Raw genomic sequence first — 57,671 nt, 5'->3', positions numbered from 1 at the left:
GCGGCCGAAGCCGCCGACTGGGGTCTGGTCACCGAAGTGGTCCCCGCCGACGATCTGGAGGCTCGGGCTCAGGTGCTGGCCGAGCAGATCGCTTCTGCGGCAAAGGGTTCCGGTGCGGCTGTCAAGAAGCTGATGCTGACCACCTTCGGCAGTGGGCTCGAGGAGCAAATGGAGCTGGAGGGCCGGCTGATCGCGGCGTGTGCCGACAGTGCCGACGGCCGCGAGGGCATCGACGCCTTCCTCAACAAGCGCGCGCCAGAGTTCAGCTAGCTCTGACGTCAGGAATGTCTGGCCGCAGGCGCGGCGTGCATGGCTTCACAAGTAACTGGTGCGACCGACCTGAAGAGCGCATACTGGGCTAATCAACCCATTTTATTGGGATGAATGGCCCAGATGAGGAGTCGCCATGCCATCCGTACATCACCGCTACATGACAGTCGACGGTCATCGTCTGTTCTATCGGGAGGCGGGACCGCTCGATGCACCGGTAGTCGTTCTGCTGCATGGCTTTCCGACGAGCTCATATATGTTCCGCCAGTTGATTCCGGTTCTGGCCGATCATTACCATGTGATCGCGCCGGACATGTTGGGGTTCGGGCTGTCGGCCGCGCCAGCAGCCGACGAGTTCGATTACACCTTTGACGCCTTGGCAACACTCACCGCCGGCCTACTGCGAGATATCGGTGTCGATCGCTACGCCATCTACGTCCAGGACTACGGTGCGCCGATCGGATGGCGCCTCGCGCTGGCTGATCCGTCGGCGATCACCGCTGTGGTCAGCCAGAACGGAAACGCCTACGACGCCGGATTCGTCGATGAGTTCTGGAAGGCGGTACGGGCCTACCAGGACCGGCCATCACCTGAGACCGAGGCGCCGTTGCGCGGCTTTCTCAGCCTGGAATCCACCCGCTGGCAGTACGTCACGGGCGTGGCCGACGAAACGCTCGTTGACCCCGAAAGTTGGCTCCACGACTACGCGCTACTGTGCCGTCCCGGCAACGACGACATCCAACTCGCGCTGTTCGGCGACTACGCGACCAACCCTCCGCTGTATCCGAAGGTGCACGACTACTTTCGGCAGAGTGGCGTGCCGCTGCTCGCCGCGTGGGGACGTGGGGACGAGATCTTCGGCCCTGCCGGCGCGACCGCGTTTGCCGATGACCTGCCCGATGCCGAAATCCACCTGCTCGACGGTGGACACTTTCTGCTCGAATCGGCCCTCGACGAAGTCGCGGCACTGATGGTCGACTTCCTGGGACGTCGACTCGCGCGTTGAGGGCGTGAACAGGCAAAACTGCCGTAATCTGGGCCGATGTCTCCGCCGGCGCCCGACGACGATCGGCGCTTCACCGTGCGGGGTAGGGCGACCCGGGACAGGATTGTCGCGGCCGCAGCCGCCATCATCCTCGACGAGGGTCTGTCGGCCCTGAACAACGAGACTCTCCGCCGTGTCGCTTCGGTCAGCGGGTCACAGCTCGCCCATTACTTCGCCGACAAACGCGCGCTGATCGCCGCGGTGTTGGCCAAACAGATCGAGGTGGTGCTGGACTTCCATCGCCAGCCCAAGCTGCGCTGCCTGGAGTCACTCGATGATTTCGAAACCTGGATCGATCTCAACCTGCGGTATTTACGTCGCATCGGTTATGCCGGCACGCCGACCTATCACGCGCTGGCAGCGCAGCTGGCGAAGTCCGACGCGGAGACGCGCGCTACTCTGGCTGACGGCTATCGGGCCTGGATCGCCTTCTTCGAGAAGGCTATTCAGCAGATGAAGGACCGCAGGATCCTGACCGCCACGGCCGACCCGCATCAACTGGCCGTGATCTTGGTGGCGACGCACCAGGGCAGCGGTGCGATGGCATTCACCTATCGCCAGGAGTGGCCGCTGGCCGACGGACTTCGCTTCGCGGTCAATCGGATTCGCGCTTATGCCACCGACCCCGCCCAGCGCACGCCCCGTCCTTCGCGACGTGTCCGCCGCCCCGCGTCCACGGACGGCGGACAGAACGTCGACCAGCGGTTCACCCGCAAAGGACTCGAGACCCGGGCCCGCATCATCGACACCACGGCCGACTTGATGTTTCAGCGCGGTGCGAGCGGAACGAGCATCGAAGACGTGCGGACGTCAGCGGGTGTCAGCGGATCGCAGATGTCGCACTACTTTCGGGACAAGCGTGACCTCACCCGGGAGGTCATCGCCTCGCGTCGCCAGCAGGTGCGCGGTTATCACACCGACCCCAAGTTCGGTTTGTTCGACTGCGTCGGCGATCTGCAGAAGTGGGCCGACGCATGTATCGCAGACATCGACACGGTGTATCGGCTGGGCGGCTGCGTGTATGGCTCACTGGCTGGTGAACTGATCGAGTCCGATGACGGGATTCGTGCCGATCTCGCCGCCGGATACGACGAGTGGATCGGTCTTTTCCTCGCGGGTCTGACCGCAATGCGCGACCGCGGCGAACTTGCTGCCGAAGCTTCTCCGCGACACCTCGCGGCGAGTCTGGTGATCGCTCACCAGGGTGGAGCAATGCTCACGCACGTGACTGGCGACCCAGAACCATTGCGTGTCAATGTCAATGCCGCCGTCGACTACGTTCGGGCATTCGCGGTCCGGCCGGCCAACCGCGCGCCGTAACCCCGCCCGCCGAACGCACTGGACACTTATGGGCTATGCGGCCCATAATAATGGGACAAACAGCCCACTTTAGCTTCACTGCCCCGAAAGGTGTGCATCATGGGTTTGGCGTGGCAACAAGGGCCGTTGGCGGCCGGGGCCGTCGGTCATTTTCTGACCGCGCAGCCGCTACCCGAACGACTGCTGTTCGCGGAACCGCTGCGCCGCCGCATGAGAGTGCGCTTCGGCGACCTCTGGATCGCCGACAGTGAAGACGTCGTGCTGCTGCACGAACCAGGTCGCTACCCGGTGGCCTACTTCCCGCGCGATGCCGTCGAGTCGGCAGGGCTTACGGTCGAGGAACACTCCACTGAGCACCGCGATCTCGGGCTGACCAGATGGTTCGCGGTGACGGCGAAGGGCCGCAGCACCCGCCGGGCTGCCTGGTGCCATACCGCGCTGCCGGAGCATGCACGTGTGTTGGACGGCCGAATCGCTTTCGCGTGGCGGGCGATGGATGCGTTCTACGAAGAGCAAGATCGCATCGTCGGGCATGCAGCCGATCCCTATCACCGGATTGACATCAGATCAACATCGCGGCACCTCGTGGTGCGCGACGGCGATCGCGTCGTTGCCGACACCCGCCGGCCCGCAGTGCTCTACGAGTCGGGCTTCGCGCCTCGCTGGTACGTACCCCGCGCCGATATCGACGAGTCGACGCTCATCCCGGCCGACGGCCAAACATTCTGTCCGTACAAGGGGTTGGCCAGTTACTACTCCGTCGCCGAGCGAACCCGCGCCGCCTGGTCGTACATCGACGCCTGGCCGGAAGTCGGTGCCGTGCGCAACCTGGTCTCGTTCGAGCCGGACAAGATCGACGTCGAGATCGACGGTCGCACATTGCGGCTGGAACCAGGGCAGACCGTTCTACCCCACGGCGTCGACCGGGGACTCGACCCGGACGAATTATTGGTCGACGCCACGGCGCGAACGGAGTACCCATCATGACCGAGAAGGTGTACGACGTTGTCGTAATCGGCGCCGGTCCGGTCGGCCAGACCGCCGCCGACCGTTGTCGCGCAGCGGGTTTGACCGTGGCGGTCGTTGAGCAGGAACTCGTCGGTGGCGAGTGCTCGTACTGGGGATGTGTGCCGAGCAAGGCCTTGCTCCGTCCCGTGCTGGCGCTCGCCGACACTCGGCGGGTGGACGGGGCACGCGAAGCGGTGACCGGACTGCTCGACGCGCGCGGCGTCTTCGGCCGGCGGGACCGCTATGTCAGTGACTGGGACGACAGTGGACAGGCAGACACAGTGGTCGGCATGGGAGCGGATCTGTTTCGTGGACACGGCCGCCTTGACGGGGTCCGCCGCGTCACGGTGACGTCGCAGGCCGGGGATAGCGTGTCGCTGACCGCTCGCCATGCCGTGGTGATCAGTAGTGGCAGTGGAGCTGCGATACCCGATCTACCCGGGTTGGACGATGTTCATCCCTGGACCAACCGGGAGGCCACCGACTCGAGCGAGGTGCCGCGTCGTCTTGCCATTGTCGGTGGGGGTGGGGTCGCGGTCGAGATGGCCACCGCCTGGCAAGGTCTGGGCTCATCCGTCACGCTGCTCGTGCGCTCTCGCATCCTCGCCGGTATGGAGCCCTTCGTCGCAGAAGCCATCGAACGAGGACTGAGTGACGCCGGCGTCGAGGTGCGCACCGGGGTGAATGTTCAACGCCTCCGCCGTGACGCTTCAGCCGGGATCGCCGTCGATCTCGACGACGGCTCAACGGTCGAAGTCGACGACGTGATGTTCGCGACGGGTCGCAGGCCGCTGACCGATGACATGGGCCTCGAGACTGTCGGGTTGGTGCCGGGAACCTGGCTGGACACCGACGATGCGCTGACGGTCACCGGTGTCGAGGGCGACTGGCTCTATGCCGCAGGCGATGCGAATCATCGCGCTCTGCTGACCCATCAAGGCAAGTACCAAGCCCGAATAGCGGCGGCGGTGATTTCCACTCGGGCTCGATCAGGTGAAGTGGAGATCAGCGCGTGGAGCCCGCATGTCGCAACCGCCGACACGAGGGCAGTCCCGCAGACGTTCTTCACCGATCCTGAAGCCGGCTCGGTCGGAATGACCGAGCAACAAGCCCGCGCCGCCGGTCATCACGTGTCCGTGGTCGACATCGAGATCGGCGACGTGGTGATGGGAGCCAAGCTCTACGCGGACGGCTATCGCGGCAGGGCTCGGATGGTCGTCGACGACAGCCGCGGCATTCCACTCGGTGTCACCATGGTCGGGCCAGGGGTTGGGGAGCTGCTGCACGCAGCCACGGTCGCTGTTGTGGGGGAGGTTCGGATCGACCGACTGTGGCACGCAGTACCGTGTTTTCCGACCGTCAGCGAGCTCTGGCTGCGGTTGCTCGAGGCATACCGGGATCGAGACAGCTAGAAGCTGTGCTCCTCGGCCGGGAACGCACCTGTCGCCACTTCTTCGGCGTATTGCGTTGCCGCGCGGCGTAATTCGCCGCCGACATCACCGAATCGCTTGACGAACTTGGCTGTCTTGCCGCTGGTGAGTCCGGCCATGTCCTGCCAGACCAGCACCTGGGCATCGCAGTTGGGCCCGGCGCCGATGCCGATGGTCGGGATCGTCAGCTTGCCGGTGATCTGGGTGGCCAGCTCGGCGGGCACCATCTCCATCACCACGGCGATGGCACCGGCCTCCTGGACCGCGATCGCGTCGTGAATGGTCTGCTCGGCGGCGTCGCCGCGGCCCTGGACGCGAAACCCGCCCAGCCCGTTGACGCTCTGCGGGGTGAACCCGATGTGCGCGACCACCGGGATGCCCGCGGCGCTCAAGGTCGCGATCTGCTCGGCGACCCGCTCGCCGCCCTCGAGCTTCACCGCGTGGGCACCCGTCTCCTTCATGAAGCGGGTCGCGGTGCGCAGGGCCTGGGTGGGGCCTTCCTCATAGCTGCCGAACGGCAGATCAGCCACGACGAGCGCATGCTCCGCGCCGCGGACGACGCCCCGAACCAGCGGGATCAACTCGTCGACCGAAACCTGCACGGTGGTGTCGTAGCCGTAGACGACGTTGGCCGCGGAATCGCCGACCAGCAGCACGGGGATGCCGGCTTCGTCAAAGGCGCGGGCAGTGGAGTAGTCATAGACGGTGAGCATCGCCCACTTGTGACCTTCGGACTTCCACTTCAGCAGGTGGTGAGTACGGACCTTGGTACGCGAAACAGGCGACGAGGAAGCGCCGCCGTAGACAGTCTGTTCAGACATCTTTGTCCCTAGTGATCGTCTTTGCCGATCCTCGAGGCCCATCCGGGTCCCCGGGTTCGCTTGACGCCCTCCAGTGTGCCACCACCGCACACAAAGGTGAACGAACAGTGAAGTGGACTTTCTCACACCTGTTCTCGCTGCCCCGGCATACGATCGCGGGCATGGTGCAACACCTGCAGCGACTCAGCGGCCTCGATGCCAGCTTCCTCTATCTCGAAACCCCCTCACAGCCCCTGCATGTGTGTTCGATCCTGGAGCTCGACGCGTCCACGATCCCCGGCGGTTACAGCTTCGAGCGACTTCGCGACGAATTGGCCTTGCGGGTCAAGGCAATTCCGAGTTTCCGCGAACGACTCGCCAACAGCTTCCTCAATCTCGACCATCCGGTGTGGGTGGAAGACGAGCACTTCGATATCGACCGCCATCTGCACCGCATCGGCCTGCCCGCACCCGGCGGCCGGGTCGAGCTGGGCGAGATCTGCGGCCATCTGGCCTCGCTGCCGCTGGATCGCCGCCACCCGCTGTGGGAGACCTGGGTCATCGAGGGTGTCGGCGGTACCGACGCCCGCAACGGCGGACGGCTCGCCGTGCTCACGAAGGTCCACCATGCCGCGGTCGACGGGGTTACCGGTGCCAATCTGATGTCGCAGCTGTGCAGCACCGAACCCGACGCCCCGCCGCCGGACCCGGTCGACGGACACGGCGACACCAACCAGCTGCGCATCGCGCTCGGCGGGCTGGGCCGGTTCGCCACCCGGCCCCTGACGCTGGCCACCAAGGTGCTGCCCGCCACGGTCACGACCGTCGTCGACACCGTGCAGCGCGCGGTCGGCGGCCGGGCGATGGCGGCCCCGTTCGCCGCACCGCAGACCAAGTTCAACGCCAGTGTCACCGCCCATCGCAATGTCGCGTTCGCCGAACTGGACTTCGAGGACATCAAGACCGTCAAGAACCACTTCGGGGTCAAGGTCAACGATGTGGTGATGGCCCTGGTCGCCGGGGTGCTGCGGCAGTACCTGCTGGACCGAGACGAACTTCCCGAGGCGTCGCTGGTGGCCATGGTCCCGGTGTCGGTGCACGACCGCTCGGACCGGCCGGGCCGCAACCAGGTATCCGGCATGTTCACCAAGCTGGAGACCCACATCGCCGATCCGGCCGAACGGCTGAAGGCCATCGCCGAGGCGAACACCACCGCCAAGGAACACAGCTCGGCGATCGGGGCGACCCTGCTGCAGGACTGGAGCCAGTTCGCCGGCCCGGCCGTCTTCGGCATCGCGATGCGGGTGTACGCCCGAAGCAGCTTGACCGAGTCCCGCCCGGTGCACAACCTCGTGGTATCCAACGTGCCAGGCCCGCAGATTCCGCTGTACTTCCTCGGCGCCGAAGTCAGCGCGATGTATCCGCTGGGGCCGATCTTCCACGGCTCCGGATTGAACATCACGGTGATGTCGCTCAACGGCAAACTCGACGTCGGATTGATCAGCTGCCCCGAGCTCCTACCGGATCTCTGGGACCTGGCCGACGACTTCGCCGTCGGCATGAAGGAACTGCTCGACGCGACCAGATGAGCTGCCCGGGCGGGTCGGTGTGCAAGGCACCCCCGCCGAGCATGGCAGCATGTTTGCCATGAGGCTTGACAGGAGATCACGCGCTGTCCGCGCCGCCCTGGTGCTCCCCGCCGTGGCCACGCTCGTCGTGAGTGCCGGCTGCAGCTCCACGGTGTCGGGGATGGCCGTGCTCGCCGGACCGCAGATCGGGCAACCCGTGCAGTGGGGCCCGTGCCGGGTGGCCGGTGGCGGCGGCGGCAACGCGTTGCCGATCCCGGCCGGGGCCGAGTGCGGCAAGATCGCCGTGCCCGTGGACTACGCCAAGCCGGACGGCCCGGTGGCGACGCTGGCTCTGATCCGCTTCCCGGCGACCGGCCAGAAGATCGGCTCGCTCATCATCAACCCGGGCGGCCCGGGCGAGTCCGGCATCGAGGCCGCATCCAGCATCGTGGAGAACCTGCCCAGTTCGGTACGGCAGGGCTTCGACATGGTCGGCTTCGACCCGCGCGGCGTGGGCTCGTCGACCCCGGCGCTGTGGTGCAACTCCGATGCCGACAACGATCGCCTCCGGGCCGATCCCCAGGTCGACTACAGCCCCAAGGGCGTTGAACACATCGAGAACGAGACCAAGGCCTTCGTCCAGCGCTGCGTCGACAAGATGGGCAAGGACTTCCTGGAGAACGTCGGCACCGCCAATGTCGCCAAGGATCTCGATGCGTTGCGTGCCGCCGTCGGCGACGACAAGCTCACCTATCTCGGCTACTCCTATGGCACCCGGATCGGCTCGGCGTACGCCGAGGCGTACCCGGACAAGGTGCGCGCGATGATCCTCGACGGCGCCGTCGATCCCAACGCCGACCCGATCCAGGCCGACATCGATCAGGCCGCGGCATTCCAGCAGGCCTTCAACGACTATGCCGCCGACTGCGTGAAGGATCCGAGTTGCCCGTTGGGCAACGACGCCGACAAGGCCGTCGACGTCTACCGCAGCCTGGTCGACCCGTTGGTGGACAAGCCACTGCCGACCTCCGACCCGCGCGGGCTGGGCTACAGCGACGCGATCATCGGCACGATCATGGCGCTCTATTCGCCGAATCTGTGGCGGCACCTGACCCAGGGCCTGACCGAGATGACCAAGGGCCGCGGCGACACCATGCTGGCGCTGGCCGACATGTACATGCGCCGGGATGCCAGGGGCCACTACACCAACGCCACCGACGCGCGTATCGCGGTGAACTGCGTGGACCAGCCGCCGATCACCGACCGGCAGAAGGTGATCGCGGAAGACAAGAAGATGCGCGAGGTCGCGCCGTTCATGAGCTACGGCGACTTCACCGGGCACGCCCCGCTGAGCACCTGCGCCTTCTGGCCGGTGCCGCCGACCAGCACGCCGCATGCGGTCAAAGCGCCAGGGCTGCCCCCGGTGCTGGTGGTTTCGACGACCAACGATCCGGCGACGCCGTATCAGGCGGGAGTCGACCTGGCCAAGCAGCTCGGCGGAGCGCTGCTGACCTTCAACGGAACTCAGCACACGGTGGTCTTCCAGGGCAACACCTGCGTCGACAACTACGCCGCCGCCTACCTCGTCGACCTGAAGCTGCCCCCGCCCGGCGCCACGTGCTGACGCGAATCACCGGCTGTTCGACCGCATCTGAGATCGGAGTGTGACCGGCTCGCGGTCATACCGACCGCGCGGCCGTGGGACGATGATCGCCATGCGACGCACGAGCCGGCTCGGCTCGGCTGCGTTCTTGGGTTCACTCTGTGTTTCACTGGCGGCCGGTGTCATGGCCCCGCCGGTTGTTGCCGCCCCGAACCCCGGAGCCGGTCAGACGACAGCGCCACAAGTTACGTGGGGAAGCTGCCAGCGCTTCCTGGGCGACAACGCCCAGGACCTCCCGACTGCGCAGTGCACCGCCGTGCCCGTGCCGATCACCGCCGCCGATCCCACTGGGCCACAAGCACAGTTGGCGGTCATCAAGGTCCCGGCCAGCGGCCAGCGCATCGGCGCGCTGTTCGTCAACCCGGGTGGACCCGGCGCCTCGGCGGTCGACTCGGCCGCCGGGATGGCGTTCGCGTTGGCCGGTAGCCCGATCGCCGAGCACTTCGACATCGTCGGATTCGACCCGCGCGGGGTGGGCTACTCGACGCCGTCCGTGCGCTGCCGCACAGACGCCCAGTTCGACGCCTGGCGCAGGAACCCGATGGTCGACTACAGCCCCGCCGGGGTTGCCGCGATCGAACAGATCAACCGCGACTACGTCAAGGAATGCGCGGACAAGATGGGCACCGCATTCCTGGCCGGCGTCGGAACCGACTCGGCCGCAAAGGATATGGACACCGTTCGCCAGGTCCTCGGCGACGACCGGATCAACTACCTCGGGTTCAGCTACGGCACCGAGCTGGGTACCGCGTACCTGGAGAAGTTCCCTGACCGGGTTCGCACGATGGTTCTCGACGGGGCGATCGATCCCGCGCAGAACACGGTCGACTCGATCATCGAGCAGATGACCGGCTTTCAGGTGGCGTTCAACGACTACGCCGCCGACTGCGCCAAATCGGCGGGCTGCCCGCTCGGCACCGATCCGGCGCACTGGGTGGACCGGTATCACCAGCTGATCGATCCGCTGGTGACCAAGCCGGCCAAGACATCCGATCCGCGAGGCCTGAGCTATCAGGACGCCATCACCGGTACCTTCAACGCGCTGTACACCCCGCAGTACTGGAAATTCCTCACCAGCGGTCTGTTGGGACTGCAACGCAAGACCGACGCCGGTGATCTGCTGATGCTGGCCGACGAATACGACGGCCGCGATCCGTACGGCCACTACAGCAACGGGCAGGACGCGTTCAACGCCGTGCGCTGCGTCGATAGCCCCACTCCGACCGATCCGGCGACATGGGCCGACATCGACCGCCGCACGCGCGAGCTGGCGCCGTTCCAGGCCTACGGTCAGTTCACCGGTCTGGCGCCCCGCGACATCTGCGCGTTCTGGCCGGTGCCGCCCACCTCGACACCGCATCCCGCCACTCCCGCGCCGCCCGGCAGCGTCGTCGTCGTCTCCACGACGCACGACCCCGCCACGCCGTACGAGGCCGGGGTCAACCTGGCCCGAGAACTCAACGCCCCGTTGATCACCTTCGACGGCACTCAGCACACCGCCGTGTTCAACGGCAACCTGTGCGTCGACTCGGCGATCGTGAACTACTTCGTCGACCAGACGGTGCCGGGCAATCTGCGCTGTTGATGACGACTGCAGCAGCGCCGTAACACGGAATTAACACCCGCTGCATACGCTCGCATTCATGGACCGCCAGAAGGAATTTGTGCTGCGCACGCTGGAGGAACGCGATATCCGGTTCGTCCGGCTGTGGTTCACCGACGTGCTCGGTTTCCTCAAGTCGGTCGCGATCGCGCCCGCCGAGCTGGAAGGCGCATTCGAAGAGGGGATCGGCTTCGACGGATCGTCGATCGAGGGCTTCGCCCGGGTCTTCGAATCCGACACCGTCGCGCGCCCGGATCCGTCGACGTTCCAGGTGCTGCCGTGGACGACGAGCGCGGGCCAGCATCACTCGGCGCGGATGTTCTGCGACATCACGATGCCCGACGGCTCGCCGTCCTGGGCCGACAGCCGCCATGTGCTGCGCCGTCAGCTCGCCAAGGCCAGCGACCTCGGCTTCTCCTGCTATGTGCACCCCGAGATCGAGTTCTTCCTGCTCGAGCCCGGCCCCTACGACGGCTCGGTGCCCGTCCCCGCCGACAACGGCGGCTACTTCGACCAGGCCGTGCACGATTCGGCGCCGAACTTCCGCCGCCACGCCATCGACGCGCTGGAGCAGATGGGCATCTCGGTGGAATTCAGCCACCACGAGGGCGCGCCCGGCCAGCAGGAGATCGACCTGCGCTACGCCGACGCGCTGTCGATGGCCGACAACGTGATGACGTTCCGCTACCTCGTCAAAGAGGTGGCACTCGGCGAGGGCGTGCGGGCGTCGTTCATGCCCAAGCCGTTCGCCGAATATCCGGGCTCGGCGATGCACACCCATATGAGCCTGTTCGAGGGTGAGACCAACGCCTTCCACAGTCCCGACGATCCGCTGCAGCTCTCCGACGTCGCGAAGTCGTTCATCGCCGGGATCCTCGAGCACGCCAGCGAGATCAGCGCGATCACCAACCAGTGGGTCAACTCCTACAAACGGCTGGTGCACGGTGGCGAGGCGCCGACCGCGGCGTCGTGGGGCGCGTCCAACCGTTCCGCGCTGGTGCGGGTGCCGATGTACACCCCGAGCAAGGCGTCCTCGCGGCGCATCGAGGTACGCAGCCCCGACTCCGCCTGCAACCCGTATCTGGCGTTCGCGGTGCTGCTGGCGGCCGGGCTGCGCGGTATCGAGAAGAACTACGTCTTGGGGCCGCAGGCCGAGGACAACGTGTGGACGCTGACCCCTGAGGAGCGCCGCGCGATGGGTTATCGCGAGCTGCCGTCCAGCCTTGGCATCGCCCTGCAGGAGATGGAGAGCTCCGAGCTGGTCGCCGAGGCGTTGGGCGAGCACGTCTTCGACTACTTCCTGCGCAACAAGCGCGCGGAGTGGGAGGAGTACCGCAGCAACGTCACGCCGTACGAGCTGAAGGCGTACCTGTCGCTGTAGGCCGTTCCGGAGGGTAGGAGCGTCGCGACGCCGGCAATCGCTGTTGCGATACCGTCGTGCACGTGGCCAAACCAGCGACGACGCGCCCGCGCGTACCCAGTGTGGGCCGGCTCGGTCTGGTCGAGCCTTCCGCCGCTGCCGACCTGGCCAGGTTGGGCTGGGACACCGATGACCATGTCGAGCTGTTGTGGTCGCTGTCGCGTGCACCCGACTCGGACTCCGCCTTGCAGACGATGGTCCGGCTGGCCGATTCGCTGGATGACGACTGGCCACAGCTCAATTACGCGCTGCTGAAGGATCGCGGTCTGCGCGGCCGGTTGTTCGCGGTGATCGGCTCGTCGCTGGCCCTGGGTGATCATCTGGTGGCCAATCCCCAGTCGTGGCATCTGCTCTCCGGTGACGTCACGCTGCCCGATCCTGCCGAGCTGCGGCGGCTGTTCGACGACTGCATCGCCGAATTCGGCACGGAACCAATGACGGTCATGCCGGCGCTGCGTGTCCTGTACCGGGATCGGGTGCTGGTCCTGGCCGCCCTCGATACGGCCTCGACGGTGGAGAACGAGCCGGTGCCGGCGTTCTCCACGATCGGTGAACATCTCGCCGACATCGCCGACGCCGCCATGGGTGCGGCGTTGAGGGTGGCCAGCGCGACGGTGTGCAAGGAAGGTGCCGAGCCACCGCGGCTCGCGGTCATCGCGATGGGCAAATGCGGTGCGCGCGAACTGAACTACGTCAGCGACGTCGATGTCATCTTCGTCGGTGAGGTCGCCGATTCGGTGAGCACTCGGGTCGCGGGGGAGATGGTCCGGCTGGCGTCGGACACCTTCTTCGAGGTCGACGCCGGCCTGCGTCCGGAAGGCAAGCAGGGTGCCCTGGTGCGGACCCTGGAGTCGCACCTCGCCTACTACCAGCGATGGGCCAAGACCTGGGAGTTCCAGGCACTGCTCAAAGCCCGCCCGGCGGTCGGGGACGCCGAGCTGGGGGAGCAGTACATGACGGCGATCATGCCGATGGTGTGGAGCGCCTGCGAGCGTGAGGATTTCGTGCCCGAGGTGCAGGCCATGCGCCGGCGGGTGGAGGCGCTGGTGCCTGCCGACCTCCGCGACCGCGAGATCAAGCTCGGGACGGGCGGGCTGCGCGACGTCGAATTCGCGGTCCAGCTCTTGCAATTGGTGCACGGACGCACCGACGAGTCGCTGCACGTCTCCTCGACCGTCCCCGCGCTGGCGGCGCTGGCGGCCGGTGGCTATGTCGGGCGCGATGATGCCGCCAACCTGACTGCATCCTACGAATTCCTGCGGCTGCTCGAACATCGACTGCAATTGCAGCGCCTCAAGCGAACTCATACGCTGCCGCCGCCCGACGACGAGGAGTCGCTGCGGTGGCTGGCGCGGGCGGCCCATATCCGGCCCGACGGCACCCACGACTCGCTGGGCGTGCTGCGCGAGGAGCTCAAACGCCAGAACGTTCGGGTGTCGCGGTTGCACGCCAAGCTGTTCTATCAGCCGCTGCTCGAATCGGTGGGTCCGTCGGTGGAAGGCCTTGCGGCGGGGTTGAGCCCGGAGGCCGCCGAACGGCAGCTGGCCGCCCTGGGATACGAGGGCCCGCAGACCGCGTTGACCCACCTCAGTGCGCTGGTCAACCAGAGCGGCCGACGCGGCCGGGTGCAGTCGGTGCTGTTGCCGCGGCTGCTGGACTGGCTGTCGGACACCCCCGATCCGGACCGTGGGCTGCTGGCCTATCGGCGGATCAGCGAAGCGATGGCCGAACAGCGTTGGTATCTGGCCACTCTGCGTGACGAGAGCGCGGTGGCCAAACGCTTGATGCGGGTGCTGGGCACGTCGGCCTACGTGCCGGAACTGCTGATGCGGGCGCCGGAGGTCATCCAGCAGTACGCCGACGGCCCCTCCGGTCCCAAGCTGCTCGACGTCGACCCGGAGGTTGTCGGCCGGGCGTTGGTTGCCTCGAGTGGCCGCCATGTCGATCCGATGCGGGCGATCGCGGCGGCGCGCACCCTACGGCGCCGGGAGCTGGCGCGGGTGGCCTCCGCCGATCTGCTCGGCATGCTCGAAGTCCGCGACGTCTGTGCGGCGTTGACCTCGGTGTGGGTGGCGGTGCTGCAGTCGGCGCTCGAAGCGGTGATCCGGGCGAACACCCGCGACGGCGGTGAGGTGCCGGCCAAGATCGCGGTGATCGGGATGGGCCGGCTCGGCGGCAGGGAGCTGGGTTACGGCTCCGACGCCGACGTGATGTTCGTCTGCGAGCCCAGTCCCGGGGTCGAGGAGTCCCGTGCCCTCAAATGGTCGGTGCTGATCGCCGAGCAGGTGCGCGCGTTGCTCGGAACTCCCAGCGCCGACCCGCCTTTGGAGGTCGACACCAACCTCCGGCCGGAAGGGCGTCAGGGTCCGCTGGTGCGCACCCTGTCCTCGTATGAGGCTTACTACGAGCAGTGGGCGCAGCCGTGGGAGGTCCAGGCGCTGCTGCGTGCGCATCCGGTCGCCGGTGATCAGGATCTGGGACTGCGCTTTGTGTTGATGTCAGACAAGACGCGTTACCCGGCCGGCGGCGTGTCGGCCGAAGCGGTGCAGGAGATTCGGCGGGTCAAGGCGCGGGTGGACGCCGAACGGCTGCCGCGGGGCGCCGACCCCAACACCCACACCAAGCTCGGCCGCGGTGGCCTTGCCGATGTCGAATGGACCGTGCAGCTTCTCCAGTTGCGCCACGCCCACGAGGTGCCGTCGCTGCACAACACCTCGACGTTGGAGACGCTGGACGCGATCGGCGCCGCCGAACTGCTTGGCGAGGACGACGTCGACCTGTTGCGGCAGGCCTGGTTGACGGCGACCGCTGCCCGCAACGCGCTGGTTCTGGTCCGCGGCAAGCCGACCGACCAGCTGCCCGGGCCCGGGCGGCAGCTCAACGCGGTCGCGGTGGCCGCGGGCTGGCACAACGATGACGGCGGCGAGTTCTTGGACAACTACCTGCGGGTGACACGGCGCGCAAAAGCCGTGGTGCTCAGGGTCTTCGGAAGTTAAGGGTCTGGGACATTAAGGGTCTGGGGATGGATTTTGAGTTTGGCGTGATCAGCGCCGACGAGTACGAGCGGGTGAAGGCGGCGCACGAACCGCTGGCGGAGGCGTTGCGCAGGCTCATCGATGCCAGCCTGCACAGCGGCGCCGACGCCGAGACCATCGCGCAGGCGCGGCAGACCATCGACGAGGTGAGCGAGACCCTCGAACGCACCCCGACCGACCGGCCGCGGATACTGCGCCACGAGGAGTCCGGTCTTCCGGTGGTGTGGCGCAATCCGGCTGTCGGGCGGCACAATCCGCTCGCCCCGCCGATGATCACCCATCACGAGGACGGCCGGTGCTGGACCGAGTTCACCCTCGGACCGGTATACGAGGGGCCGCCGGGATTGGTGCACGGCGGAATTTGTGCGTTGCTGCTCGACCAGCTCCTGGGCGAGGCGGCCACCAGTCAGCTCAGCAAGCCGAAGTTCACCGGCACGATCACGCTGAAGTACCTGCGGGGAACACCGCTGGGTCCGTTGCGCGGTGAGGCGTGGCTCGAGCGAACCGAAGGCTACAAGACCTACGCGCGCGGATTCCTCAGCGACGCACAAGGACCGACCGTAGAAGCAGAAGGAGTCTTCATCATGCCGGCGTGGGCGAGGGATGCACAGTGAAATTCTATGTGAGCGTTGCGTTTCTGGAGACCCGCGAGGTCGTCGAGATCGCGAAGGCCGCCGATGACCTTGGCTATGAGGGCCTCGGCATCCCCGACCATGTGGTGAATCTGGAAACGCTGTCCACGCCGTACCCGTACACGAAGAACGGCGAGCGGCGCTGGCAGCCGTTCACCGACTGGCCCGACCCGTGGGTGCTGGTGGGTGCGCTGGCACAGGCCACGCAGCAGATCAAATTCGTGACGACGGTGTACATCCCCGGGATGCGCGATCCATATTCAGCGGCGAAATCCATTGGGACTGCGGCGTATCTGGCTGACGGCAGGGTGGAACTCGGCATCGGCGTCGGCTGGTGCGAAGAAGAGTTCACCCTGATGGGTCAGCAGTTCGCCAAGCGCGGCAAGCGAACCGACGAGATGATCGAGCTGATGCGCGCGCTGTGGCGGCCGGGCTGGACCGAGTTCGATGGCGAGTTCTACAAAACTCCGAGACTGGAGATGATGCCGACGCCGCCGCACATCCCGATCTACAGCGGGGGATTGTCCGACATCGCGCTGCGCCGAGCTGCCCGGCTCGACGGCTGGATCGGTGACCTGATCAGCCTGGACCAGGCGATCCTGCGCGTCGACAAGCTGCGCGAGCTGCGTGCCGAAAAGGGGCTCGGCATGGACGGTTACGAAATCCTGACGCCGCTGACCGATGCGTTCACGATCCCGCATTACGAGCGGGCCGCGGCGGCGGGCATCACCGGCATCGTGACGATGCCGTGGATGTTCTACTCCGGGCCCGACGCCTCGACCGCCGACAAGATCGACGGGATGCGCCGGTTCCGTAAGGATTTGGCGCTGGACGCCTGACGTCGGCGTGAGCGGTGGTGCTGCTGTTCAGCTCGACCCGTCGGGGTCCTTCGGCTCATGCAGCACCGCCAGGATCTCGCCGACGCGATAGCCGCGCTCGACCGGATGTCTCAGCGGCCGATCGGCGCGGATGCGGTAGTAGTTCCGCCGACCTTCGCGCAGCCGATCCAGGTACCCGGCCTCGACCAGGTCGCTGACGATGCGCTGTGCGGCGCGTTCGGTCACGCCGACGCGTTCGGCGACGTCCCGTAGACGGATCCCGGGGTCGCGGGCGATGCACAGCAGAGTGTGAGCGTGGTTGGTCAAGAACGTCCACTCCGCCATGCGCGAATTCTAGTTCGGCATTAACAAGACCCGAAATCTCCCGCGCCTGTTTCGGCGGCCCAAATGCGACTCAATCTAGCGACACATATTTCACGAAGCTTGACAGACGTATTGTAATACACGTAATTTGTGTCGCATGTTGGTCGACATGAGCGCGCTTCTTCTCGCAGTGACAGTGGCACCGGGGCTGTTCGCACTGGTCGCAGCCCTGCTGGCCGGGCGGCGGTACCGCTGGCTCGGGTACGCCGGGGCGCTCATCGCCGGAGCCGGCTTCCTCATCGCCGGCGTGCTGGCCGTGGTCGCCGGTCGCGGGATGGGCGTCGACCGGGTGTCCGCGGTTCTGCTGCTCCTCGTCTTCGGCGTGAGCACGGTCGTCCAGGCGTTCGCGATCCGCTACCTCGCCGGCGATCCGCGGGCAGGCAGGTTCACCGCGGGGGCGTCCCTGCTGACATCCGCCTCAGCCGGGATGGTCACCGCGACGACGCTGCCCGGGCTTGCAGTGGGCTGGACCCTGGCCGGTGTCGCACTCTGCCTGCTGCTGGGGATGTACTGGCATCTGCCCGCCGCCCGGGACGGGGTTCGGCGGACCGCTATCGCGTTCCTCATCGGTGACCTGGCCCTGTGGTGTGCGGTCGTGATCGTCACCGCGCGATGGGGTGTCTCGGACCTGCGTGCGCTTGCCGATGAGTCGGTATCCGGACCGCTGGTTCCTGTCGTCGGCTGCCTCGCGGTGGTCGCCGCCCTTTCCCGCTCCGCTCAGGTGCCCTTCCACAGGTGGCTGCCGGCCACCTTGGCGGCGCCGACACCGGTCTCCGCCTTGCTGCATGCGGGTGTCGTCAACGCCGGCGGCATCCTCCTGCTTCGCCTCGCCCCGCTGGTTTCCGGCGATGCGGCGCGCGCACTGACGATCGTGGCGGGTGCCACCACCCTGGTGTACGGGGCGGTCATCATGCTGGTGAAACCCGATATCAAAGGGGCTCTTGCGAATTCGACGATGGCACAGATGGGTTTCATGATCCTCACCTGCGGCCTGGGATTGTGGGCCGCGACGATCTTCCACCTGGTCGCCCACGGGTTCTACAAGGCGACCCTGTTCCTGTCCTCCGGATCCGCCGTCGCCCAACGTCGGCGCGCGGCAGCCCATCCGCGCCCACCAGAGATGACGGCTCGCCGGCGCCTACTCAATGCGGTGCTCGCGACCGTTCTTCCCGGCGCCGCGCTCTATGCGGCGACGATGGTCATCCCCATATCGGCCGGCGGGCAGCACGCCGAGCAGGCGCTGCTGATCTTCGCCTGGGTTACCGGCGCCGCCGTCACGTGGGGTTGGCTGAGATACCGCAGCGGCCCGGCCGGCCCTGTCACGGTCGTGGTGGTGCTGCCTCCCATCGCCATCACCTATCTCGGACTGATCTCAGCCGCAACGCATTACCTGGCTCCCGCCCTGCCCGCCGCGACGCCGTCGGCGGCAGTGTCCTGGCCCGTCCTGGCCGCCTTGGCCACCACCCTCGCCGCGGTGGCGGCGGTGCGCTGGTCGCCGGGAACGTCGCTGCACCGTGCCATATACGCCAGAGCGCTCAGCGCCGGATACATCACCTCGCCATTGCCCGCCCAGCCGAGAGGAGCACGTTCGTGACCGTCACGGAATCGACCACCATCGAGGCCCGTCGGGCCCGCCTCCGCAGTGATGTCGCACTCGCTGCCCGGGTGTTGCCCACTCACTACCCGCTGGAGACGTTCATCGCGGTGAACCCGCTCTCTGGGCTGGAGAACATGCCCTTCGAGCAGGCGATCCGGCGCGCCGGCGACGTGTATGGCACGCCAGGCACATTGCGCATCAAGGACTTCCGGCAGATGCACAGCGCTGGTCGGGTCACTGACGCCGACCTCGATGCCGCGCTGAGTCGCCGCTATCCCAATCTCGCCGGCGCCGAGCCGCTGCGGTTCGGGGGGCGCGACCTGAGCCCACTCGAATTGATGAGAGCCGATCTGCTGCACGGCGTGGGCTGCCTCGAGCCGGTGCGCCGCTACCGGACTCGCTCTGAGGAACTCGCCCCACAGCTCACCGATACCGTCGACGCGCAGACGGCCAAGTGGTGCACGGCCTTCTTCGGTGCAGGTGCGTGGCCGATGCCGGGCCGGGAGAACGGTTTCTACTCGGCATGGCGGGCGTTGGCTCCCGGTGATCCTTCCTTGAAGCGTGCGGTGCGAGCGCGACTTCGCCGGACATCTGAGCGTGCGGAAGACGCCGCGCTGACGGCACTGGAAGCGCTCGGGATAGGCGACGACAAGCGCATTGCCTACCTGCAGGCGCATCTCTCCCGGCTGCCCGGATGGGCCGCGCACATTCACTGGGGCAGCGGAAAGTCGGTGGGAATCGATCTCACCGCCTACGTCGCCATGCGACTGGCATACGAGAGCGCACTGCTCGCCGTCGATCGCCCGGACCGCCCGGCGGATCGCCCGGTCGCGGCACCGCCGTCGGCGCGGGAACGGGCCGACCACATCGCCTCGGTCCTGGGACTCGTCGGAGTCAGTGACGACGAACTATCGGTGGCCGCACGGGTACTCGCGGCGATGCCGGTGACGGCGCGAGAGCCCCTCTGGCAGAGTGCCTTTGAGTCCCACTATCGCGACAGGCTGCTGCGCGCGCTGGACTGTGCCGCGCGGGATCCGCACCGTGAGCACATCCACACCCAGGTGGTGACCTGCATCGACACCCGCTCTGAGGGGCTGCGCCGTCACCTGGAGTCGCTGGGCGGATATCAGACGCTGGGGTTCGCGGGGTTCTTCGCTGCCGCTATCCGTTTCACCGATCTGATGGGCGGAGCCGCCAGCGATCTGTGCCCCGTCCTCATCGCACCCAGCCACGAAATCTCCGAGCTCGCAGCTGCCGACGGTGCGCACCAAGCGGAGCGCCGGATATCAGGCGCGCGGCGCCTGGCGGGGGCCGAAGCGGCGTTCCACGCCGCCAAAGAGGCTGTGGCAGCGCCCTTTACTCTCGCCGAAGCCGCCGGTTGGGCGGCAGCCCCGCTGGCCGCGGCGAAGACGCTGACGCCTGCGGTCAGCGGTACCATCCGCCGGCATCTACATACCCTGGCGGTGCCGGAAGCGGCGACCGTGCTCAGCGTGGACGCCATACCGCCGGCCGAGCGCGTCCTGTTCGCCAACGTCGCGCTCACCACGATGGGTTTGGTCGACGACTTCGGCAGGCTGGTGGTGTTCTGTGCACACGGGAGCTCATCGGAGAACAATCCATACCAAGCAGCCCTGGACTGTGGGGCGTGCGGGGGACAGGCGGGCGGACCCAACGCCCGGACCGCGGTGACGCTACTCAACGAACCCGAGGTGCGCCGGGGACTGCGTGGCATGGGAATCGACATCCCGGACCAAACCTGGTTCGTCGCAGCCCAACACGATACGACCACGGACCGGATCCAGATCCTGGACCGCCACCTGATTCCGGCGACGCACCACGAGGACGTCGCGCGATTGGATGTCGACCTCGCCCGGGCCGGAGCCGCATTGGCAGCCGAACGCTGCGCGACGCTTCCCGGTGCGCGCCGCACCCGCACCCGGGCGCAGGCGGTCCGTCACGTCAGCACCAGATCGGTTGACTGGGCACAGGTTTACCCCGAATGGGGGCTGGCCGACAATGCCGCGTTCATCGTCGGTCCCCGGGATATCTCGGCCGGCCTCGACCTCCAACGGCGGACGTTCCTGCACTCCTACGACGCCGAGGTCGACGCGGACGGCAGTGCTCTGGAAACCATCATGACCGCCCCGCTCGTCGTCGCCCAATGGATCAACTGCCAGTACTACTTCTCGGCCGTCGCGCCCGATGTCTTCGGGGCCGGTACCAAGACCGTCCACAACGTGGTCGGTGGGGCCGGCGTGATCAGTGGGCACAACGGTGATCTACGACTGGGACTGCCCTGGCAATCCATTGCCGACGGCAGCCGGCTGAGGCATGAGCCGATGCGGCTGCTCGCGGTGATCCAGGCCCCGCTGTCGAGGATCGACACCATCATCGACCGCAACCCAATCCTGCAGCGGTTGTTCGGCAATGAGTGGGTCAGCCTTGCCGCCAGGCCGAGCGCGGTGGCTCCGTGGCAGCAGTGGACCCGCACCGGATGGCGGTCCTGGTTCGAATCAGATTCCCTACCAATGGTTCTCGATGAAGAGAGGGTCTCATGACTACATCAGCACTCACCAAGATGATCAAGGTCGAGGTGGTGGTTCCCGGCAGCGACGCCGCTGCTGTTCGGGAACTGATCCAAAGCGTCGGCGCCACCGGGTACACCAGCGTGTCCGGCGTCTCGGGACTCGGGCACCACGGCTACCGGCAGGGCAAGCTGCTGTTCAACCAGCAGGCGGCGCTGGAACTTCTGATCACCGTGGTCCCGGACGGGAAGGCGGATGCGTTGCTGGCCGGGCTGCGCTCTCTGCTCGACGCCTCGCCTGGAGTCATGTTCGTGACAGAGACCTATGTCAGCCGACCCGAGTACTTCTGCTGAATCCGTATCACCCCAAGAAAGGATCACACCATGTCCAACCCACTGAACACCTGGCAGCGTCTGCGGGCCGGCAACGAGAAGTTCTTCGTCCCGGTTCGAGGCGGCCAGCGCGAGCCTGCCCTTCAGGCCCCGATCGCTGCGGTATTCCGTTGCGCGGATGCAGCTGTCGGCAGCGAGATGATTCTCGGTCAGAGTTGGGGCTCGCTGGTCGATGTGAGTACCTGGGGGCACGTCATCGACGACGGGGTCCTGGCCACCATGGAGTGCGCCGTGGAAACGCTGGAAGTACCGCTGATCGTGGTGCTCGGGCACGCGGACTGCCGCGCCATGCGTGCCGCGATGAGGGCCTGGGACGATGCGGTGATTCCCGAGGGCGCAACCCGTATTGCCGTGCAGCAGGCACTGTCGTCCATCGTCCGCCGGGGTGCCAGCGCGGAGTCCGTGGATGGGGTCACCGCCGCGCACATCGTCGAAACCGGCGTTGCGCTGATGGAACGATCTCCCATCATCTCCCAGCGGATCGATGCGGGGAAGTGCGGGATAATCTGCGCGACAACCGATCCGGTGAGCGGTCAGCTGCGCACCTACGCAACAATCGGACCGGTGGGTGAGGTGCCGGACACGCTACTGGAATGCGTGTGATGGGCGCTGACGGTCAGCGGCGAAGTCGGCCACCCTGCACGGCGAACGCGCCGGGGCCGGCGAACGCCAGTAGAAACAGCGCGAAGCAGTACAGAACGGAGAGCTCGCCGTTGTTCTGAATCGGCAGCAGGCCGTCGGGTTGGTGCTGGGTGAAATAGGCGAACGCCATCTCGCCGGAGCCGATGAGCGCGGCGATGCGGGTGAACAGGCCGAGCGCGACCAGCAGGCCGACGACGAGTTCGATGACGCCGGCCCACCAGTACGGCCAGCTCCCGATCGGGGCGGCACCGCCTTGGGAGATGGGCCAGGCGAAGAGTTTCACCGCGCCATGGATAGCGAACAGCAGGCCGATGACAATCCGGAAGATTCCGAGGACGGGGGAGTGGTAGCCGCCGAGTCGCGCGTCAAGGGTTTGGGCCATACGACGACCTTACTATTCGGACTACGGTCCGGATAGTCGGGGCGGATCAGATCCGGCGTGCCGGACGAGTCAATTGGCAACGGTGACGGCCACTTCCGTGCGCTTCGGCCCGCCCGCCCTGCCCCGCTGTAGCGGCCCGTGATCCGGGTGGGCAGGTGAGTAACGGTGGTTTGCTGCAAACTCGATCGTCAATTCTGCTACGGTCCGCTACACGAGGTCGATCACGGGTCTGATCGACTGATTGGACTGGGCCATGACACTGCCGCAAGCGCTCGGCGCTCCATCCGATGATGGCGCCTGCAACCTCCTGCAGCGGTTTGCGGCATTGCAGTGCACCGCAGATTTCGACGGTCGATTCCTCGAGGTGAACCCAGCGCTTGAGCTCGCGCTGGGTTACGGGCCGGGCGAGCTGACGTCCAGCTCATTCGCCGCGCTCGCACATCCCGGCGATCAACCGGCCGTAACCCAGTTGATGGCGGAGTTCCCGTACGCGTCGACCGGACTGTCCTTCGAGTTCCGGTGTCTACGTAAAGACGGCTCTTCCTGCTGGATGGCGTGGAACGTCAGGGCCCACATGGACCCCGAGATCCTGTACTGCTCGGCACGTGACCTGACGGCCTCGCGCGAGCATGCTTCCGTCGTCGCGAAATTGTTGGCCGAACTTGAACGGTCGAACAGTGATCTCGCGCAGTTCGCGTACGTCGCCTCGCACGATCTGTCCGAGCCGCTGCGGATGGTCTCGAGCTACGTGCAACTGTTGGCTGACCGCTACCGGGGCCAATTGGACGACGACGCCGACGACTTCATCGCCTTCGCCGTCGACGGTGCCTCCCGGATGAAGGTTCTCATCGACGACCTGCTGGCCTACTCGAGGGCGGGCACCGGCACGTTGGTGCCGCGCCAGGTGGACTGCTCCGCCCTGGTGCGGTCCACCCTTGCCGACCTCGACCGGGTCATCGTTGAGTCGGGTGCCACGGTGGTCGTCGACGAGTTGCCGGTGATCAACGGCGATGGGGGCCAACTAGCTCTGGTATTTCGCAACCTCCTGTCCAACGCGCTGAAGTTCGTCGCTCCGGATGTCCGGCCGGTCATACGCGTCTCCGCCGCACGGGACGCCGACGCCTGGCGCTTCACGGTGCAGGACAACGGCATCGGTATCGCCGAGATGCACCGTGACCGGATCTTCCTAATGTTCAAGCGGCTCCACGGTCGAAGCGAATACCCCGGAACCGGAATCGGTCTGGCGCTCTGCCTCAAAATCATCACCCGCCTCGGCGGCCGGATTTGGCTCGACGGGGACACCGAACGCGGCAGTGCTTTCCACTTCAGCCTGCCCGATGTCGGGTCGGTGACCGATGGATGACGAAATCCACATCCTGCTTGTCGAGGACAATCCGGGCGACGTCCGCCTCACCAGGGAGGCTCTGCGTGGGGCCAAGGTCGCCAACGATCTGCATGTCGTCGGCGACGGGGAAGCGGCCATCGACTATCTGCGCCGGCGGGGTCGGTATACCGACGCCCCGCGACCCGACATCGTGCTCCTGGATTTGAATCTGCCCCGACTGGACGGGCGGGAGGTCCTGAGTGACATCAAGAGTGACCCGGAACTCGCCAAGATCCCGATCATCATCCTCACGTCGTCGTCGGCCGAGCGGGATATCAATTCCGCCTACGAGCTGCACGCGAACTGCTACATCTCCAAGCCCGTCGACTTCACCGAGTTCATCGAGGCCGTGCGCTCTCTTGAGGGTTTCTGGCTTCGCATAGTGCGGCTGCCAAAATGATGGGCACGGCGCAGGCACCCCACGACGCCGCGCTGGTTCGGGTCCTGCTGGTCGAAGACAATGACGGCGACGCACGGCTCGTCCAACTGATGCTCGAAAGCACCTTCGGAACGGGCATGGAGCTCACCTGGGCCCACAGCTTGCATGAGGCCCTGACCAAACTCGACATCGAAACTCTGGACTGCGTCGTCCTCGACCTCGGCCTGCCCGACGCCTCGGGCCTCGATGGGGTGCAGGCAATCAAAAAGCGCAGCCCGATGATGCCCGTCGTGGTGCTCAGCGGCCACGCCGACAGTGAAGTGGGGATGGCAGCCGTTGCCGCCGGCGCCCAGGACTACCTCGTCAAAGGCAGTGCCATCGACGAGACATTGACCCGGGCCATTCGCTACGCCGTGGTCCGAAAGCGCGCCGAGCACGCACTCGTACGTAGTCAAGCCACGCTTGCCGAGGCGCAGCGCATCGCTCACCTCGGCAGCTGGGAACTCAACCTCGCCACCAACGAGATGGTGTGGTCTGCGGAGCTTCGCCGCCTTCATGGCTACGCCACCGATACGCCCCGCGACGTCGACGACCTCCTCGGGCGTGTCCATCCCGACGACGCCGAGTCCGTCCGGGGCTTGCTGCATGCCGCGTTCGGCGCGCGCAGCGCGTTCGACCTCGATTACCGCATCGTCCTTCCCGACGGATCGACAAGATGGCTTCGATCGCAGGGCCGCGTCGAATGCGACGAGGCAAGCGTCGATTCCTACATGCGGGGCACGGTGCAGGACATCACCCAGCAACGGTCGGCCGAAGAGGCCCTGGCTCACCAGGCGTTGCACGACCCGTTGACAGGGCTGCCGAATCGGACGCTCCTTCTCGATCGACTCACCAACATGCTCGGACGGCTGGATCGCTCCGCAGGCTCGGTCGGGCTTCTGTTCATCGACATCGACCGGTTCAAGGTCATCAACGACAGCCTCGGCCACCCCGCCGGGGACCACATGCTGCTGGCCATGGCGAGCCGGCTGAAAGCCACTCTGCGCACGAGTGACACGCTCGCCCGCTTCGGCGGAGACGAGTTCGTCATCCTCTGCGAAGGCCTCTCCGGCGAGCAGGAGGCGATCGGAATCGCCACCAGCATCCGGGACGCCATGCAGCAGCCACTCAGCTGGGGCAAGGGTGAACTCGTGGTGACCCTCAGCATCGGCATAGCGATGGCAAGCTCACCCCACGTCTCGGCGGAATCGCTCCTTCGTGACGCCGACGCCGCGATGTACCGTGCCAAGCAGGACGGCCGGGCTCGTAGCGCTGTCTTCGCGCATTCGATGCGCGCCAAGGCCGTCGATCGCCTGGACACCGAAGTGGCTCTCCGGCGCGGCATCGCCGAGGGCGGGTTCGACATCGAGTACCAACCCATCGTCGAACTCCAGACGCTGCGGATCGTCGGCTCCGAGGCGCTCGTGCGGTGGCGGCACCCCTCCCGCGGCCGCGTCGCTCCCGGCCAGTTCATTCCCATCGCCGAGGAAACCGGCCTCATCGTGCCTCTCGGCGCGTGGGTGCTTCGCGAAGCAGCAGACCAAGCCGCGACGTGGCGGCGACGCTACGGCCTCGAGTCGTTCAAGATGGCCGTGAACCTCTCCCCGCTGCAGGTCGCCGACGCGGGTCTGGTTCGTCTGGTCGCCGATGTGATCGCCGGGTCGGGCCTGCCGCCCGAATGTCTTGAGCTGGAGATCACCGAAACGGCACTGATGAACGATGCCGCGTCCGCGGTCGAGATTCTCGAGTCGCTCAAGGGCTTGGGCGTCAGCCTCAGCATCGACGATTTCGGGACCGGCTACTCGTCGCTGAGCTACTTGAAACGTTTCCCGGTCGACACATTGAAGATCGACCAGTCGTTCGTCGCCGACCTCAACGACTCCGACGACGACGCCATCGTCAAGGCCATCATCAGTCTTGCGGCAGCCCTCAAACTTGGAACCGTTGCTGAGGGCGTCGAAACCGCCGGCCCCGCAGGGCGACTCGTCGAGCTGGGCTGTGGCCTGGCGCAGGGTTACTACTTCGCGCGACCCGCTCCGGCCGCTATGTTCGACGACTTCCTCGAGGGTCGCCTCGCGATCGCACCGGCGGCGTGGAGGCCGTCCGCAAGCGTCGACGTCGACGCATGCGGAGCTTGACGGCGCGAAAACGCCAGACACCTCGAAAACGAGGGAGCCCACCCACCCGGTGAAGGGGTGAGTGGGCTCCGTCGGCCTTAACGCGGCGTCGATTTAGACGTCGTAGTACAGCGCGAACTCGTACGGGTGAGGCCGGATCTGAACGGGCATGATCTCGTTCTCACGCTTGTAGGAGATCCACGTCTCGATCAGGTCGGTCGTGAAAACGCCTCCCTCGGTGAGGTATTCGTGATCAGCTTCGAGACGGTCGATGACCGCAGACAGGGACGTCGGCGCCTGCGGGATGTTCGCGGCCTCCTCCGGCGGGAGCTCGTAGAGGTCCTTGTCGACCGGCGTCTGCGGCTCGATCTTCTTCTTGATGCCGTCCAGGCCGGCCATCATCATCGCCGCGAACGCCAGGTACGGGTTGCCCGAGCTGTCCGGTGCGCGGAACTCGAGGCGCTTGGCCTTCGGGTTGTTGCCGGTGATCGGGATACGCACCGCGGCCGACCGGTTGCGCTGGCTGTACACCAGGTTGATCGGGGCCTCGTAGCCCGGCACCAGGCGCTTGTAGGAGTTCACCGTGGGGTTGGTGAACGCCAGCAGCGACGGTGCGTGATGCAGGATGCCGCCGATGTAGTGACGGGCGATGTCCGACAGACCGGCGTAGCCCGACTCGTCGTGGAACAGCGGCTTGCCGTCCTTCCACAGCGACTGGTGAACGTGCATGCCCGAACCGTTGTCGCCGAACAGCGGCTTCGGCATGAACGTGACGGTCTTGCCGGCCGCCCACGCCGTGTTCTTGACGATGTACTTGAACAGCAGCACGTCGTCGGCCGCATGGAGCAGCGTGTTGAACTTGTAGTTGATCTCGGCCTGGCCGGCGGTGCCCACCTCGTGGTGGCCGCGCTCGATCGTGAAGCCGGCGTTCTGCAGGTTGGTGGTGATGTCGTCGCGCAGGTCGACGTAGTGGTCGTACGGGGCCACCGGGAAGTAGCCGCCCTTCGGGCGCACCTTGTAACCGCGGTTGGCCGAGCCGTCAGCCTCGAAGGGCTCGCCGGAGTTCCACCAGCCGGACTCGGAGTCGACCTCGTAGAAAGTGCCGTTGATCTTCGAGTCGAAGCTCACCGAGTCGAAGATGTAGAACTCGGCCTCGGCACCGAAGTAGGCAGTGTCGGCGATGCCGGTGCTGATCAGGTAGTTCTCCGCCTTGCGGGCCACGTTGCGCGGGTCGCGCGAGTAAGCCTCACGGGTGAAGGGATCATGCACGAAGAAGTTGAGGTTGAGCGTCTTGGCGGCACGGAACGGGTCGATGCGTGCGGTGACGGGGTCCGGAAGCAGCAGCATGTCGGACTCGTGGATCGACTGGAAACCGCGCACCGACGAACCGTCGAACGCCAGGCCGTCCTCGAAAACGCTCTCGTCGAACGCTGAGGCGGGGATCGAGAAGTGCTGGACCACGCCAGGCAGATCGCAGAACCGGATGTCGACGTACTCGACTTTTTGGTCCTTGATCAGCTTGAACAGGTCGTCAGCTGTCTTTTCTGCCACTTACTAACTCCTTCGGTGCAGCCGGTTTGACGCAGATATCGGCACGTGGGTTTGTTAACCCGCGGCTGACGCTATGGATCTGATGTTGCACGGTCGTCAAGCTCATGTTGCGCCGACGTTACGCAATGGACCTGCGGCGCTGGACAGGGGGATGCCGGAGGTCCGCATATCCTGGGGCCATGGCACGCGAACTCGGATCCTGGCTGTCCGGACCGGAACCGGTGAAGCCGGGCGACGACGCCGGGTGGCCGGGCCAGGAGTTGGGTCTGCCGGAATCCGGGCCTCGTTCGCTGGCACGGATGGGCCGGCGTTTCCTGGCACTGCTGATCGACTGGCTGATCGGTTACGGCCTGGCGGCGCTCGGGATGTCGTTGGGGCTGATCAGTATCTCGGTGCTGTCGACTGCCGTCCTGGCGATCTGGTTCGTGCTGGGCGTGCTGTCGGTCCGACTGTTCGGATTCACTCCGGGGCAGTACGCCCTCGGGTTGATGGTGATCCCGGTCGACAACCGCCAGCATGTCGGCAGTGGCCGGGCGATCGCCCGAGGCCTGCTGCTCGCCCTGGTGATCCCGGGACTGTTCACCGACGCCGACGGGCGCGGACTGCAGGACCGGCTGACGATGACGGCCGTCGTTCGGCGCTGACTCTGCTGTCGGGGTCGAGTGGCATACTCGAACACATGTTCGATGAATTGTTGGATGTCGACCTGACTGCCGCGGAGTCGGAGCTGGTCGAACGCATTGCGGCGATAGAGCGGCTGAAGTCCGCCGCCGCCGCGGCGCAGGCGCGGTTGACGGCCGCACTCGACAGCGGGCGGCGTGCCGCGGAGGCGGCGGCCGGGGTTCCTGCGGCCCGGCGGGGTCGCGGGGTGGCGGCCGAGGTGGCGCTGGCCCGGCGGGATTCGCCCACTCGGGGAAACCGGCATCTGGGATTCGCCAAGGCGCTGGTATACGAGATGCCGCACACGCTGGCCGCTTTGGAGAGCGGGGCGCTCTCCGAGTGGCGGGCCACGATTGTCGTGCGTGAGTCGGCCTGCCTCGATGTCGACGATCGACGTCGGCTCGATGCCGAATTATGTTCGGATCCGGCCGCTTTGGAGGGTGTGGGGGATAGTGCGTTGGCTGCCGATGCCAAGGCGATCGCCTACCGGCTCGACCCGCACGCAGTGGTGGATAGGGCGGCGAAGGCGGAGACCGAGCGCAACGTCACCATCCGCCCCGCCCCGGACACGATGACCTATGTGACGGCGCTGCTGCCGGTGGCACACGGAGTGTCGGTGTACGCCGCGCTCAAGCGAGAAGCCGACGCCTGTTGCGATGCTCGCTCGCGCGGCCAGGTGATGGCCGACACGCTGGTCGAGCGGGTGACGGGACGGCCGGCCGATCAGCCGGTCCCCGTGGCGGTCAACATGGTGATCTCCGATCAGGCGCTGCTCGGCGCGGACCGGGGCGCGGCGGTGATCGCCGGTTACGGTCCGGTGCCCTCGGCGGTGGCGCAGAAGATGATCCTGGACACGGTGGCCGATGTGCGCTCGCGAGCCACGCTGCGCCGGCTGTACGCCAGTCCGGCCACCGGCGCGCTGGTTGCTCTGGAATCGCGGTCGCGGCTGTTCCCCAAGGGGCTGGCCGCCTTCATCGAGCTGCGGGATCAGCGTTGCCGCACCCCGTATTGCGATGCGCCGGTACGGCATCGCGATCATGCCAGGCCGCACCGGGGTGGCGGCGCGACGTGCGCGGAGAACGGGTTGGGCACATGCGAGGCGTGCAACTACACCAAGGAAGCCCCCGGTTGGCGGGTGATCGCCGGGACCGCGGAAACTGGCAGGCACGCAGCAGAATTCATCACACCGACCGGAGCGCACTATCACTCGGCGGCGCCGCCGATGCCCGGCACGCCGAAGGTGCCGCTGAGTCAGGCCGAGCTCTACCTCAACGGTGAGCTGGTGCGGGTGATCGCCGCCTGACTAGACCTGGTGGCGGACCTGTCCGTTCATCATCGTCATCGTCACGGTCGCACGGTGGATGTCGTGCGGGTCGATCTCGAAGATGTTGGAATCCAACACGATCAGATCGGCGCGCTTGCCCACCTCGACCGACCCGACTTTGTCGTCGAGCCGGATCTGGTAGGCGGCGCCCATCGTGTTGGCGTGCACGGCCTCGGCGACGGTCAGCTTCTGATCGGCCGGCGCCAGCACGGGCGCATCGGGCTGGCCGATCAGCTGGCGGGTCACCCCGATCTGGATGGAATCGAGCGGCTTGTAGGTGGAGAAGTAGCCGGCCGCGGGCCAATCTGTGCCCAGCGAAACCCGTCCGCCGGACCGCAGGATGTCCTGCACGCGATAGAACAGCTCCTGACGGGGTTGGCCGTATCGTGCTGCCATGTTCTGCATGGTGTCCGGATCGGCCGACATCCAGTTGGCCGAAAACTGGCCGGTCACACCAAGTTTGCCGAACCGCTGGCTGTCGGGATCCTGGACGTAGACCAGATGGGCGATGGTGTGCCTGCGGTCGCGCGACGGGTTGACCGCGATCGCCGCCTCGATCGAATCCAACGCCGTGCGCGCGGTGTGCTCACCGCAGGCGTGCACATGGACATCGAAGCCGGCCGCGTCGACCTCGCGTATCAGCTGGCGCCATTGTTCCTCGGTGAACGGCGACCCGCCGATCGAATCCGGTTTGTCCGCATACGGCTCGATCAGCCACGCGGTGTATCCACCCTGGGTGCCGTCGCCGATGATCTTCACCGCGCCGACGGTCACAAGTTCGGTCGAGACCCGGTTGCGGATATCGGTCAGCTTCGCCACCGCGTCGTCGACCGGCGGGGCTTTCACGCTGTAGGAGGCCACGACCCGGAACGGCAACCCACCACGCCGCTCCAAATCGGTGTACAGGGCGATCACTGCGCCCTGATCTTCGCCGATCGGCGGTACCCCGGCATCGAAGACCGAGGTGATCCCGGCCGCCGAGGCCTTCGGCAGCCACGTCTCCAGCAGCGTCTGCATCGAGTGCGGCGAGATCGGATCGACGGCGTTCACCAGGCTCAGCACCGCGTCGACTTCGAGGAGATACCCGGTCGGGTCGCCGTGCTCGTCGCGGACGTAATAACTGAACCCGGGAATCGGGTCCGGGGTGTCGCGGCCGACGCCGGCGATCTGCAGCGCCTTGCTGTTGGCCCACATGCTGTGGCCGTCAATGGCGAAGAAGAACCCGGGCCGGTCCGGCAGCACCCGGTCCAGCTCTTGCCGGGTGGGCCCGTCCGGCCCGAACATATCGACGCGCCAACCGAATCCGCGCACCGGGCCGTCCGGATGCTGCGCCGCATACGCGGCGATCGCGGCGAGTGCGTCCGCCCCGGTGGGCACCTGCAGGTCGACGCCACTTGTCAGAAACGAGCCGAGGAACGGATGGATGTGGCCCTCGACGAACCCCGGCAGCATCAGGTTGCCCTTGAGGTCGACGACGCGGGTGTCCGGGCCCTCCAGCGCCGCCGCGCCGGCGTCGTCGCCCACATAGGAGATGGTGTTGCCCGTGACTGCCACCGCCTGCGCCCACGGCTGCGTGGGGGACACGGTGTGGATCCGGCCACCCCGGAACACCACATCGGCGAACGTCGTCGCGCCCGTCGCGGGTTGTTTACCGCCACAGGCGGCCGCGGCCGTCGCGGCCGCTGTCACCGCAGCAGCACGCAGCGCCGTCCGACGCGTCAGAACCCCGGACCCCAAGGCGCTGAAATGCGGCGCCCACTCACAAGCAGTACAGATGACATCCCCCCGAAATTGGTCAGCGCCTGCGGACGGTGCGTTGCACGCCCTTCATCTTGGCCTGTGCGGGCAGCGGGCCCTTGGGCATCGCGGCCGGACCCATCCGGGAACCCAGCGCGACGAGCTTGGACTCCAGCGAGTCCATCTGCTTGACGGTGATGTTGGCAGGCAGCTTGGTCAGATGTCGCTCCAGCTTCGCCAGCGGCACCTCGCCCTCGCCGTTGCCGACGATCACGTCGTAGATCGGGATGTCGCCGATCAGTCGCGCGGTGCGCTTCTTCTCCTGAGCCAGCAGCGGCCGCACCCGAGCCGCGGAACCCTCGGCGACGAAGATCACGCCCGGTCGGCCGATCACCCGGTGCACGGCGTCGAAGTGGCCGGTGGCCGCAACCCCCGGCGTCACCCGCCACTTGCCGCGCAGGTTGTCCAGTGCCCAGGCGGCGGCACCCGTCTGCCCCTCGGCCTTGCGGAACACCGACTTCTGCGCGCGCCGCCCGAAGATGATGAACGCCACCAGGGCGCCCAGCACGACACCGAGCACGATCAGCAGGTAGAGGGTGATCCCGCCGGCCAGCACGCCGGCGACCGCCGACGCGGCCACGATCAACACAAACGCGCCGATCATGTAGGGGAGCAGCCGCTTGTCTTCCTTGCGCTGCATCTGGAACGCCTGCCACAACTGGCTGCGGCGCTGCTTGGCTGCGGCCTTGCTGGCGGCTTTCGCCTCGGCCTTGGCTGCCTTGTTCTCGGCAGCGTTACGGGTTTTCGCCATAACTACCAAGAATACGGAACGGCGATCAGCGGTAAGCCGCGGTCACCGGGATAGCTTGTGCGCATCCGCGGCCTGCTGGTACAGCCGGCCGGCCCGATAGGAGGACCGGACCAACGGGCCGGACAGAACCCCGGCGAAACCCAGCCCCTCGGCGTATTCGGCCAGCGCGACGAACTCCTCCGGCTTGACCCAGCGCTCCACCGGATGATGACGCACCGACGGCCGCAGGTACTGGGTGATCGTCACGATGTCGCAGCCCGCGCCGTGCAGGTCGGCCAGCGCGGTGTGCACCTCGTCGATGGTTTCGCCCATACCGAGGATGAGGTTGCTCTTGGTGACCAGACCCGCCGCGCGGGCAGCAGTCAGGACATCGAGGCTGCGCTGGTAGCGGAACGCCGGGCGGATCCTCTTGAAGATCCGTGGCACCGTTTCCACGTTGTGCGCGAACACTTCTGGGCGCGAATCGAACACCTCACGCAGCAAGGCGGGCTCGCCGTTGAAGTCCGGGGCCAGTAGTTCGACGCCGGTGGCCGGGTTGAGTTCCTTGATGGCGCGCACCGTCTCCGCGTACAGCCACGCCCCGCCGTCGGGCAGGTCGTCGCGGGCCACGCCCGTCACCGTCGCGTAGCGCAGCCCCATCGCGGCCACACTCTCGGCCACCCGGCGTGGCTCGTCGCGATCCAGTTCAGCGGGCTTGCCAGTGTCGATCTGGCAGAAATCGCAGCGGCGTGTGCACTGCTCGCCACCGATCAGGAATGTCGCTTCCCGGTCTTCCCAGCACTCGAAGATGTTGGGACAGCCCGCTTCCTCACACACGGTGTGCAGTCCCTCGCGGCGCACCAGGCTCTTCAGCGCTGTGTACTCCGGACCCATGCGCGCACGGGTCTTGATCCACGGCGGCTTGCGCTCGATCGGGGTCTCGGCATTGCGGACCTCCAGGCGCAGCAGCTTGCGGCCTTCTGGAGTGACTGTCACGTTCTCAAGCTTACGGGCAGGCGGCCGTCGAGGGCGTCACACACCGCGTCGGCCACCCGAGTGCGGACGCCGTCGACGCCGACGTGGCGGCCCAGTTCAGCCGTCAGCGAAGTCACCCCCGCATCGGTGATTCCGCACGGCACGATCGCCGAGTACGCGCCCAGATCGCAGTCGCAGTTCAGTGCGAAGCCGTGCAGTGTGGTGCCGCGGGCCACCCGGATTCCGATCGCGGCGATCTTGCGGTTTCCGTCCACCCAGACACCGGAGCGACCTTCGACCCGGCCGGTCTCCAGGCCCAGTCCGGCGCATACCGAGATCAACGATTCCTCAAGCCGCCGAACATAATTCACCACATCCAGCGGCTCGGCCAGCCCGATGACCGGATAGCCGACCAGCTGGCCTGGGCCGTGCCAGGTGATCTTGCCGCCACGATCGGTGTCGACCACGGGTGTGCCATCCATGGGCCGTTCGTGGGCTTCGGTGCGCTTACCGGCGGTGTACACCGCCGGGTGTTCCAGCAGCAGCATCGTGTCGGGCCCGCCGGCCACTCGGGCATCGGCCAGCTCGCGCTGCAACTGCCAGGCGTCCTGGTAGTCGACGGTGCCCAGCTGGCGGACCTGCATGCCCGCTGAGCTCGATCGAATGGATTCCCGCACCCAATCGACGCTACTACCCCTGAGCGGACGTCGTGGCGTAGGCCAGCGCCTCGCCGATGGTGTTGTGGTGGAAGACGAACCCGGCCCGTTCCAGGGCGGCGGGGATCGCCCGCTGGCCGTCGATCAGGCCCTCGTCGGCGAACTCGCCCAGCAGGGTGCGCAGGGCGAACCCGGGCACCATCAACGGCGTCGGCCGGTTCAACGCCCGGCCCAGTGCGGCGGTGAACTCCGAATTGGTCACCGGAGCGGGTCCGGTGAAGTTCACCGGACCGGACAGGTCGCTGTTGTTGATCGCGAACAGCAGCGCGCGGACCTCGTCCTCGAGGCTGATCCACGGCATGTATTGCCTGCCGTTACCGATCCGGGCGCCGAGCCCCAGGCTGAACAGCGGTCGCAGCCGGGCGAGCACACCGCCGCCGGGGGAGAGCACCAGGCCGGAGCGGGCCAGTACCACCCGGGCGCCGGCATCCTCGGCGGCCAGCGCCGCAGCCTCCCAGTCCAGGCAGAGCCGGGACAGGAATCCGCCTCCGGCAGTGGCGGTTTCGTCGACGACCCGGCTTCCGGTGTTGCCGTAGTACCCCACCGCGCTGGCGTTGATCAGCGTCGGTACCCCGGCGTCGGCGACGGCCGCGGCGATCACCTCGGTGGGGCCGATGCGGCTGTCGCGCAGGCTCTGTTTGAACGAACCCGACCACCGTTTGTCGCCGACGCCGACACCGCAGAGGTTGATCACCGCGTCGACGCCCGCCAGCCCGGCCGGGTCGAACTCGCCGCTGTCGGGATTCCAGTGCAGTTCGTCGCCGTTGGCCGGCGCCCGGCGCACGACGCGCAGTACGCGGTGGTCGGCGGCGCGCAGCGCCGACACCAGTGCCGAGCCGATCAGGCCGGACGAACCGGCGATCGCGACGACGAGCCCGCCCGTTGGTTGGCTCATGGCGTCACAACCCCAGGTCGGCCTCGAATGCCCCTTCTTCGAGACGCCGCTTGACGGTGGTCAGGAATCGGCCGGCATCCGCGCCGTCGATCAGCCGGTGATCGTAGGTCAGCGGTAGGTAGCAGATGGAGCGCACGCCGATCGACTCGTTGCCGAGCTCGTCGACGATAACCCGGGGCCGCTTGACGATCGCACCGGTGCCCAGCATCGCCGCCTGTGGCGGCACCAGAATCGGGGTGTCGAACAGGGCGCCCTGGCTGCCGATGTTGGTGATCGTGAACGTGCCGCCGGACAGCTCGTCGGGCTTGAGGTTGCCGCTGCGGGCCCGGTCGGCGATGTCGTGGATGGCGCGCGCCAGCCCGGCCAGCGAGAGATCGCCCGCGTTGTGCACGACCGGCGAGAGCAGGCCCTGCTCGGTGTCCACCGCGAAGCCGAGGTTCTCGGCGTCGTAGTAGGTGATCTCCTTGGTGTCCTCGTTGTAGCTGGCGTTGATGTTCGGGTGCGCTTTCAGCGAGTCGATCACCGCGCGGGCGATGAACGGCAGGTAGGTCAGGTTGACCCCCTCACGCTCGGCGAAGCTCGTCTTCGCCTTGGCCCGCAGCGCCACGATCTTGGTCATGTCGACCTCGTGGGTCTGCGTCAGCTGTGCGGTGGTCTGCAGCGATTCGCGGGTCTTCTTGGCGGTGATCTGCCGGATCCGGTTCGCCTTCTGCGTCGTGCCGCGCAGATGTGCCAGCGGTGACGGTGCTGCCGCGGCGGCGGCAGCGGCCGGTGCCTTGGCGGGAGCCGCGGCGGGCTGCTCGGGTTTCGACGTCTTGGCCTCAGCGGCAGCCAGCACATCCTGCTTGCGGATGCGGCCGCCGACACCGGTGCCCTTGACGCTGGCGAGGTCGATCCCGTTCTCGGCAGCCAGCTTTCGCACCAGAGGAGTGACGTAGGGGCTGCCGTCGGACGCGTCGCCATCCTCGGCGGCGGCCGGTGCGGGGGCCTGCTTGGGCTCGGGCTTGGGCTCGGGCTCGGGCTTGGGTTCGGGCTTCGGCTCGGGCTTGGGTTCGGCCTTCGGCTCGGGCTTGGGTTCCGGTTTCGGTTCGGGCTTGGGTTCGGGCTTCGGCTCGGCCTGCGGCGCGGCGCCGGCATCCCCGATCTTGCCCAGTTCGCCACCGACGGCGACGGTGTCGTCCTCCTCGGCCGTGATGGACAGCAGCGTCCCGGCCACCGGTGACGGGATCTCGGTGTCGACCTTGTCGGTGGACACCTCGACCAGCGGCTCATCGACCTCGACCGAGTCGCCGACCTTCTTCAGCCACCGGGTCACGGTTCCCTCGGTGACGGACTCGCCGAGTTCGGGCATCAGCACCGGCGTCGCCGACCCTGACGACTCCGAGGATCCCGACGACTGCGCGGGTTCGGGTTCCGGCTCAGGTTCCGGTTCTGGTTCTGGTTCTGGTTCTGGTTCTGGCTCCGCCTGGGTCTCCTCGGCCGGGGCCTCGGACGACTCGGCCGGGGCTTCAGACGACTCGGCCGGGGCCGCCGACGACTCGGACTCCTCACCGGGGTCACCGATCACCGCGAGCTCGCCGCCGACCTCGACGGTGTCGTCCTCCTGCGCAACGATCTTCGTCAGCACACCGGATGCGGGAGCGGGAATCTCCGTGTCGACCTTGTCGGTCGACACCTCAAGCAGAGGCTCGTCGACCTCGACGGTGTCGCCCTCTTGCTTCAGCCACCGGGTGACGGTCCCCTCGGTGACGCTCTCACCGAGTGCCGGCATCTGGACGGAGACGGCCATTGTGTTGACTCCCTCGAACGGTCAGTCGTGCGGGTCGGACTTCTGGCATACCACAGCGTCGTGTACCCATCCTGTCATTGCCGGGCCACCCGCACGCACTCAGGGCGACGTGTGATTTCTCTGGCACCATCGAAGGGAAGGACCGCCGGAAGGAGTGCATCGGAGTTGGGGCTGTTCGACAGGTTCCGGTCTACCCGCCGGGCTGATTCCGCGCTCGCCGCCGATCGGCGGCACCTGCACGAATGGGCTGCGCAGCGCACCGGGGTGGAGGCCTACGTCGAGCCCAAGACCAGCGTGACCCCGATGACCGTCGTGCTCGTGGCCGCCGACGGTGAATGGACCCGTCGCCCTGCCGACGGTCCGGCCGGTGCCCGCCGACTCGGTGAAGAGCTCGGAATTCCTGTCTATGACGTGCAGAAAGTCGGGTATCCGCAGCGGATGCGCGACTATGACGCTCGGCGGCGGATCGAACGCCGCCGCCAACGAGACCTGGAGTTGTGATGACCATGCGCTATGTCGACAGCACCGACGGGACCCGCCTGGCGGTCTACGAGGAGGGCAATCCCGACGGCCCGACCGTCGTGCTCGTGCACGGCTACCCCGATTCGCACGTGGTGTGGGACGCGGTCGTGCCGCTACTGGCCGACACGTTCCGGGTGGTCCGCTACGACAGCCGCGCCGCCGGAGCGTCGACGGGGCCGAAATCGTTCTCGAAGTACACGATGGCCAACTTCGCCGACGACTTCGACGCCGTCGTTGCCGAATTCAGTCCCGGCCAACCCGTGCACGTGCTCGGCCACGACTGGGGCTCGGTCGGCATGTGGGAGTACCTCGGTCGGGCCGGTGCCGGTGACCGGGTGGCGTCGTTCACCTCCGTGTCGGGACCGAGTCTGCACCACCTGATCCGCTACGTGCGCGACGGGCTGAAGAAGCCGTACCGGCCAAAGTTGTTCGTGCGCGCGCTCTCTCAGCTGCTACATGTCACCTACACGGCCGCGCTGTCGGTTCCGGTGCTGGCGCCCGCGGCCATGCGGCTGGGCTCCGGGGTCATGCGCGCCGGACTCACCCGCGGCATTCCGAAGGATCTCGTGCATTACGGCGGGACGTTCGCCGACGACGCCGCCAGGGGCACAAAGATCTACCGGGCCAACGCTCTGCCCGCGCTGATCCACCGTCCGCTGGACTTCCACGTCGACGTTCCCGTGCAGCTGATCGTCAACCTCGACGATCCGTTCGTGCTGCCCCACGTCTACGACGACACCGCTCGGTGGGTGCCTCGGCTGTGGCGCCGCGACCTGCGCGCCAAGCACTGGTCGCCATTCACCCATCCACAGGTGCTGGCCGCCGCGGTCACCGAACTGGCCGAGCACCTGGACGGCAAACCGGCCGCCCGTGCACTGTTGCGGGCCCAGGTCGGCCGGCCGCAGAAGGACTTCGGCGACACCCTGGTCTCGGTCACCGGAGCCGGCAGCGGCATCGGCCGTGAAACCGCGTTGGCCTTCGCCCGGGACGGCGCCGAGTTGGTGATCAGCGATATCGACGAGGCCGGCCTCAAGGACACCGCGGCCAAGATCGGCGCACTCGGCGCGATCGCGCATCCCTATGTGCTCGACGTGTCCGACGCCGAGGCCGTCGAGCGATTCGCCGACGAGGTGTGCGCCGCCCACGGGGTGCCCGACATCGTCGTCAACAACGCCGGCATCGGGGTGGCCGGAGCCTTCCTGGACACTCCCGCAGAGCAATTCGACCGCGTGCTGGACGTCAACCTCGGCGGCGTCGTCAACGGCTGCCGCGCGTTCGCCCGCAGGCTCGTCGAGCGCGGCACCGGCGGCCACATCGTCAACGTGGCGTCCATGGCGGCCTACTCACCGCTGAAGGGGCTGAACGCCTACTGCACGTCCAAGGCGGCGGTGTACATGTTCTCCGACTGCCTGCGTGCCGAATTGGCTGGCGCCGGAATCGGATTGACCACGATCTGCCCCGGCATCATCAACACCAACATCGTGTCGGCCACCGAGATGATCGCACCATCGGGCAAGCGGGCCGCCGTCGCGACCCGGCGCGCGCAGCTGGAGAACATGTTCGACCGGCGGGGTTACGGGCCGGACAAGGTGGCCAAGGCCATCGTCTCCGCGGTGAAGAAGGACAAGCCGATCCGGCCGGTCACCCCCGAGGCGTACCTGCTCTACGGGACGTCGAAGGTGCTGCCGCAGGGGATGCGCAGCATCGCCCGCGCCGGCGTGGTCTAGCCGTTCGCGGCGATGTCCTCCAGGACGGCGAACATCGTCCGGGTCGGCACCCCGGTGCCGCCCTTGGGCGTGTAGCCCCACGGGCCGGAGGTGTTGTACGCCGGCCCGGCGATGTCGATGTGCGCCCACTGCACACCGTCGGCGACGAACTCCCGCAGGTACACCCCGGCGACCAGCATGCCGGCGAAGCGCTGCGAGCTGACGTTCGCCAGATCGGCGACAGTCGACTTCAGATCGTCCTTCAACTCGTCGGGCAGCGGCATCGGCCAGGCGTTCTCGCCCTCGGCCTGTGAGATCCGGGCCACCCGGTCGCGGAAGTCCTCGCTGCCCATCACGCCCGGGGTGCGGCCACCCAGCGCGACGGTCTGCGCGCCCGTCAGCGTCGAGGTCTCGATCAGGTAGTCGGGCTGGTCCTCGCAGGCCCGCACGATCGCGTCGGCCAGGATCAGCCGGCCCTCGGCGTCGGTGTTGAGCACCTCGACGGTGATGCCGCCGTACTGGGTCAGCACGTCACCGGGGCGTTGCGCGGTCGACGACGGCATGTTCTCGGCCATCGGCACTGTCGCGATCACATCGATCGGCAACCCCTGCTTGGCGGCCAGCACGACCGTGGCGATCACCGCTGCGGCGCCGCCCATGTCGGAGGTCATGTGGTGCATCGACGCGGCCGGCTTGATCGAGATGCCGCCGGTGTCGAAGGTGACACCCTTGCCCACCAGGGCGACGGTCTTAGCGCGCTTGCCCTTGGCGCCGCGATAGGCCAGCCGCACCAGCCGCGGCGGGCGCGACGATCCCTTGCCCACCCCGATGATGCCGCCGTAACCGGCCTTGGCGAGCGCCTTCTCGTCGAGCACCTCGACCTTCAATCCGGCGGCTTCACCCAAAGCCTCTGCCCGCTTGGCGAATTCGCCGGGGAACAGGTGGCTGGGCGGGGTGTTCACGAAATCGCGTGCGGTGGCCACCGCGGTGGCGATCGCGGTGGCCCGGGCGGCGTCCTTCTTGGCGCCCGCCGCAGTGCTCAGCGCGATGATCTTGCTCAGCGCGGCTTCCTTCGGCGCGGTCTTCGCGCTGCGGAACTCGGTGAACCGGTAGCTACCCAGGATCAGGCCCTCGATCGCGGCCTCCAGGTCCAGCTCGGTCAGCGTGGTGATGACGGTGTCGACCCCGGACAGCGAGCGGGCGGCCACCCCGGCCGCACGACGGATGACATCGGCCGGCCACTCGTCGCGCGGCGCGCCGAGCCCGACGGCCAGCACACTGCCGACCGCGAGCGACGGCACGTGCAGGCGGGTGACCTGCTCGGCGCCGCCCTTGGCGCCCAGCGCACGCAAGACCACCCCGATCTCACCGATTGCCTCGGCGTCCAGAAACGGGCCGCCGACGACGGTGGGGGAGCCGTCACCGGCTTCCCCTCCCAGGCCGGTGACGACCGGGACGATCAGCACCGACGACTGCGCGCGCTTGGGCAGTGAGGTCGCGACGGTGACAGTGGGGGCGGCGTATCCAGGTTCGGTGCTCACGAGGATTCACAGTAGACGCGGGGCACTAGTGTTGTTGGCCGTGACCGACACATCGGAACTCCTGTACGGCCCGCTCGACAGCCAGCACCGCGAACTGGGCGCCACCTTCGCGCCGTTCGGCGGCTGGCTGATGCCGGTGTCCTACGCCGGCACGGTCGGTGAGCACACCGCCACCCGCGAGGCGGTCGGGCTCTTCGACGTCAGCCATCTGGGCAAAGCTCTGGTGGCCGGCCCGGGCGCGGCGGAGTTCATCAACTCCACGCTGACCAACGACCTCCGCCGGATCGGTCCGGGCAAGGCGCAGTACACCCTGTGCTGCGCCCCCGAGGGCGGGGTGATCGACGACCTGATCGCCTACTACGTCAGCGACGACGAGATCTTCCTGGTGCCCAACGCCGCCAACACCGCTGCTGTCGTCGCAGCACTGCAAGCGGCTGCGCCAGAAGGTATTTCGATCACCGATCAGCACCGCTCGTATGCCGTGCTGGCCGTTCAGGGCCCGCGGTCCGCCGACGTGCTCGCCGCGCTGGGGCTGCCCGCCGACATGGACTACATGGGCTACGCCGACGCCACGTACTCCGGTGTGCCGGTACGGGTATGCCGCACCGGATACACCGGTGAGCACGGGTATGAGCTGTTGCCGCCGTGGGACTCCGCACCCGTGGTGTTCGACGCGCTCGTCGCCGAAGTGCAGTCCGCAGGCGGACAACTCGCCGGCCTGGGTGCCCGCGACACCCTGCGCACCGAGATGGGTTACCCGCTGCACGGACACGAGCTGTCACTGGACATTTCGCCGCTGCAGGCCCGCTGCGGCTGGGCGATCGGCTGGAAGAAGGACGCGTTCTTCGGCCGCGACGCCCTGCTGGCCGAGAAGGCGGCCGGCCCGCGCCGGCTGCTTCGCGGCCTGCGGGCCACCGGCCGCGGCGTGCTGCGTCCGGACCTGACCGTGTTGAACGGCGCACTGCCGGTGGGGGTCACCACCTCGGGCACGTTCTCGCCGTCGCTGAAAGTCGGTATCGCCCTTGCCCTCATCGACACCGACGCCGGGATCGAGGATGGCGCGCTGGTCACTGTCGACGTGCGCGGGCGTCCCCTGGAGTGCGAAGTGGTCAAACCGCCGTTCGTTGAGGTCAAAACTCGCTAGCGGCCCCGGTCTACAATCGCCGTATGACCAACGGCCCCCTCGAGTTCACGGTTGAGCACAACGCGAATCCGGCGACCGACGAGGTACGGGCTCAGATTCTGGCCGACCCCGGCTTCGGGCGATTCCACACCGACCACATGGTGTCGGTGCTCTACACCGACGAACTGGGTTGGCACGACGCCCGCGTGGTGCCGTACGGCCCGATCGAACTCGACCCGTCGGCCATCGTCCTGCACTACGCGCAGGAGATCTTCGAAGGGCTCAAGGCCTACCGGTGGGCGGACGGCTCGATCGTGTCGTTCCGTCCCGAGGCCAACGCCGCGCGGTTGCGCGCCTCCGCTCGCCGGCTCGCCATCCCGGAGCTGCCCGAGGAGCTGTTCGTCGAATCGCTGCGCCAGCTGATCGCCGTCGACAACCAATGGGTGCCGCCCGCCGGTGGCGAGGCGTCGCTCTATCTGCGGCCGTTCGTGATCGCGACCGAACCCGGCTTGGGCGTGCGGCCGGCCTCCGAATATCGCTACCTGGTGATCGCCTCGCCGGCCGGCGCCTACTTCAAGGGCGGGATCAAACCGGTCAGCGTCTGGCTGTCCACCGAATACGTGCGGGCCAGCCCGGGCGGCACCGGCGCGGCGAAGTTCGGCGGCAACTACGCCGCCTCGCTGCTGGCGCAGGCCGAGGCCGCCGAGCACGGGTGCGATCAGGTGGTCTGGCTCGACGCGATCGAACGCCGCTACATCGAGGAGATGGGCGGGATGAACCTGTTCTTCGTCTTCGGCAGCGGCGGGTCGGCGCGGCTGGTCACCCCGGAACTGTCCGGCTCACTGCTGCCGGGCATCACGCGCGATTCGCTGCTGCAACTGGCCGGCGACGCCGGGTTCGCCGTCGAGGAACGCAAGATCGACGTCGAGGAGTGGCGCAAGGGCGTGGCCGCCGGCGAGATCACTGAGGTGTTCGCCTGCGGGACGGCTGCGGTGATCACCCCGGTCTCGCACGTCAAGTTCGGTGACGGCGAGTTCACCATCGCCGATGGACAGCCGGGCGAGGTGACGATGGCGTTGCGGGACACCCTGACCGGCATCCAGCGCGGCACCTTCGCCGACACGCACGGCTGGATGGCCCGGCTCAGCTAGGCCGATGTGCCTGCCGAGTCAGCTGCTCGGCAGCCTCCAGTTCCGCCTCGGTGACCTCAGCATTCGGTTCCAGCGGGTCGATCGGGTCGTTGATCGTCAGCGCACCGGTCTGCTCGTGCACCTCGCAGGTGTCGATTGGGATTGCGCGCACCGCGACCAACCCGGCCAACGTCGCGGAGACGTCGCGGCGGCGGTCTCCGTCGGCGGTCAGCTCATCGGCCAATTGATCGGGTGCGGACACGTGCAGCAATCGCGGCGTGGTCGCCAGGTCGTAGCGGAAAGCACGGATCATCGCCACGCACGCCGCCACCATCACCAGGGAAAAGGGCAGCGCGGTAGCGATCGACGCGGTCTGCAGCGCCGTGAGCGAGCCGGCTCCGCCGACCAGCAGCAGCACCGCGGCCGCCACGCCTTCGAGAGTGGCCCAGTACACCCGGGTCGGCTTCGGCGGATCCAGGTCCCCACCCGAGGACAGAATGTCGATGACCAGCGATCCCGAATCGGAGGAGGTGACGAAGAAGAACACGATCACTGCCACCGCGACCAGGCTGGTCACCACGCCCAGGGGCAGACCGTCCAGCAGCCGGAACAGCGACGTGTTGGTGTCCACCGAGCCGTCGACGAGCATGTCGCCGTGGTTGCGCTGACGCAGGATCCCCGATTCACCGAAAATCGTGAACCACAGCGATCCGATCACAGTCGGGACCAGCAACACCGCCGCCACGAACTCCCGGATGGTGCGACCTCGGGATATCCGTGCGATGAACATGCCGACGAAGGGCGCCCAGCTGATCCACCAGCCCCAGTAGAAAATGGTCCAGTTCGACAACCACTTGCCGTCGGTGAACGGGCCCGTGCGCAACGCCAATTGCGGCAGTGACTGCACGTAGATGCCCATGTTCTGCACCCAGGCCTGCAGTAGGAACAGGGTGGGGCCGAGCAGCAACACGAACCCGGCCAGTGCTGCGGCCAGCGCCATGTTGATGTTGGACAACCATTTCAGCCCCTTGCTGACACCGCTGACCACCGATGCCGTGGCGATGGCCGTGATAGCGGCGATCATGGCCACGATCCACCAGTTGTTCACCGTGATCCAGCCCAGATACTCCAAGCCGGCGGCGATCTGGGTGATTCCGAAGCCCAACGAGGTTGCCACCCCGAACAGCGTGCCGACGACGGCGATGACGTCGACAGTGTGGCCGATCACCCCTTCGACACGGCGCCGTCCGATCAGCGGCTCCAACAGCCACCGCACCGACAGGGGGCGCCCGCGCCGATACGTCATGTACGCCATGCCCAGCCCGACGACCACGTAGATGGCCCAGGCGTGCAGCCCCCAGTGGAACAGCGTCAGCGCCATCGCCTGGTTGGCGGCGGCGTCGGTCGAGCCGTCAACACCGAGCGACGGCGGGGGGTCGACGTAGTGGGTGAGCGGCTCGGCTACCCCGTAGAACACCAGCCCGATGCCCATGCCGGCGCTGAACAACATCGCCAGCCACGCCCAGAAGCTGAACTCCGGCTTTTCGATGTCGCGGCCGAGCCGAATCGTCCCGACTCGGGACAACCCACAGTAGAGCGCGAATAGCACGAAGCCGGTGGTCACCAGGATGTACCACCAGCCGACGCTGCTGGTTATCGCGTCGTTGAGCCGGCCGAAGGCGTTGCTCGCCGTGGAGGCGTAGACGACGGCGAAGACGATCAGCCCGATGATCACCACCGACGCCGGGATGAACACCGGCAGGTGCATACTTCGCCACGCGGTTCTCAGTGGCCCCGGAGTCTCGGCTTCGGTGGTCTCGGGCATGGGCGAACTCACAGTGCCTCCCCAATGGTGTCGTCGTTTCGTGTGCCAGGAAGATCTGGTCGGATGGAGGGTCGTGTGCTGGTGACCCTACCTCGGCGCTAACTCAGGGCCGCCAGCAGAACCGCGGTCACGGTCGTCGTCAGCGCGACGACCGCGCCGAGGACATCGCCGGTGATCCCACCGAATCGGCGTACACAGTGCGCGACGAGCACTGCCGACGACGTCAACCCGGCCAACACGGCCACCGGGCCCGGCCACATCGCCGGAGTGATCGGGACCGCGGCGGCGAGAACCACCAGCGTCCAGACCACCACCACCGGCAGTGGCTGAGTGCCGGCCACCAGGCGGCCGAGAGTGCTGCCCTGCGCCGCCGGAATTCCGGTCCGGCAAGCCAGCACCACGGCGACTCGTCCAGCGGTGACCGCGACGGCCACCGCCAGCGCACCCCGCCAACCACCCGGACTGACCAGCACGGTGGTGAACGCGAATGCAGACAGGCCGATCGCCATCACCACGGCGGCGACGCCGAGAGGGCCCGCAGTCCCGTCCCGCATCACCTGAAGTGCCCGCTCAGGCGGTCCGTAGCAGCCGAGCGCGTCCACCGTGTCCGACAGCCCGTCGGCGTGCAGACCGCGAGTCAACAACAGCAGCGCCGCCACTGCCAGTAGGCCGGCCAACCCGTTGCCGGCGCCGAACACCGCCGTCGATGCCCAGCACACCCCGGCCGCTGTCACGCCCAGCGCCACGCCCACGACCGGCAACGCCGTCAACACACCACGGCCCGGTGCTGCCGTCAAGCCGGGCGACGGTGCCACGGTGGCGAAGGCGAAAGCGCCTGCCAGCGAACGGAACACGGTTCAGTCCGCGGCGCGATCGGAGACGCCGGCGTCGGAGAAGGTGGCCATCGAGGCCAGTGTTGCGACGGCCGCCCGCAGCAGCGGCAGGGCCACCGCCGCGCCGGTGCCCTCACCGAGGCGCAAACCGAGGTCGATGATCGGAATCAACTCCAGGTGGGCCAGCGCCAGCGTGTGCGCGGGCTCCGTCGACCGGTGTCCGGCCTGCCACCAGGCCCGCGCGCCGGGGGCCATCCGGTCGGCGACCAGAGCTGCCGCCGTCACCACGACGCCGTCGAGGAGCAGCGGTGTGCGTCGCACCGCGGCCTGCGCGCAGAAGCCGGCCATCGCCGCCAGATCCGCACCGCCACAGGTGCGCAGCAGCCCGACCGGGTCGGGCCGGAACTGGCGACCGCGGAACATGGCATCGCGCACCGCCGCGACTTTGCGAGCCCACGCGTCGTCGTCGATGCCGGTGCCGCGCCCCACCACCGCCACCGGCTCGGTGTCGGTCAGCGTGGCGATCAATGCTGTTGCGGCCGTGGTGTTTCCGATGCCCATGTCGCCCGCTATCAGCAGGTCGGCGCCGGCGTCCACCTCGTCGTCAGCGAGTCGGCGTCCCGCCTCAATGGCGGCCACCACCTGGTCGGCGCTCAGCGCATCCTCGACCGCGATGTTGCCGCTGGAGCGGCGGACCTTGTGCGCGCCGATCTCGCCGGTCAGCGGCTGCTCGCAGTCCACCGCGATATCGACGACCCGCACCGACGCGCCCGCCACTCCGGACAGTACGTTGATCGCCGCGCCGCCGGCATCGATGTTGGCCACCATCTGCGCGGTCACCTCCGGCGGATATGCCGACACCCCGGTCCGGGCGACGCCGTGGTCACCGGCGAACACCACCACCCGGGCTCGCTCGAATTGCCTAGGCGGACAAGCTCCTTGGCACGCGGACACCCAGACCGACAGATCCTCCAGGCGACCCAGCGCGCCCGTGGGTTTGGTGAGAATGTCCTGGCGACGCTTGGCCGCCGCGGCGGCACGGGAATCTGGCGGGGAGACCGCGGGGAAATCCATCAGCTCAACGCTTTCGTCGGTTTGACCCAGACCGGCAATCCCGCAACCACCAGGACCACCTGGTCACAGCACAGGGCGAGTCGTTGATTGAGTGTGCCGAGTTCGTCTGTGAAGCGCCTGCCAGAAGCAGTCGCCGCCACCACGGTCAACCCGACCTCGGGGCTGACCAATGCCAGCCGCCCGGTGAACGTCTCGACCGCGCCGACGAGCTCGTCGACGTCGGGTGTCACCGATCCGCCGTCCCAGCCGCGGCGATCGAACGTGGCGGTCAGCCAGCCGCCCAGATCGTCGACCAGGGTGGCCGTGCCCGGGCCGTCGCGCAAAACGGCTGCCACATCGGCGGTTTCGACGGTGCGCCAGGAATCCGGCCGACGCTCGCGGTGCGCAGCCACCCGGCGCGCCCAGGACGGGTCGGAATCGGCGGCCGCACCGGTGGCGACGTAGCGGACCTCGGATTCGTCGGCCAGCGCCGTCTCGGCCCAGCGTGACTTGCCCGACCGGATTCCGCCGAGCACCAGAGTGCGCACCGCCTGGCGGGACTCAGACAACCTTGGCGCCGCGCTCGACCTGCGGTCGCGGCGCGCGCATACGGCGGATCTGGGAAGCCCGGCCCGCGGCGTACATCCCGAGCTTGAAGGCGCCTTCGTCGTTGTCCGGGAACTTCGCGTCGACGGCCTTCTTCACCTTGCGGCCCAACAGGATTCCGTCGATCGCCATGACCGCCATCAAGACCAGCATCGCGGGGGAGATGAACAGCTGGACCTGCGGCACCGCCAGCATCACGAAGATCAAGCCCAGCGCGGACGGCATGAACAGCCCCAGCACATTGCGACGGGCGTCGACGATGTCGCGCGCGTACCGGCGCACCGGTCCCTGGTCGCGGGCCAGCAGGTAAGCCTCGTCGCCGGCCATCATCCGCTCACGGCGATCGTTCATCGCCGTGCGGCGCTGATCCTTCTCGGCGCGACGCTCCTCTTTGGTGAGGGTGGCGCGCATCTCCTTGCGGCGCTTGCGCGCCTCGGCGGAGGTCATCGGTGCGGGGGCGACCGGCCCGCGGCGCTTGGCCGTGGCACTGCGCTTCGGGGTCGGCTTGCCCTTGGGCGCGGTGGTGCCGGCCACCGCGGCAGACTCATCGACCTCGACCGGTTCGGCCTTGGCGGCACCTTCGTCGTTCTTGCGGCCCAGCAGCTTCACGTCTGCCAGGTTACCCTGCACGAATGCGGGTGCTGATCGCGCCGGACTGCTACGGCGACAGCCTGACCGCCGTCGAAGCCGCCCAGTCCATCGCGGCCGGCTGGCGTGACGCCAGGCCCTCCGACGAACTCGTCCTGGCGCCGCAATCCGACGGCGGCCCCGGCTTCGTCGGCGTGCTGGCCGGGAGGCTCGGCGAGGTTCGTCACACCCGGGTGGCCGGGCCGCTGGATGAGGACGTCGACGCCGAATGGGTCGACGACCGCGCCGCGTCGGCCGCCTACATCGAATGCGCCCAGGCCTGCGGCCTGACGCTGCTTCCCGGTCCGCCCACGCCGGACAGTGCGGTCGCCGCCCACAGCAGCGGAGTCGGCCAGCTGATCGACGCCGCGCTGCAGGCCGGCGCCCGCACGATCATCGTCGGCCTGGGCGGCAGCTCCTGCACCGATGGCGGCCGCGGAATGATCGAGGCGCTCGGCGGCCCGGAACAGGCCAGGGTCAAGCTGGCACAGGTCGATCTGATCGCCGCCACGGACGTGGAACACCCGCTGCTGGGCCCGATGGGGGCCGCGCGGGTTTTCGGCCCCCAGAAAGGCGCCGATCCGGACACCGTGGAGATGCTCGAGCAGCGGATGACGGCGTGGGCTGTCACGCTCGATGCGCTGGCAGGGATGACGATCAGCCCACTGCCCGGCGCGGGCGCGGCCGGGGGACTGGGGGCCGCGCTGCTGGCCCTGGGCGCACGCCGCGAATCCGGAGCGGCCGTCATCGCCGAGCACACCGGGCTGGCCGCCGACGTCGCGGCCGCCGACGTGATCGTCACCGGGGAAGGCCGCTTCGACGACCAATCGCTGCACGGCAAGGTGGTCAGCGCACTCGCCGGCGGCGCGCGGACCCGCGGTGTTCCGGTGATCGTGCTGGCCGGCCAGGTCACCCTGCCGCCCGCGGAGTTGACCGCGGCGGGAATCACCGCGGCGCACGCGATCGCCGACTACGCCGGGTCGGTGCAGGTCGCCATCGACGACGCCGCCGCTCAGCTCACCGGCCTGGCCCGCCGGACCGCCGCCGACCTGGTCGGCTGAGGACGAGCCCATCGACTCGGGAATAGCGCCCGGACAAGGTACCGTTGACGAAGTGGGTAAAGCCCGCAAAGACATCTGCTTGTAGGGAGACGCAATGACTGTTTCCGATCAGTCGACCGAAACCACGACCGAGACCCACGGCGCGATTCTGACCGAGGCCGCGGCCGCCAAGGCCAAGTCGCTGCTGGACCAGGAAGGCCGCGACGACCTGGCGCTGCGGATCGCCGTTCAGCCCGGTGGCTGCGCCGGCCTGCGCTACAACCTGTTCTTCGACGATCGCACCCTCGACGGTGACCTGGTCAGCGAGTTCGGCGGGGTCAATCTGACCGTCGACCGGATGAGCGCGCCGTACATCCAGGGCGCGACGATCGACTTCGTCGACACCATCGAGAAGCAGGGCTTCACGATCGACAACCCGAACGCCACCGGCTCCTGCGCCTGCGGCGATTCGTTCAACTAACCAAGCTTCAACCGCAACGGCCGTCCAGTCTCAGTACTGGGCGGCCGTTCGCAATAGATACGAGCACACCAGCAGCTGGTTGCCCTGGCGGAGCAGCTGAGCCACGCCTTGTTCCTCGCCGCGGTTGCCGCGGCTACCGGAGGACGCCACCTTCATGGTGAACAACACCTGCGCCTGATAGTTCGACCACGGGACGATCGAATCGATCGAGGTCACCTCGGCGCCGGCGAACTGCCTGCGAAACGCGTCGCTGGCCAGCTTGGCCAGCGCCAGGTCGGATTTGCGGTCCTTCACCCCGTCGTACATGCCGCACAGGTTGTTGCGCGCGATGGTCTCGGTGTCGCCCTTGGACAGCGCGGTCAGGTAGCTCGATATCGACGACTTGGCTGCCGCCTCGCTGAACCCGCCCGCGGCCGTGGTGGACTCCCCGGTGCGGATCGTCAGGACCGCGGCCACCACGGCGGCCACGACGACCACGGTCAGCAAGCCCAGCCACAGCGCCGTCCGGCGCTTACGTGGCGCCGGCGGGTAGGCCACCGGCGGTGGAAGGGCGCCGGGGTAGACGCCGGGATAGGGCACCGGCGGGATCACGCCCGGCGGGCCGAACGGCTGCTCCGGGTACGGCTCGCCCTCGGCCCCGGCCTGCTGATGCGGCGGAATCGGGCCAGCCATCGATAAGTCTCCTGCGGTCGGTGGAGGCCAAAACTTCAAGCACCCGCCGCGGCGGGGCCGATGCCGGGCCATATAGTCGGCTCTTGTACGCAGGCTAGCGCACGGCCTCGGTGCTAGTCCCATTAGCGAATGAAGGGCGGACACAACGTGGCGATCGCGGTGACCGGATCCATTGCCACCGACCACCTGATGCGGTTTCCCGGGCGGTTCTCCGAACAACTCCTCGCCGAGCACCTGCAGAAGGTGTCGCTGAGCTTCCTGGTCGACGATCTGGTCGTCCACCGCGGCGGCGTCGCGGGAAACATGGCCTACGCGATGGGCCTGCTGGGCGGCAACCCGCTGCTGGTGGGTGCCGTCGGCTCGGACTTCGACGAGTACCGGCAGTGGCTGGAAGCCCACGGTGTGGACACCAGTGGCGTGCTGGTCTCGAAGACCGCCTACACCGCCCGGTTCGTCTGCACCACCGACGAGGACATGGCCCAGATCGCGTCGTTCTACCCGGGCGCAATGTCGGAAGCCCGTGACATCAAGCTCGCCGACCTCGTAGAGCGAAGCGGCGCACCGGAATTGGTGATCATCGGCGCCAACGATCCGGAGGCGATGTTCCTGCACACCGAAGAGTGCCGCGCGCTCGGTCTGGCGTTCGCCGCCGACCCCAGCCAGCAGTTGGCCCGGCTCTCCGGTGACGAGATCCGCCGGCTCATCGACGGCGCCACCTACCTGTTCACCAACGACTACGAGTGGGATCTGCTGCTGCAGAAGTCCGGCTGGTCCGAAGCCGAGGTGATGAACCAGATCCAGCTGCGCGTCACCACGCTCGGCCCCAACGGCGTCGACCTCGTCGGCCGCGACGGCACCTTCATCCACGTCGACGTCGTTCCCGAGACCCAGAAGGACGACCCGACCGGTATCGGCGACGCCTTCCGCGCCGGATTCCTCACCGGCCGCGGCGCCGGCTTGAGCCTGGAACGTGCCGCGCAACTCGCCTCGATGGTCGCCACACTGGTGCTGGAAGCGCCGGGCCCGCAGGAATGGACGTGGGATCGCGACGCCGCGATCGCGCGCATCAAGGGCGCCTATGGCCCGGAAGCCGCCGACGAGATCGCCGAGGCGCTGGGCTAGAGCTGCACCGGGTAGTGCGGTTCGCCGATCACCGGCACCACGCTCTGCTCGACGAAGATCGCGTGCCACAGCATGAAGATCAGCACCGTCCACAGCCGCCGGCTGTGATCGCCCTCGCCGGCGCGGTGCGCGTCGAGCATGGCGCGGACGGCCGTGCGGTCCACCAGATGATCGGCCTGCGAGGCCTCGATCATCCCGTACGCCCAGTCCATCAACTCACCGGAGCGCAACCAGTGCCGGATCGGTACCGGGAAGCCGAGTTTGGCGCGGTTGAGCACATGCGCGGGCACGATCGGCTCCAGCGCGCGGCGCAGCGCGTACTTGGTGGTGGTGCGGGTGATCTTCTGATCGAACGGCAGCCGGGAGGCGACCGCGAACACCTCGGGATCCAGGAACGGCACCCGCAGCTCCAGTGAGTTGGCCATCGTCATCTTGTCGGCCTTCACCAGAATGTCGCCGCGTAGCCAGGTGAACAGATCGATGTGCTGCATCCGGGCGACCGGATCCCAGGCGTGCGACTCGGCGTAGATGGGCGCGGTGACGTCGGTGTGCGTCCAGTCCGGGCGGAAGCCGGGCAGCACCGCGCGCAGCTGCTCGTCGGAGAAGCTGCGGGCGTTGCCGTAATACCGTTCTTCCAGCGTCAGCGAGCCCCGGTGCAGCAGGCTCTTGCCGCGCATACCGTCCGGAAGCGGCTTCGACGCCCGGCCCAGTGACTTGCGGACCGGCCGGGGAAGGTAGTCGAAAGGCTTGAGCGACAACGGTTCCCGGTAAATCGTGTAGCCGCCGAACAGTTCGTCGGCGCCCTCGCCGCTCAGCACCACCTTGACGTGCTTGCGCGCCTCGCGGGCGATGAAGAACAACGGCACCAACGCCGGATCGGCCACGGGTTCGTCGAGATACCAGACGATTTCGGGCAGCGCGGCCACGAACTCGGCCTGGCTGACCACCTTGGCCACGTGCCGCGCGCCGATCGCCTCGGCCGAGGCGACCGCGACGTCGACCTCGGAGAACCCTTCCCGCTCGAAGCCCGTGGTGAAGGTGATCAGGCGCGGGTTGTGCCGGATGGCCAGCGCGGCGATCGCGGTCGAGTCGATACCGCCGGACAGGAACGCCCCGACTGTCACGTCGGCGCGCATGTGCTTGGCCACCGAGTCCTCCAGGACCGCGGTGATCTCGTCGTAGCGGGCCTGCTCACCGCCTGCCGTGAACGCGGTCGAACTGAACCGCGGCACGAAGTAGCGGCTCACCCGCGGCTGCCCGCCGGGGCGGATGACCGCGTAACAGCCCGACTCGAGCCGGCGCACCCCGCGGTGCAGCGTCTCGGGCTCCGGGACGTACTGCAGCACCGTGTAGTGCTGCAGCGCGCGGACGTCCAGCCCGTCGTCGAATCCGATCTCCGCGGCCAGCCCGAGCAGACACTTCTTCTCGCTGGCGACTGCGGTGCCCGCCGACCCGGTCGCCATGAACAGCGGCTTGATCCCGAAGGGGTCGCGCGCGCAGAACAGCTCGCGGCTCTTGGTGTCCCACAGCGCGAACGCGAACATGCCGCGAAGCCGGCCGAGCGCCTCGGTGCCCCAGTGGTGGTACGCGGCCACGATCGCCTCGCCGTCACCGTCGGTGGCGAAGACGGCGCCGAATTCGGCGCTCAGCGCCTTACGCAGCTCGAGGTAGTTGTAGATCTCGCCGTTGAACACCAACACGTAGCGGTCGGGTTCTCCCGGCGGACCCCAGCGCAGCGGCTGATGGGAGTGCGCGATGTCGATGATCGAGAGCCGGTTGAAGCCCAGCACCACCTGATCATCGGACCACGTGCCCGGTTCGTCGGGCCCCCGGTGGCGCATCAGGTGCGACGCGCCCGCCACCGCCTCGACGCTTGCTTCGGTGACAGGGCTTGCAGGGTCCGTAACCAGGGCAAGCAGTCCACACACCGGCCCCAGTATGCCGTAACTCGCGGATGTGTCGGGCTGGGTGTTCGGGCGTGGTCTACGCTGCGTAGTATTCGATGCGCGGAAAGTTCCCGCGACGACGAAAATGCGGTGTGGGCCCCAGTCCCCAGTATCAGGAGGCGCCAACGTGAAGACCCGCGGTTCCCGGTTCCGGGTGCTGGCGCTAGCCGTCACCTTTGGTGCGCTGGCGCTGACCCTCAGCGGGTGCAGCTGGCAAGAAGTGTTCGGTCTGGGCTGGCCCAAGGGCATCACCCCGGAGGCGCACACCAACCGCGACCTCTGGGTCTGGTCGGTCATCAGCGCCTTCGTCGTCGGCATCATCGTGTGGGGCCTGACCTTCTGGGCGATGGCATTCCATCGCAAGAAGAAGAACACCCCCGACGATGCGCCGCTGCCGCGCCAGTTCGGCTACAACATGCCGCTGGAGCTCGTGCTCACGGTCGTCCCGTTCCTGATCATCTCGGTGCTCTTCTACTTCACCGTCGTGGTGCAGGAGAAGATGATGCACCGCGACCCCAACCCTGAGGTCGTCGTCGACGTCACCGCCTTCCAGTGGAACTGGAAGTTCGGTTACCAGAAGGTCGACTTCAAGGACGGCACGCTCAACTACGAGGGTGCCGACCCGGCGCGCAAGGCCGCGATGGTCTCCAAGCCCGAGGGCGTCGACGAGCACGGCGAGGAGAAGGTCGGCGCGGTGCGCGGCCTCAACCCGCAGGACCGCAGCTACCTGAACTTCGACAAGGTCGAGACCGAGGGCACCAGCAACGAGATCCCGGTGCTCGTGCTGCCGGCCGGCAAGCGGATCGAGTTCCAGATCGCCTCGGCCGACGTCATCCACTCGTTCTGGGTGCCGGAGTTCCTGTTCAAGCGTGACGTCTTCCCGAACCCGGAAGCCAACCACACCGAGAACAAGTTCCAGATCTCCGAGATCACCGAGACCGGAGCGTTCGTCGGGCGCTGCGCCGAGATGTGCGGCACGTACCACTCGATGATGAACTTCGAGGTCAGGGTGGTCTCGCCCAATGACTTCAAGGCCTACCTGCAGCAACGCATCGCGGGCAAGACCAACGCCGAGGCGCTGCAGTCGATCAACCAGCCACCGTTGGCGACCACCACGCACCCGTTCGACACCCGTCGGGGGCAGCAAGTGATCCCGCAGGCGAGCAAGTAGGGGACCGCAGATGCATATTGAAGCCAGGCTCTTCGAAATCCTGACCGCGTTCTTCGTCCTCGCCGCTGTCGTCTACGGCACGCTGACCGCGATCTTCCAGTACGGCGGCATCGAGTGGGCCGGCACCACCGCGCTGGTGCTCACCGCGGGTCTGTCGCTGATCACCGGAACGTTCTTCCGGTTCGTCGCGCGCCGCCTCGACACCCGCCCAGAGGACTACGAGGACGCTGAAATCAGCGATGGCGCAGGGGAGTTGGGCTTCTATGCGCCGCACAGCTGGTGGCCGATCCTGATCGCGCTGGCCTTCTCGACCGCTGCTGTCGGCGCCGCGCTGTGGTTGCCGTGGCTGATCGCGGCCGGCGTCGTCTTCGTGATGGCCGCCGTGTGCGGTCTGGTGTTCGAGTACTACATCGGCCCCGAGAAGCACTGAGCCGACGCGAAGGTCACAATCGAGACATCACGTGGCTCTTCAGGCGCGCTGCGTCGTATCCGGCCCGGCGGTTGGGTAGGGTTTTGCCAGGGCAACGGGAGCCGTCGGCGCGCTGTGTGTCAATCCTTGGCCCGCGTGCCGCGGTGATGTAGTCGAAAGAGGACAGGCGAGCATGAGCGGGCCGAATCCGCCGGATGAGGAGTCGGGCGAGGTGGGTGAAACACCCACCGGTACAGGCTTTGAGGCCTACTCTGCGCCCGAGTCCGAGCAGTACACGGCAGGGCCATTCATCGCCCCGGATCCCGCGCTGTACGACTACGACAGCTACGAGGCGGCTACCGAATACGTCGAGGATCCGCAGCCGCCGCGGTGGCCGTGGGTCGTCGGCATCACCGCCATCGTCGCCGCCATCGCATTGGTGGTGTCGGTCTCGCTATTGGTGACCAGCACCGACACCAACAAGCTGGCGACCCCGGCGACGACGACGACCGTCAAGCCGCCCCCAGTCCAGGACGAGATCACCACCACCACGCCGCCACCGCCGCCGCCCCCGCCGAACACCACGGAGCCGCCGCCCCCGCCGCCCCCCGAGACGGTGACGGTGACATCGGAACCGCCGCCGCCACCCCCGCCACCACCACCCCCGCCAGCGACGACGGAGGCACCACCGCCCGTGACCACAACGACAGCGCCGCCGGCGCCGGCCACCACGTCGACACCGCCGCCCGGTCCGCGTCAGGTCACCTACTCGGTGACCGGCACCAAGGCCCCCGGTGACATCATCTCGGTGACCTACGTGGACGCCTCCGGCCGCCAGCGCACCCAGCGCAACGTCTACATTCCGTGGTCGCTGACCGTGACACCGATCTCGCAGTCCGACGTCGGCTCGGTACAGGCCTCCAGCCTGTTCCTGGTGAGCCGGCTGAACTGTTCGATCACCACCAGCGACGGCGTCGTGCTGTCGTCGAACCAAAACAACGCCGCGCAGACGAGTTGCTGATGACTACAGACACAGACACAGAAGACCGCCGCTCACCGGAGACCGTGGACCGGCTGCTGGTCGGGGTGTGCGGCGCGATCTGGCTGGTGCTGCTTGCGGTCACGGTGATCGCGATTGTGGCGCTGGTCGACATGAGTCGCGGCCATTCCGCGAACGCGGGCGGCTCCGAGACCCCCTGGCTGCTGTACAGCATCATCATCGTGTCGGCGGTGATCATCGTCGGTGCGATCCCGCTGCTGATCCGGGCCCGTCGTACCGCGCTGAATGATTCGCGCCTGACGCCGGAGCCGGCCAAGGCCGCACCACCACGGCCCACGTCCGCGCCGGCGGCCCCGGCACGCGGCACCGAGGCGCCCACCGAGAAGCTGAAGGTGTTCGGCTCGACCGTGGACCCCTACGAGCGGTACCAGCCGGACTTCGCCCAGTCGTCGGCGTCGCGACGGGCCGATCCGCTGATCCCGGCCACCGAATTGGACCGGCTGTGGCTGCGCTGCACGGTCATGCTGGCCGGCGCGATCGGCCTTGCGCTGGTCGGGGTGTCGACCGCGACGTACCTGATGGCGGTGGACAACGACACCGCGGCGTGGGTGGCACTCGGCCTTGCCGGGGTCATCACTATCGCGATGCCGGCGATCCCCGTGACGTATCTGCGGCAGCTGCACGGCGCGGTGGAAGAGGCTGTGCCGGCCTAGCTTTGCCGCGTTCGCCGGGATGAGGCGTGTGCACGCCCTCGTTGGCACGCCCTCGTTGGACACGCCCTCCTTGAGTGAGCGCTGAGGTCCCATGTGCGTGCGCTGGATGAGACGTGAACGCTCACTGAAACGAGAGAACCCCGGGCCCTGTGGACCCGGGGTTCTCTCGGTTGGAGCCTAGTGGTGGTGGCCGTTGCCACTTCCGTTGCCGTTGCCATTCCCGTTGCCGCCGTACTCGCTGTCCTGCCATTCGCGCAGGGCGGTGAGTGTGCGGTGCTCGGCGGCGTGTGCGGCCTCGTTGAGCGCCGCATCCTCGGACGCCGGATCGGCGGTGAGGAAGCTGCCGTGGCCGGTTCGGCCACCGGAGCCCAACTTGTTCATCCGCTTGGGCAGAGCCGCTCCCTGGTACTCCAGGGGGAGCGGGTGACCGTGCTCGTCGACCGGGCCGAGCGGCTGGTGCAGCTCGACGTAGGCACCGTGCGGCAGGCGCTTGAGGATGCCCGTCTCGATGCCGTGCTCCAGCACATCACGGTCGCTGCGCTGCAGGCCGACCGCCCAGCGGTAGGCGATGAAGAACACCAGCGGAGGCAGCACCAACGAACCGATGCGACCGATCCACGTCGTCGCGTTCAGCGAGATGTGGAACTTCAGCGCGATGATGTCGTTCATCGCGGCCAGCGTCCAGACCATGTACAGCGCGATGGCCATCGCACCGATCGCGGTCCGCGTCGGAGCGTCACGCGGGCGCTGCAGCAGGTTGTGGTGCGCGGTGTCCCCGGTGAACTTCTTCTCCAGGAACGGGTAAGCGATCAGCAGCCCGAACACCAGACCCATGACCAGCGCGACCCAGAACGCCGCCGGGATGGTGTGGTGGCCGAGGTAGAGCTCCCACGGCGGGAAGATACGGGCCAGGCCTTCGGTCCACATCATGTAGAAGTCGGGCTGGCTGCCTGCCGACACCTGAGACGGCTTGTAGGGGCCGAGCTGCCAGATCGGGTTGATCTGCAGCAGACCACCCATCAGGCCCAGGATGCCGACGGTCACCGCGAAGAACGCACCGGACTTCACCGCGAAGACCGGCATGACGCGCACGCCGACGACGTTCTTCTCGGTGCGGCCGGGGCCGGGGAACTGGGTGTGCTTCTGGAACCACACCAGCGCCAGGTGAACACCGATGAGCGCCAAGATGATTCCGGGGATCAGCAGGATGTGCAGTGCGTACATCCGGGGGAGCAGGGTGCCCACCGCGCTGCACTGGTAG

At 67.4% G+C, this 57,671-nt stretch carries 51 protein-coding genes (2 of these 51 only partly in view); 32 read left to right on the top strand and 19 right to left on the bottom strand.

Features of this window, described 5'->3' with window-relative positions; genetic code table 11:
* The 5 genes from AB4879_RS27470 to AB4879_RS27450 all read left to right on the top strand — a co-directional run.
* On the top strand, nt 1–270 hold the 3' end of the coding sequence (locus AB4879_RS27470) for an enoyl-CoA hydratase/isomerase family protein (RefSeq protein ID WP_370510092.1). 513 nt of this gene lie to the left of the window's left edge; 270 of the gene's 783 nt are visible here — the last part of the coding sequence; its start codon lies beyond the left edge, outside the window; its stop codon occupies nt 268–270.
* 136 nt (nt 271–406) lie between these two features.
* Nucleotides 407–1,276, top strand: coding sequence for an alpha/beta fold hydrolase (locus AB4879_RS27465; protein WP_370510091.1), 870 nt, complete (start codon nt 407–409; stop codon nt 1,274–1,276).
* A gap of 36 nt (nt 1,277–1,312) precedes the next feature.
* Nucleotides 1,313–2,635: a TetR family transcriptional regulator gene (locus tag AB4879_RS27460; RefSeq protein ID WP_370510090.1), complete on the top strand. Its 1,323-nt coding sequence runs from the start codon at nt 1,313–1,315 to the stop codon at nt 2,633–2,635.
* A 99-nt stretch (nt 2,636–2,734) separates the two neighbouring features.
* Entirely contained in the window at nt 2,735–3,622 is an 888-nt protein-coding gene (locus AB4879_RS27455) for a DUF427 domain-containing protein (protein WP_370510089.1), read from the top strand.
* On the top strand, nt 3,619–5,055 hold the full coding sequence (locus tag AB4879_RS27450; RefSeq protein WP_370510088.1) for an NAD(P)/FAD-dependent oxidoreductase: 1,437 nt from the start codon (nt 3,619–3,621) through the stop codon (nt 5,053–5,055). The genes AB4879_RS27455 and AB4879_RS27450 overlap by 4 nt, the downstream gene beginning before the upstream one ends.
* Here AB4879_RS27450 and panB read toward each other — a convergent pair.
* Complete coding sequence (panB, locus tag AB4879_RS27445) at nt 5,052–5,894, bottom strand: 3-methyl-2-oxobutanoate hydroxymethyltransferase (protein WP_102805497.1); 843 nt, start codon at nt 5,892–5,894, stop codon at nt 5,052–5,054. The two genes, AB4879_RS27450 and panB, sit on opposite strands and share 4 nt — an antisense overlap.
* Before the next feature lie 173 nt (nt 5,895–6,067).
* On the opposite strand from panB, the gene AB4879_RS27440 reads away from it, so the two are divergent.
* The 7 genes from AB4879_RS27440 (at nt 6,068) to AB4879_RS27410 (ending at nt 16,633) form a co-directional block, all read left to right on the top strand.
* Nucleotides 6,068–7,462: a wax ester/triacylglycerol synthase family O-acyltransferase gene (locus AB4879_RS27440; protein ID WP_370510246.1), complete on the top strand. Its 1,395-nt coding sequence runs from the start codon at nt 6,068–6,070 to the stop codon at nt 7,460–7,462.
* A gap of 58 nt (nt 7,463–7,520) precedes the next feature.
* Nucleotides 7,521–9,065, top strand: coding sequence for an alpha/beta hydrolase (locus tag AB4879_RS27435; protein WP_370510087.1), 1,545 nt, complete (start codon nt 7,521–7,523; stop codon nt 9,063–9,065).
* A gap of 82 nt (nt 9,066–9,147) precedes the next feature.
* Nucleotides 9,148–10,689: an alpha/beta hydrolase gene (locus AB4879_RS27430; protein ID WP_370510086.1), complete on the top strand. Its 1,542-nt coding sequence runs from the start codon at nt 9,148–9,150 to the stop codon at nt 10,687–10,689.
* 58 nt (nt 10,690–10,747) lie between these two features.
* Nucleotides 10,748–12,088 (top strand): type I glutamate--ammonia ligase, encoded by a 1,341-nt coding sequence (gene glnA / locus AB4879_RS27425; protein ID WP_102805496.1) that lies wholly within the window; start codon nt 10,748–10,750, stop codon nt 12,086–12,088.
* 56 nt (nt 12,089–12,144) lie between these two features.
* Nucleotides 12,145–15,123 carry a bifunctional [glutamine synthetase] adenylyltransferase/[glutamine synthetase]-adenylyl-L-tyrosine phosphorylase gene (locus AB4879_RS27420; protein WP_370510085.1) on the top strand — a complete coding sequence of 993 codons (2,979 nt, stop codon included), beginning with the start codon at nt 12,145–12,147 and terminating at the stop codon, nt 15,121–15,123.
* A gap of 26 nt (nt 15,124–15,149) precedes the next feature.
* Complete coding sequence (locus AB4879_RS27415; protein ID WP_370510084.1) at nt 15,150–15,776, top strand: PaaI family thioesterase; 627 nt, start codon at nt 15,150–15,152, stop codon at nt 15,774–15,776.
* Nucleotides 15,773–16,633: a TIGR03619 family F420-dependent LLM class oxidoreductase gene (locus tag AB4879_RS27410; protein ID WP_370510083.1), complete on the top strand. Its 861-nt coding sequence runs from the start codon at nt 15,773–15,775 to the stop codon at nt 16,631–16,633. The genes AB4879_RS27415 and AB4879_RS27410 overlap by 4 nt, the downstream gene beginning before the upstream one ends.
* A 27-nt stretch (nt 16,634–16,660) precedes the next feature.
* Here the strand turns inward: AB4879_RS27410 and AB4879_RS27405 are convergent, their stop codons facing one another.
* Complete coding sequence (locus tag AB4879_RS27405) at nt 16,661–16,957, bottom strand: winged helix-turn-helix domain-containing protein (protein ID WP_102805493.1); 297 nt, start codon at nt 16,955–16,957, stop codon at nt 16,661–16,663.
* A gap of 148 nt (nt 16,958–17,105) precedes the next feature.
* On the opposite strand from AB4879_RS27405, the gene AB4879_RS27400 reads away from it, so the two are divergent.
* The 4 genes from AB4879_RS27400 to AB4879_RS27385 are packed head-to-tail and all read left to right on the top strand — an operon-like array spanning nt 17,106 to nt 22,113.
* A complete protein-coding gene (locus AB4879_RS27400) occupies nt 17,106–18,590 on the top strand; it encodes a proton-conducting transporter membrane subunit (RefSeq protein ID WP_370510082.1) in 1,485 nt (494 codons plus the stop codon).
* A complete protein-coding gene (locus AB4879_RS27395) occupies nt 18,587–21,151 on the top strand; it encodes a DUF2309 domain-containing protein (protein ID WP_370510081.1) in 2,565 nt (854 codons plus the stop codon). Before AB4879_RS27400 ends, AB4879_RS27395 begins: the two co-directional genes overlap by 4 nt.
* Nucleotides 21,148–21,471, top strand: coding sequence for a transcriptional regulator (locus AB4879_RS27390; protein WP_102805490.1), 324 nt, complete (start codon nt 21,148–21,150; stop codon nt 21,469–21,471). The genes AB4879_RS27395 and AB4879_RS27390 overlap by 4 nt, the downstream gene beginning before the upstream one ends.
* 30 nt (nt 21,472–21,501) lie before the next feature.
* Nucleotides 21,502–22,113 carry a carbonic anhydrase gene (locus AB4879_RS27385; protein ID WP_370510080.1) on the top strand — a complete coding sequence of 204 codons (612 nt, stop codon included), beginning with the start codon at nt 21,502–21,504 and terminating at the stop codon, nt 22,111–22,113.
* A gap of 13 nt (nt 22,114–22,126) precedes the next feature.
* Here AB4879_RS27385 and AB4879_RS27380 read toward each other — a convergent pair whose 3' ends face one another.
* Complete coding sequence (locus AB4879_RS27380; RefSeq protein ID WP_370510079.1) at nt 22,127–22,534, bottom strand: DoxX family protein; 408 nt, start codon at nt 22,532–22,534, stop codon at nt 22,127–22,129.
* Nucleotides 22,535–22,787: 253 nt separating this feature from the next.
* Here AB4879_RS27380 and AB4879_RS27375 point away from each other — a divergent pair, with 253 nt between their 5' ends.
* Genes AB4879_RS27375 through AB4879_RS27365 form a run of 3 tightly spaced genes read left to right on the top strand, consistent with a single transcriptional unit; the run spans nt 22,788 to nt 26,474 of the window.
* Nucleotides 22,788–23,897 carry an ATP-binding protein gene (locus AB4879_RS27375; RefSeq protein ID WP_370510078.1) on the top strand — a complete coding sequence of 370 codons (1,110 nt, stop codon included), beginning with the start codon at nt 22,788–22,790 and terminating at the stop codon, nt 23,895–23,897.
* A complete protein-coding gene (locus AB4879_RS27370) occupies nt 23,890–24,318 on the top strand; it encodes a response regulator (RefSeq protein ID WP_370510077.1) in 429 nt (142 codons plus the stop codon). Before AB4879_RS27375 ends, AB4879_RS27370 begins: the two co-directional genes overlap by 8 nt.
* Nucleotides 24,318–26,474: an EAL domain-containing protein gene (locus AB4879_RS27365; protein ID WP_370510076.1), complete on the top strand. Its 2,157-nt coding sequence runs from the start codon at nt 24,318–24,320 to the stop codon at nt 26,472–26,474. The genes AB4879_RS27370 and AB4879_RS27365 overlap by 1 nt, the downstream gene beginning before the upstream one ends.
* A gap of 93 nt (nt 26,475–26,567) precedes the next feature.
* Here AB4879_RS27365 and glnA (AB4879_RS27360) read toward each other — a convergent pair whose 3' ends face one another.
* Complete coding sequence (gene glnA, locus AB4879_RS27360) at nt 26,568–28,004, bottom strand: type I glutamate--ammonia ligase (protein ID WP_036344627.1); 1,437 nt, start codon at nt 28,002–28,004, stop codon at nt 26,568–26,570.
* 179 nt (nt 28,005–28,183) lie between these two features.
* Here glnA (AB4879_RS27360) and AB4879_RS27355 point away from each other — a divergent pair, with 179 nt between their 5' ends.
* Both AB4879_RS27355 and AB4879_RS27350 read left to right on the top strand, forming a co-directional pair.
* A complete protein-coding gene (locus AB4879_RS27355; RefSeq protein WP_102805486.1) occupies nt 28,184–28,648 on the top strand; it encodes an RDD family protein in 465 nt (154 codons plus the stop codon).
* A gap of 35 nt (nt 28,649–28,683) precedes the next feature.
* On the top strand, nt 28,684–29,967 hold the full coding sequence (locus AB4879_RS27350) for a DUF222 domain-containing protein (protein ID WP_370510075.1): 1,284 nt from the start codon (nt 28,684–28,686) through the stop codon (nt 29,965–29,967).
* Here AB4879_RS27350 and AB4879_RS27345 read toward each other — a convergent pair whose 3' ends face one another.
* The 6 genes from AB4879_RS27345 to sucB are packed head-to-tail and all read right to left on the bottom strand — an operon-like array spanning nt 29,968 to nt 36,890.
* On the bottom strand, nt 29,968–31,764 hold the full coding sequence (locus tag AB4879_RS27345; RefSeq protein WP_370510245.1) for an amidohydrolase: 1,797 nt from the start codon (nt 31,762–31,764) through the stop codon (nt 29,968–29,970).
* 19 nt (nt 31,765–31,783) lie between these two features.
* A complete protein-coding gene (locus AB4879_RS27340) occupies nt 31,784–32,536 on the bottom strand; it encodes a DUF4191 domain-containing protein (protein WP_370510074.1) in 753 nt (250 codons plus the stop codon).
* A gap of 42 nt (nt 32,537–32,578) precedes the next feature.
* On the bottom strand, nt 32,579–33,511 hold the full coding sequence (lipA, locus tag AB4879_RS27335) for a lipoyl synthase (protein WP_370510073.1): 933 nt from the start codon (nt 33,509–33,511) through the stop codon (nt 32,579–32,581).
* Nucleotides 33,508–34,167, bottom strand: coding sequence for a lipoyl(octanoyl) transferase LipB (gene lipB, locus AB4879_RS27330; protein WP_370510072.1), 660 nt, complete (start codon nt 34,165–34,167; stop codon nt 33,508–33,510). Before lipB ends, lipA begins: the two co-directional genes overlap by 4 nt.
* A gap of 13 nt (nt 34,168–34,180) precedes the next feature.
* The gene (locus AB4879_RS27325) at nt 34,181–35,101 is read right to left on the bottom strand and encodes a TIGR01777 family oxidoreductase (RefSeq protein WP_370510071.1); all 921 of its coding nucleotides are present in this window, start codon (nt 35,099–35,101) and stop codon (nt 34,181–34,183) included.
* Between the two features lie 4 nt (nt 35,102–35,105).
* A complete protein-coding gene (sucB, locus tag AB4879_RS27320) occupies nt 35,106–36,890 on the bottom strand; it encodes a 2-oxoglutarate dehydrogenase, E2 component, dihydrolipoamide succinyltransferase (protein WP_370510070.1) in 1,785 nt (594 codons plus the stop codon).
* 165 nt (nt 36,891–37,055) lie between these two features.
* Between sucB and AB4879_RS27315 the strand changes: the two genes are divergently transcribed.
* Nucleotides 37,056–37,391, top strand: a complete 336-nt coding sequence (locus AB4879_RS27315) for an oxidoreductase (protein WP_370510069.1) — start codon at nt 37,056–37,058, stop codon at nt 37,389–37,391.
* Nucleotides 37,391–39,139 (top strand): SDR family oxidoreductase, encoded by a 1,749-nt coding sequence (locus AB4879_RS27310; RefSeq protein WP_370510068.1) that lies wholly within the window; start codon nt 37,391–37,393, stop codon nt 39,137–39,139. Before AB4879_RS27315 ends, AB4879_RS27310 begins: the two co-directional genes overlap by 1 nt.
* Here the strand turns inward: AB4879_RS27310 and AB4879_RS27305 are convergent.
* Nucleotides 39,136–40,659 carry a leucyl aminopeptidase gene (locus tag AB4879_RS27305; protein WP_370510067.1) on the bottom strand — a complete coding sequence of 508 codons (1,524 nt, stop codon included), beginning with the start codon at nt 40,657–40,659 and terminating at the stop codon, nt 39,136–39,138. The genes AB4879_RS27310 and AB4879_RS27305 overlap by 4 nt on opposite strands.
* Nucleotides 40,660–40,699: 40 nt before the next feature.
* On the opposite strand from AB4879_RS27305, the gene gcvT reads away from it, so the two are divergent.
* Together gcvT and AB4879_RS27295 are read left to right on the top strand one after the other, a co-directional pair.
* On the top strand, nt 40,700–41,803 hold the full coding sequence (gene gcvT / locus AB4879_RS27300; protein ID WP_370510066.1) for a glycine cleavage system aminomethyltransferase GcvT: 1,104 nt from the start codon (nt 40,700–40,702) through the stop codon (nt 41,801–41,803).
* A 23-nt stretch (nt 41,804–41,826) separates the two neighbouring features.
* Nucleotides 41,827–42,933: a branched-chain amino acid aminotransferase gene (locus tag AB4879_RS27295; RefSeq protein WP_102805474.1), complete on the top strand. Its 1,107-nt coding sequence runs from the start codon at nt 41,827–41,829 to the stop codon at nt 42,931–42,933.
* On the opposite strand, the gene AB4879_RS27290 is transcribed toward AB4879_RS27295, so the two are convergent.
* The 5 genes from AB4879_RS27290 to AB4879_RS27270 form a co-directional block, all read right to left on the bottom strand.
* A complete protein-coding gene (locus AB4879_RS27290) occupies nt 42,926–44,680 on the bottom strand; it encodes a BCCT family transporter (protein WP_370510244.1) in 1,755 nt (584 codons plus the stop codon). The two genes, AB4879_RS27295 and AB4879_RS27290, sit on opposite strands and share 8 nt — an antisense overlap.
* A 155-nt stretch (nt 44,681–44,835) precedes the next feature.
* On the bottom strand, nt 44,836–45,591 hold the full coding sequence (locus AB4879_RS27285) for an adenosylcobinamide-GDP ribazoletransferase (RefSeq protein WP_370510065.1): 756 nt from the start codon (nt 45,589–45,591) through the stop codon (nt 44,836–44,838).
* A 3-nt stretch (nt 45,592–45,594) separates the two neighbouring features.
* On the bottom strand, nt 45,595–46,644 hold the full coding sequence (gene cobT / locus AB4879_RS27280) for a nicotinate-nucleotide--dimethylbenzimidazole phosphoribosyltransferase (protein WP_370510064.1): 1,050 nt from the start codon (nt 46,642–46,644) through the stop codon (nt 45,595–45,597).
* Nucleotides 46,644–47,171 carry a bifunctional adenosylcobinamide kinase/adenosylcobinamide-phosphate guanylyltransferase gene (locus tag AB4879_RS27275; RefSeq protein WP_370510243.1) on the bottom strand — a complete coding sequence of 176 codons (528 nt, stop codon included), beginning with the start codon at nt 47,169–47,171 and terminating at the stop codon, nt 46,644–46,646. The genes cobT and AB4879_RS27275 overlap by 1 nt, the downstream gene beginning before the upstream one ends.
* A gap of 13 nt (nt 47,172–47,184) precedes the next feature.
* Nucleotides 47,185–47,838, bottom strand: a complete 654-nt coding sequence (locus AB4879_RS27270; RefSeq protein WP_199189753.1) for a DUF3043 domain-containing protein — start codon at nt 47,836–47,838, stop codon at nt 47,185–47,187.
* A gap of 23 nt (nt 47,839–47,861) precedes the next feature.
* Between AB4879_RS27270 and AB4879_RS27265 the strand changes: the two genes are divergently transcribed.
* Nucleotides 47,862–48,917 (top strand): glycerate kinase, encoded by a 1,056-nt coding sequence (locus AB4879_RS27265; protein ID WP_370510063.1) that lies wholly within the window; start codon nt 47,862–47,864, stop codon nt 48,915–48,917.
* Between the two features lie 94 nt (nt 48,918–49,011).
* A complete protein-coding gene (locus AB4879_RS27260) occupies nt 49,012–49,377 on the top strand; it encodes an iron-sulfur cluster assembly accessory protein (RefSeq protein WP_102805467.1) in 366 nt (121 codons plus the stop codon).
* Nucleotides 49,378–49,407: 30 nt separating this feature from the next.
* Here AB4879_RS27260 and AB4879_RS27255 read toward each other — a convergent pair whose 3' ends face one another.
* Entirely contained in the window at nt 49,408–50,049 is a 642-nt protein-coding gene (locus AB4879_RS27255) for a hypothetical protein (protein WP_370510062.1), read from the bottom strand.
* A gap of 147 nt (nt 50,050–50,196) precedes the next feature.
* Here AB4879_RS27255 and AB4879_RS27250 point away from each other — a divergent pair, with 147 nt between their 5' ends.
* Complete coding sequence (locus AB4879_RS27250) at nt 50,197–51,171, top strand: carbohydrate kinase family protein (protein WP_370510242.1); 975 nt, start codon at nt 50,197–50,199, stop codon at nt 51,169–51,171.
* Here AB4879_RS27250 and asnB read toward each other — a convergent pair.
* The gene (asnB, locus tag AB4879_RS27245) at nt 51,168–53,099 is read right to left on the bottom strand and encodes an asparagine synthase (glutamine-hydrolyzing) (protein WP_370510061.1); all 1,932 of its coding nucleotides are present in this window, start codon (nt 53,097–53,099) and stop codon (nt 51,168–51,170) included. The two genes, AB4879_RS27250 and asnB, sit on opposite strands and share 4 nt — an antisense overlap.
* Nucleotides 53,100–53,202: 103 nt before the next feature.
* Here asnB and AB4879_RS27240 point away from each other — a divergent pair, with 103 nt between their 5' ends.
* From AB4879_RS27240 to AB4879_RS27225, 4 genes are all read left to right on the top strand, one after another.
* On the top strand, nt 53,203–54,288 hold the full coding sequence (locus AB4879_RS27240; protein WP_370510060.1) for a cytochrome c oxidase subunit II: 1,086 nt from the start codon (nt 53,203–53,205) through the stop codon (nt 54,286–54,288).
* Between the two features lie 10 nt (nt 54,289–54,298).
* Nucleotides 54,299–54,718, top strand: coding sequence for a cytochrome c oxidase subunit 4 (locus tag AB4879_RS27235; RefSeq protein ID WP_036344649.1), 420 nt, complete (start codon nt 54,299–54,301; stop codon nt 54,716–54,718).
* Nucleotides 54,719–54,890: 172 nt separating this feature from the next.
* Nucleotides 54,891–55,718 (top strand): MmpS family transport accessory protein, encoded by an 828-nt coding sequence (locus AB4879_RS27230; protein WP_370510059.1) that lies wholly within the window; start codon nt 54,891–54,893, stop codon nt 55,716–55,718.
* Nucleotides 55,718–56,410 (top strand): DUF2561 family protein, encoded by a 693-nt coding sequence (locus tag AB4879_RS27225; protein ID WP_370510058.1) that lies wholly within the window; start codon nt 55,718–55,720, stop codon nt 56,408–56,410. Before AB4879_RS27230 ends, AB4879_RS27225 begins: the two co-directional genes overlap by 1 nt.
* Before the next feature lie 177 nt (nt 56,411–56,587).
* Here AB4879_RS27225 and AB4879_RS27220 read toward each other — a convergent pair whose 3' ends face one another.
* Nucleotides 56,588–57,671: the 3' portion of a cytochrome bc complex cytochrome b subunit gene (locus AB4879_RS27220; protein ID WP_102805462.1), read on the bottom strand. The gene runs 611 nt beyond the window's last position; 1,084 of the gene's 1,695 nt are visible here — the last part of the coding sequence; the start codon falls outside the window, past its right edge; the stop codon is at nt 56,588–56,590.

It is taken from the genome of Mycobacterium sp. SA01 (assembly GCF_041287105.1).
Lineage (GTDB): Bacteria > Actinomycetota > Actinomycetes > Mycobacteriales > Mycobacteriaceae > Mycobacterium.
Note: the sequence above shows the minus strand (reverse complement) of the source record. Positions and strands in the feature narration are given on the sequence as shown.

Coding starts and splice junctions, on each gene's coding strand:
- AB4879_RS27460 (WP_370510090.1), top strand. CDS start 1,313: ATGTCTCCGCCGGCGCCCGACGACGATCGGCGCTTCACCGTGCGGGGT.
- cobT (WP_370510064.1), bottom strand. CDS start 46,644: ATGGATTTCCCCGCGGTCTCCCCGCCAGATTCCCGTGCCGCCGCGGCG.
- AB4879_RS27365 (WP_370510076.1), top strand. CDS start 24,318: ATGGGCACGGCGCAGGCACCCCACGACGCCGCGCTGGTTCGGGTCCTG.
- AB4879_RS27325 (WP_370510071.1), bottom strand. CDS start 35,101: ATGAGCCAACCAACGGGCGGGCTCGTCGTCGCGATCGCCGGTTCGTCC.
- glnA (WP_102805496.1), top strand. CDS start 10,748: ATGGACCGCCAGAAGGAATTTGTGCTGCGCACGCTGGAGGAACGCGAT.
- AB4879_RS27390 (WP_102805490.1), top strand. CDS start 21,148: ATGACTACATCAGCACTCACCAAGATGATCAAGGTCGAGGTGGTGGTT.
- AB4879_RS27455 (WP_370510089.1), top strand. CDS start 2,735: ATGGGTTTGGCGTGGCAACAAGGGCCGTTGGCGGCCGGGGCCGTCGGT.
- AB4879_RS27340 (WP_370510074.1), bottom strand. CDS start 32,536: ATGGCGAAAACCCGTAACGCTGCCGAGAACAAGGCAGCCAAGGCCGAG.
- sucB (WP_370510070.1), bottom strand. CDS start 36,890: ATGGCCGTCTCCGTCCAGATGCCGGCACTCGGTGAGAGCGTCACCGAG.
- AB4879_RS27375 (WP_370510078.1), top strand. CDS start 22,788: ATGACACTGCCGCAAGCGCTCGGCGCTCCATCCGATGATGGCGCCTGC.
- AB4879_RS27400 (WP_370510082.1), top strand. CDS start 17,106: ATGAGCGCGCTTCTTCTCGCAGTGACAGTGGCACCGGGGCTGTTCGCA.
- AB4879_RS27355 (WP_102805486.1), top strand. CDS start 28,184: ATGGCACGCGAACTCGGATCCTGGCTGTCCGGACCGGAACCGGTGAAG.
- AB4879_RS27405 (WP_102805493.1), bottom strand. CDS start 16,957: ATGGCGGAGTGGACGTTCTTGACCAACCACGCTCACACTCTGCTGTGC.
- AB4879_RS27265 (WP_370510063.1), top strand. CDS start 47,862: ATGCGGGTGCTGATCGCGCCGGACTGCTACGGCGACAGCCTGACCGCC.
- AB4879_RS27235 (WP_036344649.1), top strand. CDS start 54,299: ATGCATATTGAAGCCAGGCTCTTCGAAATCCTGACCGCGTTCTTCGTC.
- AB4879_RS27240 (WP_370510060.1), top strand. CDS start 53,203: ATGCGGTGTGGGCCCCAGTCCCCAGTATCAGGAGGCGCCAACGTGAAG.
- AB4879_RS27350 (WP_370510075.1), top strand. CDS start 28,684: ATGTTCGATGAATTGTTGGATGTCGACCTGACTGCCGCGGAGTCGGAG.
- AB4879_RS27415 (WP_370510084.1), top strand. CDS start 15,150: ATGGATTTTGAGTTTGGCGTGATCAGCGCCGACGAGTACGAGCGGGTG.
- AB4879_RS27310 (WP_370510068.1), top strand. CDS start 37,391: ATGACCATGCGCTATGTCGACAGCACCGACGGGACCCGCCTGGCGGTC.
- panB (WP_102805497.1), bottom strand. CDS start 5,894: ATGTCTGAACAGACTGTCTACGGCGGCGCTTCCTCGTCGCCTGTTTCG.
- AB4879_RS27430 (WP_370510086.1), top strand. CDS start 9,148: ATGATCGCCATGCGACGCACGAGCCGGCTCGGCTCGGCTGCGTTCTTG.
- AB4879_RS27295 (WP_102805474.1), top strand. CDS start 41,827: ATGACCAACGGCCCCCTCGAGTTCACGGTTGAGCACAACGCGAATCCG.
- AB4879_RS27225 (WP_370510058.1), top strand. CDS start 55,718: ATGACTACAGACACAGACACAGAAGACCGCCGCTCACCGGAGACCGTG.
- AB4879_RS27385 (WP_370510080.1), top strand. CDS start 21,502: ATGTCCAACCCACTGAACACCTGGCAGCGTCTGCGGGCCGGCAACGAG.
- AB4879_RS27370 (WP_370510077.1), top strand. CDS start 23,890: ATGGATGACGAAATCCACATCCTGCTTGTCGAGGACAATCCGGGCGAC.
- AB4879_RS27450 (WP_370510088.1), top strand. CDS start 3,619: ATGACCGAGAAGGTGTACGACGTTGTCGTAATCGGCGCCGGTCCGGTC.
- AB4879_RS27435 (WP_370510087.1), top strand. CDS start 7,521: ATGAGGCTTGACAGGAGATCACGCGCTGTCCGCGCCGCCCTGGTGCTC.
- AB4879_RS27230 (WP_370510059.1), top strand. CDS start 54,891: ATGAGCGGGCCGAATCCGCCGGATGAGGAGTCGGGCGAGGTGGGTGAA.
- AB4879_RS27380 (WP_370510079.1), bottom strand. CDS start 22,534: ATGGCCCAAACCCTTGACGCGCGACTCGGCGGCTACCACTCCCCCGTC.
- AB4879_RS27290 (WP_370510244.1), bottom strand. CDS start 44,680: ATGCACCTGCCGGTGTTCATCCCGGCGTCGGTGGTGATCATCGGGCTG.
- AB4879_RS27260 (WP_102805467.1), top strand. CDS start 49,012: ATGACTGTTTCCGATCAGTCGACCGAAACCACGACCGAGACCCACGGC.
- AB4879_RS27255 (WP_370510062.1), bottom strand. CDS start 50,049: ATGGCTGGCCCGATTCCGCCGCATCAGCAGGCCGGGGCCGAGGGCGAG.
- AB4879_RS27465 (WP_370510091.1), top strand. CDS start 407: ATGCCATCCGTACATCACCGCTACATGACAGTCGACGGTCATCGTCTG.